Origin of the sequence: Paenilisteria portnoyi, assembly GCF_014322795.1 — a bacterium.
In the GTDB taxonomy this organism is placed as follows: Bacteria; Bacillota; Bacilli; order Lactobacillales; family Listeriaceae; genus Listeria_A; species Listeria_A portnoyi.
Window position 1 is genome coordinate 57,672 of record NZ_JAASTT010000011.1, and the last position, 51,800, is coordinate 109,471.

Consider the following 51,800-nt stretch of genomic DNA (forward strand, 5'->3'; position numbering starts at 1 on the left):
ACTCTAATCAAGAATGGGATAAAGGAGAATCAGACAATGGTGTCCTATCTATTAATGTTGGAATTTATGCCGTAATAAAAGTACTTGATGATATTATTGAACACCTTCGAACCCAGCAAAATGTGCAGCCTATCAACATTAAAAACGAAGATTTAATAGAAGCTGTGACATTTTATCTCAAACCTCTATGCGAATATTTTAATACCCTCTCAGATAAAGACAAAGTAGAGTTACGCACGTCATATGGTGGAAATGGTAGGACAAAATACTGGAGAAAACTACAACGCGTTATCGCCAGCCGTCACCCTGAATTTAACCCTAAAGGACTTGATGAATACTGGGAAGATAATCTTAAAAAATTCAACGTTGAATCAGAACAAATAATTACATCCTTAGAAAAAGTCATCAAAACAGACGTCTCAAAACTACTAGAAAAATCACATGGAAGTAATTGGTTTATACAAGTTGTTCCTAAAAAAGTGTATGATCTTGCAATCAAAAATGCTTCTGATAAAAATTACACTGAGAAAAGAACCGATATCCAAGCTACAGACTGCTTAACTTTAGGCAATTATCGTGATATTATGCTGTATAAAAGTAATTGGAGAGACACATTTGAAAAAAAATACACTAGACCAGAAGAGATAAAAATATCTGGTGGCAAAACTGCTAAAACAGAATGGCTACAAAAAGTTTTCACTATCCAAAAGAAAAACTTCGATGAGTACAGTGTAACAACTGAAGAGTACAAGTTTTTAGTTGCTTTACAGGGTTGGTTGCTACCAATTGAAGTCTCTGCATTCAATTAAATATATTACCTTCAGAGAAGCGTCGCGTAACTAGGACGCTTCTTTGTTCCACTTTGTAAACTCCCTCACAATAATGCTATAATAACCCCATCACAACCAAAAAAGGAGTTGACCACCCATCCATGTTTAACAAATACAAACCACTAAACCTCTATACCAATTTCGCCGAGGCTTCGGAACGTTTTCCGAGTCAGGCGATCTACTTCGACGAGCCGCTGACTGCTTTTCCCGAACTTCAATTGCAAACTACATACGCGGATTCAAAAAACGCACTCATCAAAAAGGCGACGCAACTGCAAAAAATCGGTGTCAAAAAGGGCGAGAAGGTCATTGTTTATAAATCAGCCAAATTCGACACGTACCTCTTAGCTGTTGCTGTCTCTTATCTCGGTGCGGTGCCAATCATGATTTCAGCGCATCTTCCTGCTGAAACGATGGACATTCTGGTCGCGCGGCTGGACGATCCTTGGATGATTTTCGATGGGGATACGGCGGCAAAAGCGCAAAGTCTGGAAAACCTGCCTGACTCGAAATTAATCGCGGTTGAGGAAATTCTCGCAACAACTTTTGGCAAGCTTTGTAAGCAGGATTTCCTGACGCCTGACACGATTTCCTACATGACGCATACTTCTGGTACGACGGGGGTTCCGAAGCTCATTGCGCACTCGGCGAACTCAATGGGATGGCGGACGAAATGGCAAAAGAATATTTTGAGCCTCATCCGCAAGCGTGGTTTGGTCGCTTTTCATATTTCGCCGGTGCATTCGCGGTTCAATATCGGGATTTCGTCGCTTATGGCGAAAGGATTTCCGCTACTTCCAATTGCGAATCCGAGTCGCGCCAACATTACTCGCGTTTTGACGGATTATGCGCCGATGGTTTTGGAAACGCATCCGAATCATTTTGTGCAGTGGGCGTCGCTTGCTCGGGAGGAGCCTGACGTTTTTCAGAGTGTGAAGTATTATCACTCCACGTTTGACGCGATTAACAAGGAGACGATGGCGACCTTTTTGCAGTGTTCAGGGTATCGCTTGCCGGTGTTTTTGCAGGTGTATGGGCAGAGTGAATGTGGCCCGATGATTATGCGTTTTCATACGAAGTCTACGCTTAAACGGACGAATGCGCGCGCGATGGGTGTTGGAATGCCTCGTTTGACGAAGGCGCGAATTGTGAATCAGGACGGGAAACCGGTTGCTGCTGGTGTGAGCGGCAATATCCAGATGTTCTCGAAAGGTCGGGCGCTGACGTACTACAAGGAGACGCCGCGCTTTGAGGAAAATGTTTATGGTGCTTGGTGGGACAGCGGTGATTACGGTGTCAAAAGTCGACTCGGAGGCCTTTCCTTGCTTGATCGCCAAGTCGATCTCGTTGATAAAATTGATAGTACGCTCGCGATTGAGGATGCGCTGCTTGATGAACTGACTTTTCTGGATGAAGTCGTGATTATTCGAGGGAAAAATGGTAGTCCGCAGCCGATTGTGGCGGTGAATGAGAGCGCGGAAATGAATTGGGATTTGTGGTGGAAAAAAGTATCTGACTTACCGCATCTCAACGAACCGATTCTCATGAAATATGATGAAATGCCACGGACCGCAACAATGAAAATTCAGCGTTTGGAATTGGAACGTTCCCTTCAAAATAACGAAAATTAGACGCAAAAAAGGATAACCACCGCCTCACTGGGATGGTTATCCTTTTTCACTATTCAGTTTTCCGTTTGTATATCTGCATCGAAGCAACCATCGCGACAATGAAAATCCCTCCACACCAAGCAATTGCCGTCCAAACTTCGCCGGTGTTTACGTTGCCCACGAGAAGTGATCGCACACTCTCAATAATCGGCGTCATTGGTTGATTTTCTGCAAATGCCCGAACGATTTTTGTCATCGAATCTGTCGGTGTGAACGCGGAGCTGACGAATAGTAGCAGTAGGATGAGGTAGCTGAACGAGCCTGAACCTTCTGCGCTTTTCGCGAGCAATCCGGATATCACCGCAATCCATGTCATTGCTAGCGTGAACAACAACAAGATCAAAATAACGACGAGCCACCCGACGAATCCTGCTTCCGGCCTGAATCCCAATAGGAATGCTACCAAGACAACGACCAGTGTCGAAATTAAATTGAAAACGACCGAAGTCACCACATGCCCTGTCAAAATGGACGATTTCGCGATTGGCATCGAGTGGAAACGGTCAATGATCCCCGTCGTCACATCATGATTTAGCCTTACTGCCGTGTACGTTGAACCCATCGCAATACATAAAAACATGATCCCTGGAACAACATAATTAATATAATTTTCCGAACCAGTATCAATCGAACCTCCAAAAACATAAACAAACATCAACATAATCATCAGTGGCATCGCAATGGTTGTGATAATCGTATCCGCACTTCGAAAGGCATGCTTCATGTTGCGTCCAACCATTACTTGCATATCATTCCAATTATTCCGCATCATGCTCACCCTTTCTATCGATAATTGTGAGGAATACGTCCTCCAGCGTCGGCGATTTTTGCGAGAATTCCAGTACCGCTATATTCGCCGCTTCCAGTTTCCCAAGAATCGCCATTAACTGCGCTGTACTGCCATCAATTGTCACCACTACCAACTGCTCTTCCGCATTCAAAACTGGCTCAAATTCTGCGAGCGCCGCGTTTGCCGCTGCAACCTCATGTTCCTCCGCAAATCGTAATTCCAAATGTCCGTTCGGCAACATCCGCTTCAACTCAGCGACCGTGCCACTCGCGACAATTTTACCATCATTCAAAATCGCAATCTGATTCGCCAACTGTTCCGCTTCTTCCAAATATTGCGTCGTCAAAAATACCGTCGTGCCGTTGCTTGCGAGCTCCCGAATAATTTTCCACATTGCCAAACGACTCTGCGGATCAAGACCTGTCGTAGGCTCATCCAAAAAGATAACTTTCGGATTCCCAACCAAGCTCATCGCGAGATCAAGTCTGCGTCTCATCCCACCAGAATACGTCGAAAGCGCCCGATCTGCCGCATCCGTCAAGCCAAAACGCGCCAGCAATTCATCCGCAATTCCCGCTGCATCTGGCAAATGCCGTAATTTCGCAATCAATCGCAAATTCTCGCGCCCAGTCAAAATTTCATCAACCGCTGCATTTTGTCCAGTTAAACTAATGGCCGCGCGCACCAAATTCCCCTGCTTCACAACGTCCGCATCACAAATCTGCGCATCGCCACCATCTGGCTTCAACAGCGTCGCTAGAATCCGAATTGTGGTTGTTTTTCCAGCACCATTTGATCCTAATAACGCGAAAACTGTGCCTTTTTCAACGGTGAAACTGATTTTTTTCAACACTTCTACATTTTTATAAGACTTCTCCAAATTATGGACTGAAATCGTATTTTGTACCATTTTACACGCTTCCTTTACATTAGAATTATACCGCTAAGATCCGCTTTCCGATTCGTTTTCAAGCTTTCATAAGACGCCATATCCATTACTGCCCCAGTGAAATCCGCCCGTTTCACATAGCTTCCCTTGAAAGAAACATTCTCAAAAGTCGCATCTCGGAAAGTCGCGCCAACAAGCCCAGTACTTCTGAAAATAGTACCTCTAAACGTTTCGCCATCAAAGTTCATTTTTGACAAATCCGAATAGCTGAAATCCGTTTGGTCAAATATCGCATTCGCAAAATTCGTCTTGCTTAAACCAGATTGTTTCAATTCAGCAAACGTCAAATCCGCACCTTCAAAAGATGTATGTGTAAGCTGAGAAGCATTAAATTTCGAGTTAGCCAAATTTGCATAGCTAAAATCTGCGCCTATTAGCAGGGCAACCGAAACGTTAACACCTTGCATGAAAGCACCTCTAAAGCTCGGCGTTCCTTCTCCTTTTTTGGCATACACGCCTTTTAAAGAACCGTTATGAAATTCCGCCTGTTCAAAAGAAGCGCCAGTTAGATTCACGTAATCCAGCCTTGCATCTATAAACACCCGATGATCGAAATTAACCCCGGATAAATTGGAATGCTTAAAATTCACGCCGCGAAATTCGCCCTCATCAAAGCGGCTGTGTCTCAAATCAGAATTACTGAAATTAAAGCCTTCTATCACTCTTCTTCTGATTGTTCCGTCATTATTCGCCGCACGCGCTTTCGCTTCTTCAATTTCCTGCCACGCTGGGTTATCTTCCAGTGACATTTTCCGTTTCACACCAATGCTTTCAATGACCTCAGAAATATCGCCTAGCGAATGAATCGTCAGCTCGTATGCTTCTTCGGTATCATATCCTTGCGCTTCTAACTCGCCGAATTTCTCTTGTAAATCATGTACCAACTCTTCTTTTAGCTCGCTGATTTCCGCCGTATCCTCGTATGCGCTGAATTGCCCATCAATGTACCCAACCAATTTCTCATTCATTTTCCTAACCTCTTTCCTCATAATAGTTGTTCGAGAATGCGTTTTGCTGATTCCCACTGCCGTTTATTTTCTGCGTATAGTTCCTCGCCTTTTTCGGTCAATGTATAATATTTTCGCCGTCCGCCCTTGGTAGCATCGTCGCCCCAGTAAGAAGCAATACACTCCTCTTTCTCCAAACGCTTCAAACTGGAATACATCGTGGCTTCTTTCAGTTCATATTCCCCGTCTGAATTCAAATGAATCAATTTCAAAATGTCATATCCATATTTATCGCCGCTCATCAGTAACTTCAAAATAATCGTATCCGTATGTCCTCTCAGTAAATCAGAGGAAAGTTTCTTATCAGCCATGTGATCGCCTCCATGAGTATAATATACACCATATTACTATGACAGTCAAGGTACTAGATTCGACAAGTTACTGTTACACATCAAAAAACGCATACCAATCAAGGTATACGCTCAAAAAACATTAAATTTCTTTCCACAAAGCCACCATCTCATAAGCAATATCTCGAAGTAAATACGTCGTCATGAACTGATCTTCGGCATGTATGAACAACATCGACATCGGGATTTTCTGACCTTCTGCTTCTTTTTGGATAAGGCTTACGTGATTTTTATGACCTTCGCTTAAATAATGATTCGCTTCATCAATTTTTCGGTATGCTTCTGTGAATTTTCGCTGTCTCGCGAGTTGTAAAGCCTCTGTAATCTTGCTTCGCGCACCGCCGACAGCCCCGATAATTTGAAAAGAAGCCAGCTCCATTCCTTCCATTTACCTCACCCCGTTTGTTATCTCGATCACTGTCTCAAGCGCCGTCACTGAACTTCCACCTACAAAAATTCGCACGTTACCTGTTTCTAATTCCCATCGATTTTGGTTCGACCAGATTTGTAGTTCGGCAAGCCCGATTTCGAGCGTCACTTCTACCGTTTCATTGGCTTCCATTTCGACTTTTTGGAATGCTTTTAGTTCTTTTTTGCGTCGCGTAATGCTCGCTTCTTGGTCGTGGATGTAGAGTTGCACGACTTCGGAACCTGCACGATTGGCGCGGTTTTGAATGGTTACTTTGAATTGGAACTTACCCCCCGCTTCTAACTCGGCAACGGACCTGCTTTGATGGATCGCGTTGATTTCTTGATACGCGAAGTCGCTGTAGCTCAAGCCATGCCCGAATGGATATAGCGCCGCGCCTCGTTCGTCGAAGTAATCTTCTTTGTATTCGCCCGCCTTTTGGTTGTAGTAAACCGGAAGTTGACCGGATGAGCGCGGAATGCTGACTGGCAGTTTTCCTGATGGATTCACGATGCCGAATAACGTTTCTGCGACCGCGATTCCGCCTTGTGCGCCAGGATACCAAGCCGTGAGCAGTGCATCAGCCTGTTCGCTTATCTCTGGAATCGCATTCGGACGCCCTTGCACGAGCACAACCACGACTGGCTTCCCTTGTTTTTTCAACGCCCGGAAAAGTTCCAACTGAACGACTGGCAGTGCTAAATCCGCCAAATCCACGTTCTCCCCAGCATCCATGTTCGGCCCCTTAGAACTCACCGCCCCATTATTCAAAAATTCCATATCAAAATTCCGCGCGCTCGAGCCGCCTAAAACAAGGATGACAGTATCGGCTGATTTCGCGAGTTCTGATGCGCGTTCGATGCCACCTGCTATTTTTTCACGGATATCGCAGCCTTTTTCATAGCTGATTCGCGTATTTTCAGGAGCGGTTTGCTTGATTCCTTGTAAAATAGTAACCCCATCCGCCAAATTTTGCGGGGCTGTGTAGTCGCCGAGTTGATTGTATAAAGTATCCGCATTTGGCCCAATAACCGCGATACGTTGCGTATTTTCAAGTGGTAGCACTTCACGGTGATTTTCCAGTAAACAGATCGATTCGCGTGCGGCTTTTAGATTCAAGGCACGCCATGATTCTGCGCGTTCTGGCACGTTTTCCGGCGCGTATGGATTTTCGAATAAGCCGAGTTGGAATTTCAATCGTAATATCCGACTCGTTGCGACATCCAATACTGCCTCATCCAGATCGCCTGCAACAACTGCTGACGCCAAATTCGGGAATACCTCATCCCATAAACTCAAGTCAACACCCGCCGCAAGCGCCATGGCTCCAGCTTTTCGCACGTCTGGATTCATTGTCAGCAAACGATCGAGTGCGCAGCCATCCGCCATCACAATGCCATCAAAGCCCAACTCTTCTCGCAAAATTCCTGTCAACAACGCTCCATTCGCATGGCACGGTATGCCGTCGATTTCATTGTACGCTGCCATCACGCCAAGCGCGCCCGCCTCAGCCGCAGCAACCATCGGGGGTAAGAAAATTTCGCGTAGTTCGCGCATTCCAATGGATACCGGACCTGAATTATGTCCACCAACTGGCTCACCTTGCGCGGCAAAATGCTTCAAAATCACCGCCACCCGGCCACTCGCTTGGAAACCCGTCGTGATTGCCTTCGTGAACTCTGCTGCTAAAAACGGATCTTCACTAAAACATTCCTCCGCGCGGCCCCATCTCGGATCGCGCAAAATATCAAGTGCAGAAGCCAAAGCAAGGTGTACTCCTTTATCGCTAATTTCCGCGGCAATTGCCTCCGCAATTTCCTGTTGCAACGCCGTGTTAAACGACGCACCGCGAGCCAAGTTCACCGGATACGACTCACTGTCCAGCGCCTGGTGCCCGTGCGGAACTTCCTCCGAAAACAGCATTGGAATACCGAGTCGTGAGTTTTCAATCACATATTTTTGCAGTAGATTCGCAACTCGTGCCGAATTCGCTCGACTAATCCCGTTCTCATGATTCATCCCTGACCAAGGATCGGCGCGGAAAAGTCCATACAGCGCGCCGATTCCTCCAAATTTTGCGACCTCATCTTTTAAAGTGTCCGTCACTTCGAATGCCTCACCATCTCGCTTAAAAGCTTGCCAGCCGTAGAGTCTCTGATTCAACTGTCCGCATTTCTCTTCCAACGTCATCTGCGCCAAAATATCGGCTACACGCTCATCGGTGTCTAGTTTGTGATCTAAATATCGCGACATCTTAATCCTCCTCCAACAGCGCTAAGCCTTGTGCCAGAACTTTTGCGCCATCCATCCGACCGTAATCCACAATGGCAATCACGCCGACTGGAATCGCCCCAGCGACAGCATCTTTCACTTTATCTTGCATATAGCTTACTTGTGGACCTAGCAAAATCGCCCCAGCTTGACGCCAATTTTTTTCAAAATCTATCTCGGAAATCGCCCAAATCTCAATCGCGATTTCCTGCTCATCCGCAATATTTTGCATTTTTCGAACGAGCACGCTTGTAGACATGCCAGCATTACACATCAACATTAGTTTTTTCATTTCAAACGCTCCTTAGGCTTTAATACGATCATTTACTTTCAAAAATGGCAAGTAGAGTAGCACACAAACGCCGACTAAGAAAATTTGGAAAACTGCGGCGCGCCAGTCCCCACCTGTCGCCAAAAATCCTGATGCCACAACCGGTGTCGTCCAAGGTACCAGCACGACTACTTCTGAAATCATGTTTATTTTCGTTGCGATGTAAGCGAGTAACAAACAAAGCGGTGTCGAAATAATGAACGGAATCATTAAACTCAAATTATACACAATCGGCAATCCAAAAACGACCGGTTCATTAATATTGAAAATTCCTGGTGCAGAAGAAAGCGCCGCGATTTCGCGATAATCTTTCCGTTTACTCCAAATAAAGATGGCGATCAATAGCGCTATCGTATTTCCACCGCCGCCCATAACTCCAAAAATATCACGGAAAGTTGTGTTAATAATGTGCGGAATCTCTGCATGATTCGCGTACGCCGTCATATTATCCTGCATGTTTGCTAGCAACACTGGGTCCATAATCGGCCCCAAAATCCCACTTCCTGCAATACCAATCGAATAAAGCATCTGCGAAATCGTCATTAGCGCTAGGAACCCTGGAACACTTGTCACCAAGAACGTCAATGGTTTTTGAATAATCGCGCCAATCAGTGCATAAATATTAAGCGTAAATAATTGCGTCAACAAGAACGATACGAAGGCAAACACAAGCACCGTCAACATTGTCGGAATCAACACATTAAACGATTTAATAACAGCAGGCGGTACACTTTCGCCCGAAATCTTGATTTTCAACTTCTCGCTCTTTGAAAAATAAATAAACAGTTCTGTCGACAAAAGTGCTGTCACGATTCCTACAAACATCCCAGCTGAGCCAGTAAGCGCAATCGGAATAACGCCAGCCACTTCTACAGCCTTTGTTGCCCCAACCGGAATCACATCATTGACAAGCGGTAAGAAAATAACAATCAATGCAATCGTTTGCAAAGCTGGTGCAAAGGGATTCTCAAATCTCCGGTTTTGCGCCAGAAAATAAGAAACCGATGCCCCAATCAGAATCGTAATTATCCCAAGCGTCCCATTCACAATACTATTCCCCAGCTCCTGCCAAGAAGTCAGCGTCTCCGAACTAATCACATTCGACATAAAGCCATCCGGTTTAATAATGACGTTATTAATCAACACCATAAAACCAGCGAGCATAATAAACGGTAAAATCGTGGCAAACGCGTCACGCATCGACTTCAAATGAATTTGATTTCCTAACTTTTGCGAAAGCCAGCCCAATTTTTCAACAAATTTTTTCATGTTGTTAAACCTCCTCTTAATTATAGCTTAAGTGTAGCGCTTTCTTTTATCGAAATAAAGCCAGTCTTTTTCCGCAAGAGTCGCCTCACAACGGAAATCCGCAAAATGGGGCTGGGACATAACCCGGATAAATCGGCGGCAAGCGTTCGCATTCAGAGAGTTTAGCGGACTTCCGGTTCTCACATACACCAGTATGCTCCGCTTCCGGCTTCCACCAAACTCTCTGAATACAAACGCTTTCGCTCGATTTGTGTAAAGCAAGATGTACGTCTTACCCCAAAAATGGGATTCATGATTCCTTGCTTATTTTTGTGTATCAGAAGGTTTTATCCTAGATTTTTTCAAAATATCCATAAATCCGTCAAAATCCCGAATTGCCTTCAATTGGCGCATCACTTTCGGATTTTCAACGATGTCACTAATTAACTCATACGTATCCGTAAGTTGCGATTGTTCTTTGTTTTTCACGGCCAGCATAAATACGACTTGCGCATAATCTTCCTCGTTCCACAACACCGAAGTCTCGCAAATGCAAACCGCAATCGCCGTCCGTGCTACATCAGCTTGAATCGGATGCGGCGTCGCTAAACCATTTCCCAAAAACGTCGGAACAACCAATTCCCGCTCAAAAATCGACGGCAAATAATCTTTCCCAACGTAGCCTTGTTCCTTCAAAAGCCTTGCTAACTCCCGCAAAACCTGCTCTTTATCCCAATTTTTTTCGGAGATTGTAAATAGCGCCTCGGAAAATACACTCTCCATCTGAAAGGGCGCACTATTTCCTAACATCGATTCAATCGCGCGCATATCCGATTTCGTTAGGAATGGCGAAACGTGCACAAACGGGTGGCGCTGATTCCGAAGTGGCACGGTTGCAATGACAAAATCGCACACAACAGACTCGTTCTCGTATTCATGAAACGAGTAAACGCCGATAATTTCCAATTCCTCAGAAAAAGCCTTTTTAACCTTCGACTGCAAAAGTTGTGAGGTGCCTAATCCCGATGCGCATACAATCAAAACCTGTTTTTTAGCGCCTTCTTGCACTTTATCCAACGCGTACAATAAATGAATAGCTAAGTAACCTGCTTCTGCCTCGTTCACCTTGGTTTCCAGCTCCTCTTCCAGAACATCCTTTGCTGTCAGTCCTAGCTCAAACGCTAATGGATGATTTTGTTTTAAGTTTGGCAAATAGGGATTTTGAATATTCATGTGGAATTTTATTCGGTTAATTGCTGGTTTTAGGTGCAATACGAGGTTGGAAATAAGCGATTGATCACCTAGTAATGTGTACCCGTAGCGCTTTTGGATACGCTCTAGCATTTTATTCACCAACAGGAATTCTCGGTAATCATCGTAATCGCTTGCCGTATGTTTTGCGCTAAGATGTAATAATAAATAAGAAAGCTCTGTCTCTGGAAACGCCACTTTTTCCTGCTGTTCAATCGCTTGAATCATCGCCTCCGCTGCCCGCAACTCTTGCATATTGAATTCAATGTTCAATAATTCTTCCGCCGCAACATAGCAGTCATCGCGAATCCGACAAATCGCAATCGCAATATGGATAATTAGGTTTTTCAAAGCAATATCGGTCATATGAATCGCGTATTTAGATACATTTTTCGTGACAATATGCTGGATTCCTTCTAAATTGACATCGTTAAAAAAGGATTTCTCAGCCTCACTAATCAGCAAACTACGCGATTCTGTCAGCAAATAGTGCGAAAAACAAAAACGAACATTGAGCTCCGTCCCAAGTATTTTAACCCCATATCCCGCTTTTTTGCCTAACTTCAACTCAAATTGGGCTAGTTTTTTCTTCACTTCCGGGACATTCGTATTAATTGTCGATTTGCTGACATAAAGCTCATCCGCAATGTCCTCTAGTTTGACATATTTATTTTTTAAAAGAAGGTAGCGAATGATGTAGTCTGCGCGATCCTCGGCAAGCATCGGTGTAATATGAAGATTCGATCGTTCGCTAGTATCTGTGAGTAGCAAATGGCGCAGTGTCGATTCATCCTCCACGATTAGCTTGTATCCCACACCACGAACCGCAATAATTTCGTTAGTTGAATCTGCTAAAACATCATGAAGCGCTTTAATGTCATTTCGAATCGTACGCGGATCAACGTGCAAATGCTCTCCAAGTTCCTTCCCACTGACAAAATCCATTTTTACGTATAGTAGTTGAAGTAAGTCCCGCCATCTCGGTACAGAAATCATCCAATCCACCTCCTTTTCTTCATTATTCGGTTACTTCCAGTCCGAAAAAGTAAGTGACATAATACCCCTCTTCGTATCCGTCGCCACTATACATTTCTTTCAGCATATACATATATTCCTCAGGTTTGAACGGAACATCATATTGCCAAGTTCCCCGATCTAATTCCTTTACATCGATTGGCAGAAAATTATCGCCAGATTTGGGAACCATTTCTATAGATGATGAGTAACCTGCTCCTGACTCGGATTACTGGGTCTCGGGTTTTAGATGGTTGCAATGGTTGGCCTCCTTTTGCCGTTTTTCTATGTATTGAAAGCGTTCTAATGCTCATTATACCACGACTCTTTATGTCCGTCTCTGCTAATTGTGCTTGGTCACTTGTATTTACTCATCCAGTATACACGTTGAAATATCGGCTTACGTACAGAATTTTTGTGTTAGTAGTTATACTAAATTTTCATTTCTCATCTGTCTCTCATCTTATTAAATCAGCTCTCTCATATTTCCCTGCTAAAATTAAGGTATATCAAATCTAAGGGAGCGATAATCATGAAAAGCATTCTTTCTATTGTAGAGGAAATTAGCCAAAATGAACCAGACGCAACTTGGATTAGCTATAAAACATTTACCAAGAATACTGTTATTAACAACAAAAATCTAATAAGCCATTTTGTCATTGTAGCGGATGGAATTATTCATTTGGAAATTACACGCGCACAAATACTCCAATTTTATAAAAATGGCGATATGATTTATCAATCACCGTATGATGTTAATGTGCAAGATCAAGTAAGCATTGTTTGTGATACGGATACTAAACTTATCTTCGTCGATCGCGAAATTTTTTCTGATTTTGCCGCAAATAAAATAGAATACATGGAAGTCCTTTTAAAATCTGTTCTCAAAAACACCTCGGATCTCTGCCTTGAATTGATGAAACACGATTTAACTGTAGAGCCTCGTATTACTTATACGCTTCAAAAATTCTGTGATCGGGTAGCGCCCACTTCACATGGTGAGTATCAAGAAATTCCCGACTTTCTAAATAAAAGCAAACTCGCTCACTACGGTAATTTCTCACGTAAAAGTTTATATGATAAATTAGATTCTTTAGAGGAACAAGATATTATTAAACAACACAATCAAAAACTCTATATTAAAACTTCCGCATCATGAAAAAAGACACCGCCCCACAAATTTCGTGGTTCGGTGTCTTTTTATTAGTCATATATTAAATGGTATTTCTCTTCCTCTTTGGTCCATTGATTCCAGTCTAGCAGTACCCAATGGCGGTTATCTAATATGAGGCCTTCTTTTTTTAGCGCCTTTTTCTGGTTTAATAAATACTCCCTCGTACAATTAATATAACTGGCTAACTCGGCCTGACTCCAGACATTTGGGATATAGCAGTCTCCGCCTTCTAAATTTCCTACTTCATTTCCTAACTTGGAGAGCGCATAAACTAGTCGCTCTTTTTTTGGTAGCATGAGCATCTCCATTCGTTGCACCATCATGTCTACTAGCTCTCTCTCAAACGCTCGATATCGGTATTCAATCCGTCTATTCGTTGTATGACTGTCTAATTTCAGTACTTTCACTGTGTTGCATGCTTGATATCGAAGCTTTTCAGGTAGTAAGTGATTATGCACTATCGCTCGTTCACTTTTTCTTAGAAAGCATAGTAATTGGTCTCCTATACAACAAGTAAGATGCCCCGACAAAACAATATATTCTCCATTTTCCTTTAATTCCTCGCCTTGTTGAAGCGTCATCGTAGCATCTATACTCCGCATTTTCTCACCTTCTTTTTTTATTCGAATGATTTAAACATCTATTTCGTGCTTGTTAAGGGCAGTGTTACTTCCTCTTTTTTAGAATTGTCACCATCTGTTTTCGTTACATCTTTTTGCGTGCTCATTGCCCATTTCAAAATGACTTGCTTGTACTGTGTCACTGATGTCAACGTTGGAATATGGAAAATTAGTAAAATATCTTTTTCACTATTTTTAGCTAATTTCTCCGTGATATTTTGGCTATCATTTTTAAAAATTGGATTAGTTTTGCCATCAACGACAAGTGCTGCTTGGTCAGAAAAAACGTACATATCTTGATCGGTTGTATTTTTGACGTGCATTTTCACACCGATAACGCCTTGATCCTTGGTTTTCATTTTCGTTTTGGAGGCGTTGGATAGTTGAACTACCGTCACGTGTTTAATGTTCGTTTCTAGCCCTTTCCACGTTTGCTTCCAACTTTGTTCGAAATATTGGCGTGTATCTTTTCTTGTTGTGACTGCTTTTGCTGTCGTTTTTTCTGGTGTTTTTGTTGGTGTTTTTACTTCTTGACCGCAGGCTGCTAATCCGAAACTTAGGACAAGAAAGGCGGTGCATAGTAGTAATATTTTTTTCATGTATGGTTTCCCCTTTCTACTTCATACCGATTGTTTTATATGTTGCTATATGAGCGTGCTTAGAGACCGATGTGAATTCATCGGCTTCCCACGGCACATCTTTATCGATATTTTGGATTAAATGATTCATCAAATTCGAATGGTTCTTGATAAGTGGACTATGCGGTTCAGGCGTCGGCAAAATCAACAAGTGGCTCTCCGCTTGAAAATCGTTTATTAATTTATTATGAAAAGTCGTCACTGGTCGGAATCCGTAATCACGTACCCCTGTGAAAAAGAAGAATCGCGCTTTTTTCTCTTGTTTCTTGAATGCTTTGAAAATCTCTTCTCCTTCAAAAATCGTCTTCACTTGCTTCTCAAACGCCGCATCCTGATTGAAAAATAAGCGCCGTCCGCTTTCACCAAAACCATCTGTTGAAATCCGTAAATCCGGTACCATCGTGTATACTTGTTCAACACTCGGACAATGTAGTGCCATCAGAATCGCTCCAACACCACCTTTTGAACTCCCCACAAGATACACATGCTTGTAGCCATGCTTTTCGATAAATTCGTTTAATTGCGCACTCAATTCCTCATATATAAAACGGCCATTGTCAAACAAGTACCAGCCGTACAATTTCGAATAATAGTCTTCCAAATACAGATAATCACGCGTCTCATTTCGCATGGATACTTTCATAAAATGATAATATGAATGGAGATTTTTCACGTTCTCATCTGGCATTTGCCCATTTACAATTCTTGTCGCGTAAGCCTCATTCGTTTTCGTAAATACACCTTGAAAAATAACAACTAGCGTATCGGATTGATTCTGAATATGTTTCCCATTAAATGCAACTGTCATCTGATTCTGTCCTTTCTAATCTCGCTTACCACAAGCCAAGTAATTTACTTGCGCTTAAACCAAAAGTAAGGAGTAACATGATAAAATATAGTACTGGAAAACTGTGTTTCTCAGTCTTCTGCTTTTTTAATACCGTCTTTTTTTGCTTTGAAATCATCTCTTTTTGATATTGTTCCTTTTCAGTTGGCGTTTTTTTCGCAAAATGGTGTATGAACTTACTGTATTCTAAGCAAATCTCATCACTCTCACCAAAAGCCTCTAAGTGTCCGTAATGCAACCAACCCACTTTATCGCAAATATCTTTAATCTGCTTCATAGAATGACTGACAAAAAAGATTGTTTTTCCGTCTGCTTTCATCCGTTCAATCTCGTCGACACATTTCTGATAAAACGTCGAATCCCCCACGGACAACGCTTCATCAATAATAAGTACATCTGGATCTGTTTGAATCGCAATCCCAAAACCTAACCTGGCGCGCATCCCACTCGAATATTGCTTTAACGGCTGATTGATAAAATCCCGTAGTTCGGTAAATTGAATAATGTTCTGAATCCGCCGCTCAATTTCTTTCGGCTTGAATCCCATCAACAACATTTTTAAACGGATGTTCTCGACACCTGTCAAATTTGGCTTCAACGCTGAACCTATCGCAAGTAACGAGACACTTCCCTTTTGTTCCAGAACCCCTGCTGTCGGCGCCAAATGCCCCGCGATAATATTGGCTAATGTTGATTTACCCGATCCGTTTAAGCCGATAAACCCGACACATTCGCCTTTTTTCACGTCAAACGAAATATTTTCTAATGCTTGAAATAATTTTTCCTCTTTCTTACGGAACGGGTTGCGCCAAATCGTATTCCACTTTTTCCGTTCGAGATAAAAAATCTTATCGATGCCTTCCAGTTTTAAAACGTTCTCCATACGCGTCTCGTCTCCTTACATGTATTCCACAAAATTCTGTTTATGCTTGTTCGTCATATAAATACCAACTACCAGAATCAAGAAGGTCACACTAAAAAAATAAATGCCCCACCAAAAATGATCCAAAATCCCGGCTCGACCAAGTAACGCATCCCGGAATCCTTCAATCACATATACAAATGGATTCAAATGCAAGATTTTCGTAAGTAGCGAATCTGGGTTCACCGAGACATCAATCACGACACCCGAAATGAAGAATAGTAACCGCATCGTCGAACTAATGATAAGTTGATAATCGCGGAAAAAGATGACAACCACCGCGTTTAGCGTCGAAATCGAAATGAGCAATAAAAGCATCGCTAGAAAATAATAAATCATCTGGAGCCAATATATATCTGGAAAATGTCCCGTCCCAATATAGAGACAAAAGAACAAACCAAACATCGAGAAAAAGCCGTTTAATCCCTTCACAATGGATATCGTAGGCAAAATCTCTACTGGGAATTTCGTTTTAGAAATCAAATTCAAGTTCGAGCTAATCGAATTGGCTCCTGCATTAATGCTCGCACTTATATAAAACCAAGGAATGACACCCATCAGCATCCAATACACATATGGGACATCCGAATTCACCATATTTTGTCCACCTAGACGCAATCCAAAAATCAAATAATAAATCACAATTTGAATCATTGGGCTCAAAAATTCCCAAAGCAAACCTAGAAAATGATTTTGATGGACTGCCTTCTTATCGAATCGCGCCACACGAAAAATTTTACTAGTGCTATATAATTGTACGCGACACCAGTTGATTAAAACGTTCAAACTTACACCTCATTTCTGGACTTTACCATTTCCCCCACTTTGTTTAGCAAGAAAGGCGTAAAATACAGACCTGTTTGATTGTGTTCCATGTAATCCGCTAAATCTAGCGTGTACGGAATTTTTTTCTGATCGAATTTCTTAAATAACGGAACCAAATGCTCCTTATAATGAAAATCCCCTTTTCCGACATGAAAATGTAATTCTGGAAAAGTCGTATTTAGCGCCACTTGATTCAAAATCAAACCGTTCCAAAACTTCATACCATAATCAGGGTCATCTCCAAGAAGTCGATCAAAGCGTTCTCGCATCGACGGTGAAGTAGCTCGGCGATCTAAATATTTCGCAATATAAATTTGTGGAGCACCGATAATCGCTTTTCCAAAATGGTACTTCACGCTGTAATAAAGCGCGGCAGCCCCACCTTTACTCGATCCCGTCGCGATAATATTTTCTGGAGGAATTCTCAGCTGATTTGCAATCGTCGTTATTAAACTCACGACACTGCGCTCGAAATCATGGGAACCGCCAAATCCAACGTAATAACAAAATTGCTCCTTATACGAATCTAAAATAAATAGCTTATGTGCATCGACTGGTTCCAGCGTCCGAATATGATTATAAACGGGCGCGCCACCTCTCATTTCGGTTGAATAAAGCCCTGAGAAGGATAGAATCAGATGGTTAGATTGCGATTTAGCAGGCTGGAATAAATATTTGACCGGCACATCACTATAGAATATTTTTTCATTTGGAAAAGTCACTTCAACTAACTTGTTCTGTTGACAATCTAAATGTAATTCCGTTGACATTTCGTTGAAAAACAACTGGCCATCTTTACGTATAAATAAACGAACTTGATACATACCACTATAAATCGGCTCAAATTGAATAGTACTATCTTCTGTTAACTCTTGGTACCAGTGCTTCTCAATGAATTGGCCGTCTTGGTGAATATAATAAGCAAACTCACAACTTTGCAAATCACCCTCTACAGAAAATGGAAGGTGTATTGTTTTATCTGAATATGACAAGTCTTTCATCGTGATTTTCATATATTTAATGCCTCATCTCTATTGTTCTTTTAATAAGCGAACACTCGGGTTAACCGTTACGACATGTTGCTCTATTCGCCGTTCGCTTTGATCAATTAAATCTTCCAAAACGCAAAATATGAATGGCGTATATTGATTCACTAAACGTGTGTGCCGCTCATCGCTTCGATTTAAAAATAATTCACTATCAATGCCTTTTTTCGATAAAAACTTGCGGTATTTCATTAACGCATCGAACTGAATATCCAGCGTGCCTGTATAAAAATATAATTTCTTCTTTGTATAATTGCGATATAACGCGTCTGAAAACAAAATCGTGTCCACTTGTTTCTCAAAACCTTTTTTAGTGCCAAAAAACAAGCTTTTCTCATCTGGACATAGTTTATTGATAAAACGCGCTACATAAATTTGCGGAATAAGGGAAAAAACGTCGGTAATGAGGGGATTCATCAAGCCGTAAATTAGCGCCCCAGTACCACCTTTACTTGAGCCAAACGCGATGACTCTTTTATATCCATGTTCTTGAATAAATGCTGTTAATTCTGCATTAAATTGTTCATAAATAAATTTGCCATTATCGATAAGATACCAGCCGTACACACTTGAAAAATGGTCCTTGACGAAAAAATAATCTGCGCTTGGAACACGTTGCGCGAATTTCATCCATGTGTACCGCTCGTGCATCTCGGCTACTTCCGGTTGCGTTATCTTGCCACTATAAATACCTGGTATTGCATCATTCAAAGGCTTCGCAGCATTTTGAAAAACTAAGACGAGCGTATCGCTTCCGTTCATTTGATGTCTTCCGTGCAACATGTTTCGTGCTCCTTTCAGTATTCTTTCACAACTGTTTTTTGGACCGCCTTGCTTGTTTGCGCCACGGTTTGTTTTGTTTTGACATTTTTCACAAAGGCTTTCACTTTATACGCACCTGGCTCGGTTACTTCCAAACGGTGCGTATCGAATTTCTTGTAAGCTGATTTAAAAATCGCCTCAGCTGTGCCTACTTTATATACATAAAAAGCGTATACTAAATCCTCTTGCGGACTCTCTAGCATTACTTTTGCCTCTAAAAAATCATCTGTGAAAAAAACTTCCACGTTTTGAATAACTGTTTGCGTCTCCATCTATTTCATCTACCTCGCTTCTCTAATACTTCCATAAACTAAACTCTCAATCTCCCGCACAATACGTTTTCGATCAAATTTATTCGTCGCAAAATTCTTCCGATCTAGTATCTCTTTTGCCGTGAAACCGTTCTGTTCTACTGAGTAAATAGCGTCGTCAAGCGAATCCACAATATACATTTCCGGATAGACGGTATCGGCACCCTTCCAGTCTCTAATAATTGGTACCGCGCCACTCGCCATCGCCTCAGAAACCGAGACGTGCGAACCTTCATAATCACTTGGCGAAAGCAAATAACCAATCGTGCTCATCCACTCATTCACATCATCACCGTGCGGCTCAAAAATAACGTTATCTTTCCAAGGAGCCTGCTCAATCCGTTCAAAAACGCCATCATAATACGTGCGCTCTTTCTCACGAGCCATCAACCATGAAACGTCTTTCGGATGCTTACTCTTAATCGACAATTGGTAGCGATGATCTCGCTGCCACAACTGTTCAAATAAATCCACAGCCAAATCCACCCGTTTACGCGCTGGCAAAATACCACAGATACCGAGTCGGAATTCCTTGCCTTCTTTTTTAGGGAGGTCAAACTTCTCTGCATCTAGTAAATTATCAATGTAGACCATTTTATGACGAGGAATTTTGAAAATCCGTTGAAATTCTTCCATCATGTAAGGCGTAATCACGATAATTTTGTTGATATTATCGATGTCCATCAGGCGTGGAAACTTCAAATCCTTCTCCTGGAAATGCATCCGAACGATGAGTTCTTGATGCGGCTGTTTATGTTTGGAATACCAAACAGCGTTGCCCAGACCCCATTCACAGAAAATAATATCGGCCCATTCAACGCAAGCCTTACTATGTTTCTCACTGTGTTTCTCGTGCGATTGCCAAACATCCGTCATCACTTCAAAATCTGGATGTTCTTCAAAATGTTTCATAATCATCGTCGCGAATTTCAAATCATGCCCTGCAAATACGATTCTTTTTTTGCGTTTTTCAAAAGACCAGATGAATTCTTTTAAGCGATTATACGCAGCTTGAAAAGTGAAATACTGACTCGCTTCAAACATCATCGTAGCAGCTTTCAAATACAATGTTTCGTCGTTCAAAACGGCCTCTGTTTTTTGAATAAAATCGGCTTCTGTGTCCACAAATAGCGGATAGTCAGCGCCTAGTAAATCGGCATGCATCTTCGTTTTTCTGACTAAAGCTGGTTTGCCGAGTCTGCCATATTCCAGCAACTTACTTGATAATTCGACACTGTCATCATTATCGAGTGAAGCGCTGCGCCAGCTAATCCCGACATCTGCTTCTTCAATCAACTCTTGGCATTTTTCACGTGAAACAGCTCCAACCCAATCGATTGACGCCTCTTCGTTAAACGCCTTTTTGATGCGAAGTTGCGTTTCTTTCTCACGCAAACGTTCCTGGAACTTGTCGCCCACGATCTGCGTATGAATCCGCGAATCCATGTCTGCTAATTTTTTAGTGGCAGAAATAATCTCTTCGGTATGCCAATCTTCATGGAATTTCCCGCTGTAAATCAGACGATGATGCTTATTCCTGAAAGTTGGAATGCTTTCCGATTCAGGCACCATCGGATACAGCAGGCGAATCTTTTTACCGTCCACCTTAATTAAGTCAATAAACGCTTGTTTTGTCTCTTTTGTCTGCAAGAAAAGATAGTCGAAATGATTGTACACCCGCGTTAAATCTTCTCTTTCTTCTCGCGTCGAACGTTCGTCATGCTTGAAATCAGTCAAATATGGCACCGTAATATGACGAAACTCTTCGTATTTCATGACTTCGCGAACTAAATCAAAGCCACGCACGATAACAAGATCATACGGCTTTTCTCGGTTCAACTTTGCCATGATTTCTACAGCTTCCTCTACTTTTAGGCGAGTTGGTTGTTGAAAAGGCATGGCTGGGAAAGCTTCGAACGGTTGGATTAAACGCAGATTCGGTTTGTTTTTCAGTGCATCTGTCAGTCGGTCATTCTGCTCTTTCGCCTTAAGCAGCAGGTCCACTTGAATATGAGGGTTTAAACTCAACACGGGAGCGATTGATGTAAGCCAAACCGCCGAGCCGTCCATAAAGTTTAAATCAATGTCTCCGTACAAAAGAATTCGTAGTTCACTCATTGCGTTATCTTCCTCCTAAATTTCAACGTGGACAAACGATGCATCATCCAACTGTTTTCCGTTTTCAATAAAATTATATTTATCCGCGCTGAACATTTTCGCGCCCTGTTTCATATGCGGTGATAAATCGATACCGTGCATAAAGTCGACTAGCAAACTCTTCACGTTTTTGCGGAAGGCATATCTCGTTCTCAGAATTGCTTGTGTCGATTTCAAATTCGTTACAAAACGGTACTCATCATCAGTATTGACGTCCTGACAAGTCTCGTCTTTGTTCGTGTAATAACTACTTTTCCCAATGAAATCGGCATCCGTATACACTGCCGCAATCATTAAATCTTGCAGGTAATGTCGCCCGTAAAAATGCTGCTGATTCCAAACTGTAATGAACTCCGAGTCAATAAATTCGCTGAGTTGCGTATAATTTCTCATGTAATCCAGTAAATAAATCGACACTGTTTCGTCCTGATATGTGTTCAGAATATGACTCATATCGTTAAAATCATCGATACTTTGAATCAATAGAATCAGTTTTTTCGAACGGTAGCTCTGTTTATAGAAGGCCTCAATTACTTGTTTGATTTCCTTCTCAGAACCGGCGCGACTAATCACCGTTACTTCTTTTTCCTCCACAGGCAACTTAATCCCCATATTGTGGAGCATGAAATGAAGGCGGTGTTTATACGTGTGCTTACCGTAAACTTCGCGAATTCCTTCGAGTGATTTTTTGCGGTAAAGATGATCGTCCTCCGAGATGTGTTTCATTTGTGCACGCAGATCCTCAGGTTTTTCGGCAATCATCACAAGGTTTCCAAAGATTTTATCGATACCCTCTGAATAGCTGCTCAAAATCGGTGTACCTGACGCCAAGCCTTCAAAAACGCGGCGTGAGAACATTGTTGGCGAATGGATAACGCTATTCACATTCAGCATGAAGCGATAACCTTTATACGCCTTGTCAATCTCGCTATAGGAGAGACTTCCCTTCACATTCTTCTCAAACTGCTTCGGAAAACGGAATTCCGGTTCTTCGCGTTCGTAGTTACGATCATAGATGGTCAAGCCAAATTCATCACTGATTTCAAGCATTTGATCCATCACCGCGCGCCGCTCTTCGTGGCGATTCGCATAATAGGAACCTGCAAAACAGACGCCATCTTCTCGTGGCTCTTCCAATTGAACCGGGTTATGGTGCTTCGGCTCCGCTGCGAATGGCAAAGCAAACACATTCTTATGTTTCGCGTGCTTCACATAGTCCGGAATTCGATTCGCATCCGTCGTATAAATATAATCAAAGCGTTTCGCCGAATCAATGAACTTATCAAAGTGAATTGGATCTTCCTTGTTCCAAAAGACGGTCGAGATGCTGCGCTCGTTACACCATTCCAGCAATTCAAATAACTCGTGTCGATCCTCGTTCGCATAACGCCCAACTTTATATTGCCAAGCGTCAAAATTACCATGCCACGCTGATTCTACAAACAAGAAATGCGGCGGATTATTTTCTAAAACGGTCTGCCAATTTTCCGGTGTAAACGTGATTAAATCGACTTCTTCTTGGTAACTAGTCATCGTGAATTCATCGAAAATACATGCGATCTTTAAATCCTCAATCTTCTTCAAACTTTGGAACGGATTATGCGTGATAACTTGCTGCTTCTGACTTTTCACAGGATTGAAAACACGATGAAAAGCCATTTTCTTCAGTCGAATCATGCCTTTTCCGGTAATTTTTAAGGCTAAACGGATATGTTTCGTTGTTTCTCCCAACACAATCTGCGTCTCCTTATTCACGTCCACCATTGTCGTTGTTGTCTTTTTCCGACCATCGAATTCAACAACTGCGATTCTGACTGACATTTTTTCTTCTAGCTCGGCTTCCACAAAAATCCCGATTCTTTCCTCAGCCAAAACGTTGATTTCATGGCGCGGATACCGTGTAAAAGCTACATTCTCTTCTCGAAAAGATGTGTAATTCGAACGCTGATCCGCATTTACGAAAACTAAATCACCATTCTCCGTCTGAGCTTGCAATCCTTCGTCTTTCACGCACCACCAATTAGCTGCCTCTTTTAATTGTTGCTCTGATAAAAATACTGGATGAAGTTCTGACATCAATTCATTTTGAAAGTTATTGATTGTATATTGTACTAGGTCTATTTGCTCGTTAATCTTAGTTTTTTTCTTAATTTCCAATATGCTCCAGTCCATTTCATCATTTTTGTATTCATTAATTGATTGTGCCGCGCTCTCAACTTGTTCAAGCGTTCGTTTACATCATCATGTTCTTTTCTTACTTTAAGTAATTCTTTCTTTAATTGGTTACTTTTCTTAGTCGTCTGTTCGTATTCCGTGACTAGTTCGGCCAATGCGCCTTTTTGGCTATCTAGGATATCGAAAGTTTTGACTTTGTATTGATTCAGTTCTTTTTGTGTTGTTTTTATTTGATTCATCAGGTCGGCTTCATTTCGGAGCTGATTCTTGATTTCTTCGTTTATCGCAAGAACTTCCTGACACTTATTTTTCCATTTCAGATGTTCTTTTTTTTCAGATTCAAGTGCTTTAGCTTGGACTTCATTCGCTTGTGCTAGCCTTTTTATCTCAACGCGTAACGAAATCTCGTGATGCACACTTTCTTCCAAATTCTCGTTCAATCGCTCATTTTCCTGTAACGCCGCATCTAATTTTTGCTTCATTTGTTCATTTTCTTCTGTAACCAGCTGAATTTGCTCTTTTGCCAGTTCGATTTGATATTTATTAGACGGTTTATTTTTCTGCTTTTTATCATATTTTTTTACTTGATTACCCTTCATTTTGGCTCTACACCTCTACTAGCTTTTGATAAATTTTCAAAAAGTTTACTTTCTCGTTGTTCCAGTTGTATCTTTCTCTTGCTATCAGCGCGTTTTGATGCATTTTTTCACGCATTTCTGGATCTGTAACTAGCTGATTAATTCCTTTGGCGATGGATGTAGGCTCGTCAGATTTCACAACAATACCGACCTTATTCTCCCGTACAACTTGTCTTATTTCCGGAAAATCGCAAGCAATCAAGGGAACTCCAGCCATTAAATATTCAAAAAGTTTGTTAGAAGCCGCGGAATAATGATTGAAACACGTATCGTTTAGTAATTGAAAACCAAGATAGGCATCTCGAGTATAGCGTGGCAATTCTTCAACAGGAACCTTCTCCAAAAACTTGACTTTATCATCTAAATTTCTGCGCTTCGTCTCTTCCACCAAGTATGGCTTCATTTTACCGTCACCGATGAAAACGACTGTTCCACGCTCGATAAAAGGCACAGCTTCGAGCAATTTATCCAACCCGCGATCCTTTTGTAAACCGCCTTGATAAAGCAAAATAGGCTCATTTTCAGCGAGTCCTAATTGACTATGCAAATCCACTGAGTTCTCAATATCAGCCTGGTAAAACGGGTAATTATAAATCACATCTGGCAAAAAATGATATACTTTTTCAATAAACTTGGCTCGTGTGTGATTTTCCTGAATGCTTCGATCGACAAAACGTAATAGAAAACTCTCGGCAAGCGGATATATGAATGAGTCATAGCCCGACCGACTTAAATTCACTTCATGCGAATCAAACAATACTTTTCTGCGTCTCAACCACTTTCCACAAATGACGGCTTGGAGTAACGTATTTAAATCATTAGCATGATATATATCCGTATTTTCTTTCCAACCCCAGTAAATCATTTTGAAAATCAAGGCAACTTTGCGGTATAAGAAACGAATTTTCGTTTTATAAAGCAGAGCATAGACACTTATAAAAGCAATCGCGAGAAGTGGGAGGTAGTAAATGAGGAGGAGTAAAGTAATAAAGAGGAGACTTTTTTGCCATGTTTTCGTGAGGATTGGCAACTGGGAACCTAAACGTTTTATTTTCAACTGATCGGAGTAGTTTTCGGTGAATGTTTTGTCTTTGCTAAGAGCAAGTAAAGTCGTGTCGTATCCAGCCTCTTCAAGCGCCGTGCATTCTCGCAAAACGCGTCCGTCATTCTCGAATTCATTCCATACAAACATCGTTACGCTACTATTCATCGCTATTTCGCAACTATCCTTTCTAATGGTTCTTTATTTTTCTCCCAATTAAAATGTTCCATTGCAAAATTCTTGCCACATCGCCCATGTTGCATTCGTATTTCAGGTGATTCAATCCATTCTTTAACTGTATTTTTAAGAATCTCAAAATCGCCGTCTTTCTCGATAACAACACCCGCACCTGCTTGTTCAATTATTTTCTTAGAATATCCTGATGTAACGCCAATAATCGGCAATGAGGCTCCCATATAGTCAATGACTTTTCCGGGAATTACGGTCTGGAATACTGGATGTTTATCCAATCCCATGTATGCAATGTCTGCCTTAAGTAAACGCTGAAAAACTTTTTCTCGTGGTTCTGGTGGCTTGATATCCACATTCGTCAGTTCTCGATCGATAATATCCTGCTGCATTTGTTTATAATGGATGCCGTAGCCAATGACTAAAAATCGGACATTGGACTGTTCTTTAAAACTGTGGGCCAACGAAAGAAAGAGCGTCAAATCTTGCGCCACACCTAAATTTCCTGCATAAATAATCGTAACTTGATTATCTACAACTTCTTGTTTTTCAACGATTAGCTCATTTTTTGTTAGCGAGTTCGGAATAAAACAAATCTCCTTCTCATCGCCAACAATACGGCGAATATAATCGATAAACCCTTCACTATTCACAAGAATTTTATCAGCGCGTCGGTAAATCAACCGTTCTAATGGATAAGCCAAATAACGAATACACCTCGGGAAAAAACCTTTGACAGCTTTTAGCGTTTCTGGCCACAAATCACGCACGTCAACAATGAGTCGAGATTTGAATTTCCGTTTAGCAATCAAGCCGATGATTGGGATGGATAAAGGCGGTGTCGTCACTAAGATGCTGTCATACTCGTTTTTATCCTCCCAAACCAGCCGAAGAAGTTTCCATAACACTTCTAAATATAATAAAAAACGGAAGAAAAGGATTTTTTCGAAACGTTTATTTTTCGTTGCAATTCGCTTTACTTCCGCGTTCTTTAATTCCTCTTGTTGAAATTCTGACTGATCGTAAATATCTTTTCGTGGATATTGCGGAGCCGTTGTCCAAATGGTTAAATCATAATTAGTACTCAAATTTTCGCTGACGCCTTTCATGCGATTCGCTGCGCTACCAATCTCTGGAGAAAAATTTTGAGTAATTATTAGTATCTTTTTTTTCATTGGTCGCATCCTTTGAGTCATTTTTTAAATGTGCACTAATTTCTGACCAACCTTTGAGATATTACCCAAATGATAGTAATTTTCAGCACCTTGATATTTTTCTGCAATATGTTTTGTGTCGATAATCATGGCATCATTCGTATTTTCAAAATCGCTAGGTTGTAGTGATTTAAATTCACTATGATCGGTTAAAATTAATACTAAATCAGCTTGATTCGTTGCCGTATTGAGGTCCGTTTCAACAAAATCCGCCTGAACGTGTGGGTCATATGCAACAACTTCATAGCGCGAATTGTTCTTCAACATTTCATAAATCTCCATTGCTGGACTTTCACGAATGTCATCGATGTCGCCTTTGTATGTTAGTCCCATCACAAGAATTTTCTTGTTCGCTTCGTATTCAAGCGCTTCTTCGGCTTTTTGAACGACGAATTCTGGCATGCTTGTGTTGATTTTCCGAGCTGTTTGGATTAGTGGTGAAACGGTTGGAGCTTCTGCTGCGATAAAATATGGATCAACCGCTAAACAGTGTCCACCAACGCCGGGACCTGGTAAATGTAAGTTCACACGCGGATGTTTATTAGCCATTTTGATAACATCTAGAGAATCAATGCTTAGCTCATCACAAATTTTGACTAGTTCATTGGCAAGTGCAATGTTGACGTCGCGATATGTGTTTTCCATTAGCTTGGACATTTCCGCTGCGGATGCGCTCGTTTCGATTAGTTCACCTTCAACGAATACACTGTAGATTTCTTTACCTTTTTGCGTACAAGCTGGTGTCATTCCGCCGATGATGCGGTTGTTATGAATGAGTTCGTGTAAGACTTGGCCTGGTAGTACGCGTTCTGGACAATGAACTAGGAAGATGTCCTCACCGATGTTAAATCCTTCTGCCTCGAGCATTGGCTGCACATGATCTTCCATCGAACGTGGAGCAATTGTCGACTCGACGATGATTGTATTACCTTTTTCGAGTACTGGTAGCACCATGTTTACTGCTGACTTCACGTAATCAAGGTTACATGATTTTAGCTCATCATCGTTGTTTGGTGTTGGAACGGAAATAATGAACACCTCAGATGGCGTCACTTCCATGCCAACTTCGAATTTTTTCGCTTGTAGTGCGTCGTTTAGCGCATCTTGCAAACCAGGTTCTTCAATATGAACGCGACCTTGGCTTAACTCTGCTACAACTCGCTTATTCACGTCTACTCCGTGCACCTCTTGATTGTGATTCGCAAACATTACAGCGGTTGGAAGACCTATATAACCTAAACCTAAAACAGTGATTTTCAAATTGGAACATCCTCTCTATTTCATACCATTTATTTTTTAATCGATATATGCCATTCTGCTAAACAAGTTTCTGACGGCTTGTATGCTAAATTGGCTTTTTTTATCTTGCTTGGGATTACAAAGGTAACATCGCCCATTATCGTTTCACCAGCTTTTACTGGTTGACCGAATGCATTAGAATCCGTGTCAATATCGTATACCTCTTTGTTTGCTGCCAAACAAAAATCAATCGATCCGATATCTTGCGTGTTACCTGCATTATTCTTGATTTCCATCGTAATGAGTACTTTCGTCTGATTATTATTCGTCGGAATCGTCTCAACGGTATCGATATTTAAAATAAAATTGTTAGCATCTTGCTTCTCGTACACATATGCTTTTGGTGCGAAACCTAATTTCATATCAGCACTTCCCTTCTATTATTCTTCGATGTCGATTTTCCACTCCGCTAGACTCTCTTTGGCTGGTTTATATTGTACAGTCCCTTTTTCAACAGAATCTGGTACTACAAAAGTAACATCACCATCGAGCGACGCGCCTGCTTTAATCGGTTGACCGAATGCAATGGAATCTGGATCAACAGTGTACGTTTTGTCTGCCGTCTTCAGAACAAAATCAATGGAACCGATATCTTGCGTCATTGGACTGTTATTTTTAATAGTCATCGTTACAATCACTTTATCTTTCGTTTTTTGTGTTTTGACAGTCTCTACTTTTTTGACATTCATAATTAGGTTGTTGGCGTCTTGTTTTTCGTAAGTAATTGGTGCATCTGCTTTTGCCGCTTTGCTACTGTCATCACTAGTGTTGGAGCATCCTACCAATAACGTTAGCGCGCTTGCTCCGATGATACATCCTGTTGCAACTTTTTTTAATACTTTATTCAAAATCTTGCACATCCTTCTTTATTATTATTTAGAATCTATGTTTGCCATAGAAACTGTGGGTTAATAAACATTTGATTGTCAATAAATTTCAAGCTATTATTTTGTTCTAGCTTTCGTATCTCCATGCTAAGCGTTTTACGTGATACTTGTGCATAGCTTGCGAGACCTTTTTTTGTCATAAAATCGGGAATACCGTACCAACCAGACTCTTTGTCAGACATCATTAAAATATCGTCATTGTATAGATTCTGTAAGGCATTTTTTACTTTTAACGATGTCTTTTTGTAAATTTTTGAAGATTCAGTATATATTTTAGATAAAACTCTTGCATGTGATACCAAAACCAGTTCCATATAGGAAGGCTTTTTCAGCGCATATCTTAAAAAAATATCTCTGTCAATCTCGATAATTTCCACTTCTGTGTCACTTATTAAGGTTATTTCTCTTGGTGTACCTTCAAACAAAGCATCTAAATCTAACAGGTAAAAGCCTTTTAAGTATGTTAGAATTCGTTGTTCACTTCCTGAGTCATTCTCTAAATGCAATATACCGCCTAACACAAGAATAATTTTTTCTTCCACAAAAGGGAAAATTGTATTAGCTGGAAATGTTTTTCTCGTTTCTCCATAATCATTTTCCAACCACTCTATTAACTCGCTCTCTATGAACGGTGCCACCAGTCTCATCTCCTTCATTTAGAATTATAGCATGGCATACACGAATGTCATCGTTACTTTTAAACACATTTCGTTTTAATTTGTGACTTCTTTTTGACAGCCTGTACATTACGCGAAAGGTCTTTATTAGCCTACTGCTTCTTCTAAATCTTTGAGCTTCGTATAAAAGGTAGAACGTGATACACCGCAATATGAAGCAAGTTTACGTTTTGTGAATAAATCAAACAGTGCCATATCAGAATCCTGACCTTCTTGCTCTAATATATCGTGAATGTAGTCCAGATTCATCATGATCGCATCTTGATCTTTCTGCTTGGTGCTCTCGTAAAGCACTTTTTGAAGATGCAGGTTCGTCTTCTCAAGCAACCACTTCATGTAAGGCGGCTTCATCGTCGCATAGTTTAAAAAGAACTCGTAATTCAAGATAATCAGCGTTGTATCGCAATCTACAACCACTTGTCGTTCTTCGATTTCATCTAGATGATTCGGATAAAAAACTTCGCCCGACTGGATAAAGTTAAAAATACAAAACTCATTGTCCACCTTCACTTCAGTATGCAAAACCCCGTGTTTAACAAAAATAATATTGTTGGTGAGTAGATGAGTGGGTAGTATTTCTTTCTCTAGATAGTCAATGATTCTAACCAATTTCGTCGTCGGTTCATTTCGATATAGTTCTTCTACCATTTTTTCTTCAAAATCATTCATCAGTTACCCCCGTCCTTTCTCTATTTCTTATTACACTACTAATACTACCAAACATCCTCGTACTCGATTGTGTAAAAAACACACTTTGCTTTCTAAAGTATTGCAATTTGGCGACGTTTTAGATGTTCCCCTGTTCTAATTTATTGTTCCAGCCTTATCGGAGCGTATGCTTCAAGTACGCAATAAATACATATTTTGATTAGAATACTGCAATCTCTTGGAAGAAAGTAGCTGAATTCACGGCTTTTTAACACCGTCAAATTATGAACTAATTTTCCATAGTATTATCAAAATAATGTTTTTACACGAAGATTCTGTTTGCGTAAGTTAGTATAAACTTTTAATAAAACGCTCTATTATCTTTGCAAGATGTTCTTGGCCTTGATCATTTAAATGGCTTCTATCAGATTTATACGCACTTCCTTCTGTTGAAGACAGGTTCAATGAAGCTATTTCATATAAATTTAAATGCTTGATACCATAGTGTTCACAAACTTCTAATCCGGCATTAACATATGCATAATCGGGAACTCCTAGACTATTCGTTGGTGGCGTGGCAGTTCGAGCATACATCGATATGAAGCCAATTTTTTTATCGGGATATTTTTCAACTAGTCCTTTTAGAAGAACATCTAGTGCACCGTAATAAGTATCATTTTCAGTATCGCCCAAATCTCCAAGTGGGTGATTCCTTCCATAGTCATTAAGTCCTCCGAAAACGGTAATCAAATCCGCATCATCTGCCATGGTTATATAGCGTTCACTCATTGGTTCAGAATTAGTTCCAATTGTAGAACCACTTATACCGTAATCATTGATTTTTTTGATGTGTAGATTTTCTTGGATGTAGTCATAATATTTTTTTTCTGAGTGTGGATTACTTGTATCTGTTAGGCTGTCTCCTAAAACGTTCCAGGTCACCGTTGTCCAATCTACCATCTCAGATTCATTTATTTTCATTGTATTTACTGATGTCATTTTTTCCATTTCGTTCCTCCTGCAATTTTTAATATCATTAGCAAAATAAGGTTTGCACATTTTGTCTCTAATCAATATAAGGGGGAAAGCGTATAGCTCTCCCCCTTATATAATTTATACATGTTATGTTTCTTAGTTTAATGTTACGGCTTGACGATCTAACTCTTGACCATTGTTAGAAAGACCAACGACTTCTAGTTTGTCGCTCGTAGATGTTACTTTGTTGTTCAAGTAGTATTGGAAAGTACCGTCAGCTTTAACAACTGCTAGAGAATCTAGTGTGCCATTGATGAATACTTGTACTTTTACTACGTCTCCTGTTGCTGTTCCGTGAAGGTATTTGTCTGCTCCACCTACTGTGAATGGAGATGTTGCTACTGTTCCTTTTGCTGCTGTTAATGCTACTTTCACGCGGCTTAGTTCTTTTCCTGTTGCGTCAAATCCAACCATGTATACATCGTCGTTCACGGATGTGATACTTGGACGTGCATAGTAATCGTATGAACCGTCGGCATTGACTGCGCGTTGGGAAATTGTTGTTCCGTTAACCATCATTTTCACTTTCACGACGTCACCTGTTGTTGTTCCGTGGATGTAAGAATCTGTGCCACCTACTTGGAAGGCATTCGCTGCGATTGTTCCTGATGTTACTGGTGCTGCTTTCTCTACTTTCACGTTTACGCGATCCATTTCGCGTCCTTTTGCGTCATAGATAACGGCTGTTACCGCATCGTTGGTAGATGCGATTTTGCTACCTACATAGTATTTGAATGGGCTAGAAGCGACATCAATACGTGATAGGGCAGTTCCATTGATGATAAGGCCTAGACGTGCTGCTTTACCAGTGAATGTTCCTGTCACATAACCATCTTTACCGATTGTGAAAGTGTTAGCTGTAATTGTTCCTACTTCTGGTGCATCATTTTTCGATACGGCTACGTTCACACGATTCAATTCTTTTCCTTGTGCATCATAAGCTACCATCGTTACATCGTCGTTTTCTGTTAGAATTTTACCACCAGCATAGTATTGGTACGCACCAGCTGCTTTGTCGATACGGCTGAATTCTTTACCGTTCACGATCATGCTGATTTTCGCTACGTCGCCAGTCAAGTTACCTTTGACATAACCATCTTTACCGATGACAAATGGGTTCGCTGTGATTGTTCCTTGTGTGTTGATTTCTTTTTTCACAGTAACGGTTGAACGGTCTAGTTCTTTACCTGTTGCATCGTAAACAACTACTTCTACGACATCGTTCACGCCTGTGATGTTTCTACCTGCATAGTATTTGAATGGAGAACCAGATGTGTTAATCGTTGTTAGTTTTTTACCATTTACGATAACGCTCATTTTGCTAACATCACCTGTGTATGTTCCTGTGATATAGCTATCTTTGTTGATAGTGAAATCGTTTGTTGTTACTGTGCCTTGTGTTGCGGCTGCTTTCACTGTGATTGTGATGGATTTTGTTGTTGTGTTGCCATCGCTATCTTTGACAGAGTAAGTCAATGGGTACGTGCCTGGTACGTTAGAATTAACGGAACCACTTACTGTGATCGCGCTTGTCAAGTTACCATCTTCTTTATCCGTTGCTGTTACGCCTGTTTTCGCGTTGAATGCTGTGCCTTGATCGATTGTTTTGTTTGCGGCACCGCTGATCACTGGTTTGTCATTGCTTGTTACTGTGATGGTGATGGATTTTGTTGTTGTATTGCCATCGCTATCTTTTACTGTGTAAGTGATTGGGTACGTGCCTGGTACGTTGCTGTTTACTGTGCCACTTACTGTGATTGCGCTTGTTAGGCTTCCATCTTCTTTATCGGTTGCTGTTACGCCTGCTTTTGCATCGAATGCTGTGCCAGCTTTGATCGATTTGTCCGCCGCACCACTGATGACTGGGTTAGTATCACTTACAACCGTTGTTTGTGCTGTCACATCTGGATAATCCACGAAACGGACACCCACTGGACGATTTTCTGGTTGTGCTCTTGACATTTTGAAGCTCCATTGACCATTAGCATCTACAATGGCTGGTGTTGCACCAAAGTCAGCTCCTGTATCTGCGCCAAATACCATTACTTTTTCGCCTGGAACCCCTGTTCCTGTTACAATAGTATCTTTTGTTGTGATTTTATTAATCGTAATATCTTTCGCAGATGGAGAAACTGTAACCGTGATTGTTTTCGTTGTTGTATTGCCACCGCTATCTTTAACCGAATACGTGATTGGGTATTTGCCTGGTACGTTGCTGTTCACGGTACCACTTACTGTAATCGCGCTTGTTAGGTTACCATCTTCTTTATCGGTTGCTGTTACGCCTGCTTTTACGTCAAACGCTGTGCCGGATGGAATCGTTTTGTTGGCCGCTCCGCTGATTACCGGAGCTGTATCCTCTGCATCTAAATCAATGATTTTAACATCAGAAATCACAGTAGTAGGGTCTGAATCCGTTGCAGGGTATCCTCGGAATTGCAATGTAGATTCATTGGATACAGCTGTAAAATTCCCCGTATAGCTTGCTTCCGAAGTATGGAGAGTTCCTACATTAAGTAGATCTCCAAACTTCATACGATTGGTATCGTCATTTTTTGGATTCAATATCCCACCATCAAATACATCCGTAGATAGAACAGCCGACTGAGACTGAGCTCCAGGTCTAGCGTAGGCAAAACTTAATTGATATTGGTGTCCTGGAATAGTCGTGATAGTTTGTTGGATAGTAGAACCTAACGTAAGAGACCCATCGCCATTAAAAGATATGTCTTCGTTAGATTTAACAAATATTTTGTCTTGCAAATGCCATCCAATCCAGCTTGTGGAATTGTTAAATTCTGGATTCTGGATAAGATTCTTAGATGAAATTCCTACTTGTGTTTGTGTTGCTTGTACATTTTCTGCCGCGAACACGTTGTATGGTACGGTCGCGATTAATTGGCTACTTACTACTGCTGTTGTCAGTAGCGCAACCCCTGTTTTTTTCAATACGTTTCTTTTTGTCATATTATTTTCTCCTCTTTTTTAGCAGTTCTATATATTAGAGGGCTCTATGGGAACCCTCTAATATACCCATACTGCTTTATCTAATTTTTAGTTTAATGTTACGGCTTGACGATCTAACTCTTGACCGTTGTTTGAAAGACCAACGACTTCTAGTTTGTCATTCGTAGATGTTACTTTGTTGTTCAAGTAGTATTGGAAAGTACCGTCAGCTTTAACAACTGCTAGAGAATCTAGTGTGCCATTGATGAATACTTGTACTTTTACTACGTCTCCTGTTGCTGTTCCGTGAAGGTATTTGTCTGCTCCACCTACTGTGAATGGAGATGTTGCTACTGTTCCTTTTGCTGCTGTTAATGCTACTTTCACGCGGCTTAGTTCTTTTCCTGTTGCGTCAAATCCAACCATGTATACATCGTCGTTCACGGATGTGATACTTGGACGTGCATAGTAATCGTATGAACCGTCGGCATTGACTGCGCGTTGGGAAATTGTTGTTCCGTTAACCATCATTTTCACTTTCACGACGTCACCTGTTGTTGTTCCGTGGATGTAAGAATCTGTGCCACCTACTTGGAAGGCATTCGCTGCGATTGTTCCTGATGTTACTGGTGCTGCTTTCTCTACTTTCACGTTTACGCGATCCATTTCGCGTCCTTTTGCGTCATAGATAACGGCTGTTACCGCATCGTTGGTAGATGCGATTTTGCTACCTACATAGTATTTGAATGGGCTAGAAGCGACATCAATACGTGATAGGGCAGTTCCATTGATGATAAGGCCTAGACGTGCTGCTTTACCAGTGAATGTTCCTGTCACATAACCATCTTTACCGATTGTGAAAGTGTTAGCTGTAATTGTTCCTACTTCTGGTGCATCATTTTTCGATACGGCTACGTTCACACGATTCAATTCTTTTCCTTGTGCATCATAAGCTACCATCGTTACATCGTCGTTTTCTGTTAGAATTTTACCACCAGCATAGTATTGGTACGCACCAGCTGCTTTGTCGATACGGCTGAATTCTTTACCGTTCACGATCATGCTGATTTTCGCTACGTCGCCAGTCAAGTTACCTTTGACATAACCATCTTTACCGATGACAAATGGGTTCGCTGTGATTGTTCCTTGTGTGTTGATTTCTTTTTTCACAGTAACGGTTGAACGGTCTAGTTCTTTACCTGTTGCATCGTAAACAACTACTTCTACGACATCGTTCACGCCTGTGATGTTTCTACCTGCATAGTATTTGAATGGAGAACCAGATGTGTTAATCGTTGTTAGTTTTTTACCATTTACGATAACGCTCATTTTGCTAACATCACCTGTGTATGTTCCTGTGATATAGCTATCTTTGTTGATAGTGAAATCGTTTGTTGTTACTGTGCCTTGTGTTGCGGCTGCTTTCACTGTGATTGTGATGGATTTTGTTGTTGTGTTGCCATCGCTATCTTTGACAGAGTAAGTCAATGGGTACGTGCCTGGTACGTTAGAATTAACGGAACCACTTACTGTGATCGCGCTTGTCAAGTTACCATCTTCTTTATCCGTTGCTGTTACGCCTGTTTTCGCGTTGAATGCTGTGCCTTGATCGATTGTTTTGTTTGCGGCACCGCTGATCACTGGTTTGTCATTGCTTGTTACTGTGATGGTGATGGATTTTGTTGTTGTATTGCCATCGCTATCTTTTACTGTGTAAGTGATTGGGTACGTGCCTGGTACGTTGCTGTTTACTGTGCCACTTACTGTGATTGCGCTTGTTAGGCTTCCATCTTCTTTATCGGTTGCTGTTACGCCTGCTTTTGCATCGAATGCTGTGCCAGCTTTGATCGATTTGTCCGCCGCACCACTGATGACTGGGTTAGTATCACTTACAACCGTTGTTTGTGCTGTCACATCTGGATAATCCACGAAACGGACACCCACTGGACGATTTTCTGGTTGTGCTCTTGACATTTTGAAGCTCCATTGACCATTAGCATCTACAATGGCTGGTGTTGCACCAAAGTCAGCTCCTGTATCTGCGCCAAATACCATTACTTTTTCGCCTGGAACCCCTGTTCCTGTTACAATAGTATCTTTTGTTGTGATTTTATTAATCGTAATATCTTTCGCAGATGGAGAAACTGTAACCGTGATTGTTTTCGTTGTTGTATTGCCACCGCTATCTTTAACCGAATACGTGATTGGGTATTTGCCTGGTACGTTGCTGTTCACGGTACCACTTACTGTAATCGCGCTTGTTAGGTTACCATCTTCTTTATCGGTTGCTGTTACGCCTGCTTTTACGTCAAACGCTGTGCCGGATGGAATCGTTTTGTTGGCCGCTCCGCTGATTACCGGAGCTGTATCCTCTGCATCTAAATCAATGATTTTAACATCAGAAATCACAGTAGTAGGGTCTGAATCCGTTGCAGGGTATCCTCGGAATTGCAATGTAGATTCATTGGATACAGCTGTAAAATTCCCCGTATAGCTTGCTTCCGAAGTATGGAGAGTTCCTACATTAAGTAGATCTCCAAACTTCATACGATTGGTATCGTCATTTTTTGGATTCAATATCCCACCATCAAATACATCCGTAGATAGAACAGCCGACTGAGACTGAGCTCCAGGTCTAGCGTAGGCAAAACTTAATTGATATTGGTGTCCTGGAATAGTCGTGATAGTTTGTTGGATAGTAGAACCTAACGTAAGAGACCCATCGCCATTAAAAGATATGTCTTCGTTAGATTTAACAAATATTTTGTCTTGCAAATGCCATCCAATCCAGCTTGTGGAATTGTTAAATTCTGGATTCTGGATAAGATTCTTAGATGAAATTCCTACTTGTGTTTGTGTTGCTTGTACATTTTCTGCCGCGAACACGTTGTATGGTACGGTCGCGATTAATTGGCTACTTACTACTGCTGTTGTTAGTAGCGCAACCCCTGTTTTCTTTAATACGTTTCTTTTTGTCATTTTTGAAACTCTCCTCTTAATTCTATTTTTTTGTGAACGTTTCTCTTCGCTATGGAATCGAAACCCCCTGTAACTTCTTTCGTTAGAGATAATCATCAAGTATGCTTTTATTCACATGAAGTATGTTCATACTTTTAAATAGCTTATCTCAAATGTTGTTCCTTGATTTGCAGTTTGTGTCTTTTCACATACACATACCACCTTTCAATAGAGTATTATTCTAAATTTTTAGTGTTTTAAAGGAGACAGGATAGCTCATATAGTTATGTTCGCGCACGTCGCTAGATTTTATCGGAATACAAAAAATATTCAGGATTTATTATCCATTATATCTTTCTTCTTAAATCTAGTGCTGATCATGTCCTAGTTAACGCAAATCGCTGTCTACTTCATACATATTAACATTTAAAAAATCTGGGATGCGTGTGTTTTACACAATTTCATTTACAAATTGTGAACATTTTATATAATTTGCTTATACTAGCTGTATTTAGAATAAGCACTGTAGCGCTGACTGGTCTTGCCTGTCTTTGACTACTCTATACATATTAGCATAGAAAAAATAATCGTCACGCGTGTTTTACACGGTTTGATATACTAATTGTGACTATTTTATATAAATTGTTTTACGGTGAACTTTTATTTTATCCGAGACTCACCATAATACTTGCAGAAAATATTTTCCCTTTTAATAGTAGGTTTATGGATTTACTTGGTTTTATTTTGCTTTATCACGGGACCATTCCTTATTGGCTGGATTTCATGGAAATATGCTTTTGAAATAATGAGTATTCACAAAATCGCCATATTATTCGGATAAAGTGATTAAATAACGCTCGACAATTATTAATTTATTAGTAAAATTATCTGGTAATTACACATAAAAATGGAGGCGGAATGAATGAAGCAAACTTGGAAGAAAACCGTATACTTTCTCATGGCTGTTCTAGTTGTATTGAGCCAGTCACTGATATTAACACCTAGCGCACAGGCAAAACAAGGGGATGATCCGGGGATAACCATAAGTGGTCCGGATACTATTAATTCACGACAACAAGTAGAACTAACCGTCACATTAGCATCCTCTGCTGGAAAACTAAATAAAGATGGCTACGTTACTGTATCTATTCCTAGCTCAGTCGTAGCAGACAAAAAAGATATTTTAGACAAGCTAGTAATTGGAAACCCTTTCCTGTTAGAAGATAACGCTCTAGAAACTGATGCTAACGGAGACTATTTATTAACGGTTCATTATGACCACACAAAAATTGATCAGCAGAGCGCAACAGGGCAAACATTTACAGTCAAATTTAAGGCACCGCGGTTTTATAGCGGGAATCCAGACACTCCTGATTCGGTAACATTTCACGACACGCTTTATAAAGGCAATCAAAAAGTGAGTTCTGATCAAGCTATTTCAGACATAGCAACAGATAATCCTGGCCTACCTTTACTAGAAAAAAGAAGCACGCAGTCGCACAAAGACATTAATGGAGAAAGTGTTTCGTTGATGAGCACGACCAATCCATCTTCTAATATTTTTGCGATTTTAGTTAACTATAGTAGAGCCAATGTGAAAAACGCGAAGTTAGTCGATACAACACCTAAAAATACTGAATTGGCCGATCCTGGAAAATACATTACCGCTTCTGGGGATGCAACGCCGCTTCAACATATACGAATCGCGAAGGTAACGGCATGGGGCGATGACGGCTTCCCGACGGCTTGGAACTATGTCACTGAGCAGTTTTCAGGGAAAATTGAAACCTCAGCGGACGGCTTTTCTATCGATTTAGGCGATTTAACGGAAGATGATAGTTATGTCGTGATGTACGCTGAGAAAGTGGATGATGATATTACCGCGGATACGTTTGGGGTTCGGTACAATACCGTGGACCTTACGAGTAATGATGCGGTTATCAAATCGGCCGATGCTGCGTTAACCATTGATACGTCTGATTACAACTACACAACATTGACAAAAGCGGTTGATAAATCGACAATCTCGACGGCTGATGGTGGCTTGACTTATTCATTGACTCTTGGAAATATGGATGGTACTGTGCCAGCTGGAACAAGAATTGTCGACCCGTTGCCAGACTATATTACGTTTAATAAAACAATAGAGTTTAATAATCACTTTATTTCAGATGCGACGTATGATGCCGACACAAATACGCTGGAATATACTTTGCTCAGAAATTTGAATGTGGGTCAAAAAACGACCGTGAAATTTTTAGCGAATTATTCGAATCCGGATGCGCGTGCTGGCGATGAGATTGTGAACAGATCGTACATTGACTATGCGGGTACGGATATTTATAGTAACAGTATCACGACGACAGTTGAAAATAGTGCTTATTTGGTAAAAAAAGATGCGACAACTGGTAATCCTTTAGCAGGAGCGGTTTTCAAAATTGTCGATGCGCAAGGGATGACTGTTCGCTCTGATTTAACGTCTAATGATGACGGCATGGTGCGTACTGGAATTTTGAGACCTGGCGAATACTCTTTTGTAGAAACAAAAGCGCCAGACCTCTATTTGTTAGATACGACGCCTGTTCCATTTACTGTGACATATGGCGATACAACAACGGTTACACTGAACAAAACGAATGAACTAGCGACATCGGTTGCTGGGCAGAAAACGTGGGATGATAATGGGGATAAAGACGGAAAACGCCCTGCTAGCATCACGATTGACCTTTATCAAAATGGAAAAATGATTCAGTCGAAAGTAGTGACGGCGGATGATGATTGGGCTTATAGCTTCGATCAGTTGCCTAAGTTGGATGCGAATGGAAAAGATTATGATTATACGTTGCAAGAGGAAACTGTAGAGAACTACATGACAATCCAAGATGGCTATAATTTCACGAATGTGTATGTGCCAGATTTGCCTGTTCCGCCGACACCACCTACACCGCCATTGCCAACACCACCAGTACCGGTAACACCGACGACACCAGTTATACCTACTACACCCGTGACACCACCGGCAAATACAATCATCGTGACACCAACGAGCAACACAACACCGACGACACCAACAAAACGTATCAGCAAAGAAACTCGTTTGCCTAGTACTGGGGATGCGATTAATCAAACGCTCATCTGGACTGGCGGTATCCTATTGCTCGCATTAGGTGCTCTAGTTTCTAGACGCAAAAAAGCCTGATAACATAAACTGCTATCAAGCCTACCTTCCTTGTTATGATTTTTAGTGTGATGCTGAAAATCATAACAAGGTTTTTTATTGCATTATATTATTCCGTATCTTCGTAAATGCCTTCTGTCGCAGATAATTGGAAAGGCTCGTCACTCCACGTAATCACGATTTCTTTTGTCAGTTTTACCTCTATTTTTTCGACCAAATGTGGTGTCGACACGATACTTACTGATTGCTCGCTCAAATCGATGAGCAGTGGCGCTGGATCACCGAATTCTCTGAGGTCCAGAAAAATAGCGAGATTCCCGTCCTCCTCTTGATAAATGCGCACCCGATGATCAGAATGCACCTGCCAGCCATGACTCACCATTATTATTACCATCTTAAATCTCCTTCCTCTCTTAGAAAAAACGTTCCAACAACTTCATTTGACTTTCCTGTTCATCCAATAAATAAAAACCGTCCGGCGCAATATCATCCTCAAAAACCTCTATCAACTTATTCGCCTAATTTCTCAAAAACCTGATTCAGCAATGCAACAGGAATTTCCGCCACCGCGTCTCCAACTGATAGCTCAAATCCACATGCACCACCCGGTTTTTCTTGTAAATACCCCGAGCATCCAACACCCGTTTCCGCATGAATTTTTGCCAAAATCGGTTCAATGGCTTCGGCTGACTTCTCAAAATACACATGAAACATATTGGAAACAGGCACTTCCGGCACCGTACGCACACCATCGCACGCATTAAATCGACGCGCCAAATCCTTCGCCGCCTCATAATACTCTCCCATTTTGTCAATTCGTTTGTCAAAATAATAATCCGCCGACACAATATACGGATACAGACTAATCAAATCCCCACCATAACGCCGTTTCCAAATCTTCGCCTCAGCCGTGAAATCCTCGCCCCCAGCCAAAATAGCCCCCGCGATACCGCCAAGCCCTTTATAAAAAGAAACATAAACGCTATCAAAAAGCGCGCAAATCTCCTTTTCCGACTTCTGATAATACGGCGTAACTTCCCACAACCGCGCGCCATCCAGGTGAAGCCTAATCCCATTGTTGCGACAATACGCCGAAATCTCCTCCAATTCAGCAAACGACGGCAACTGCCCACCAATTTCACGTTGCGGCAACTCAATTAAAATACAAGAAACCGGCTCGCTAAGATTGCGAATATCGTCCATCGTCAACAACCGTTCCGCCGTTCCCAGCAATAATGGCTCCATCGATTGCAACTCTCTCAAGGCATCCTGCTCATGAATTTCGAGATGAGAAAGCGGATGATACGCGATTTTTTTGTTCCCCTTCTCGTCCGCCCAAATACGCAACGCTGCCTGCTGCGCCATCGTCCCACTTGGGAAAAACACAGCCGTTTCCTTCCCTAAAAACGCCGCGATTTTGTCCTGAAAATTCTCAATAACCGCGCCATCTCCGTAAATATCACTTTCCAAATCACCATCCACCGCTTCAAAAGCCTCTTTCAAAACACTAGCATTGCGCGGCCCATGTTGCAAAAGTTTATACGTCGTTTTTTTGAATGAATCCTTCAATTTATTGCTGTTTGCCATCTTTATCTCCCCTTATTTCCAAGTTTTATTTGATCTATAGCAAAAATCACTATCGGTAAGTAATTGAAAAAGAAACTAATCCGCTGGCAAAAACCAATTTGATCTAAAATCGGCAAATCATTAACCGCCGGAATCCGCGCTAATCCGTACACACCCGCAGATATAAGGCTGACGATGAAAAGCACCAAGTATGTCTTCCTATGCGTTTTTCGACCTTGTTTTTGGTAAAGCAGAATCAAGAATAACGGGAACAGTAAAAAGCCCGTATACCCCAGTCCAGAGCCAATATTATGTACCCAAGTAGAAAACGTCCAAGTCGCCTGCTCCGTATCAATACTGAACAACCCCGTGAAAATACAATCCCCGACTCCGTATAAACCAATCGCCGAAGCCAGCAAAATCGCCAACGTACGCGAAGTCTTAGCAAACGTTCCGTATATCGCTGGTAACGCTAGAACAAAGAATACCCCAGACACCACCGACCACACTAAAAACGCCCCGCGAACAGGACTTTCCACGTCACCAAACACACTCATCACCATCGTCATTTGGTTCAAGCCCGGATAGAAAATACCCAAAACATAAGGCGTCAAAAAATCACTTAATACGCCCAACAATAGAAAATAGAAGCCATATCTTTTTAAAAAGTTCATTTTCGATCCTCCTGTGATAAAATTTCGAACTTTCGCTTAGTTTACCATATATCGTTTGACGGTAGTATTATTTAGGAACGCCAACTAGCTAATAACCTCTTTATTATACAACAAAAGTGACTTAAGCATATAACATTGCATAGCAAGCAAAAAAGGCAACGCGGGTGGCTACCTTTTTCATACCAGATGATACTTTCTCCTATTTCTTCAATTCCTCTATAGTCTGCTTCTTCGATAATCCAGATGGTGCGATGCATTGGTTTGGTCGTCGTCAAAGTGACATGAACGGTTTTCTTATGCTTTGGCACCTCTTGGCGATGATGAATCGTTTGCCTTTGCGTTTCCGGCTCGATGCTTAGTTCAAATACGTGGAGATAGTCGATTGGTTTTTGACTTTGTTTCAGAATCGTAAAAAGTTGCCAGAGAACGTCTTGAATTTCAAATGGTATTTCTGCATCCACAGCTCTGGTTCTATATTTAGGCTGCATCTGCTTATTCTCCCTTCGTTGTCCATCGCAAAACAGCTTTGACCTTGCCGTTCACTTGCCAAATCACGAGATCATGCGCATTCGTTTCTGGATGTTGACTGATGCTTGCGGTGTATTCCATGTCATCTTGTAGGTATTGCATGGTTAGAAAACGGATTTCGTGTGCGGTCATTTGTAATGCTTGGAAACTTTTCGCTATCTCAGGTATCGTTTCTTCCAGAGCTAACGTGACTGCTTCATAACCAATCTCTTCTATAGAAAGAGAAAGCTGATAGCGTTATTTCATTTGTTGTTGAAACCAACATAGATTTTCTTGCATGTTTTCACCTCTTTTTTTATGTTCCTTTTGGATTTAGTGATGCATTCAGTTCTCCTCTAAATTTGTGAAGCGATGTAATTTCTGGTGTTGAAATAGCAAGGAATAGAGCGGACTATCGGTGTCTCCATCTGAAATGACAACCATTCTCCACGCTTCATACTGGCACGTTCGGACAAAGAGCAGGTCTGGTAGCTTTTTCTTAGGCAGATGTTGGCTGTAGTTTTTGTCCAATGCTTGACGATGTAGCAACTGCATCCGTTCTTGTATCGCTTCTTCTGGAACAGTCCCCACGCCTTCCAACCACAATGTTTCTTGGAAGCGTTCTTTAGTGAAAATATACATGTCTTGTCTCCTTTCTGCATAAAAATAGAGCCAATGCCTGTGTGAGACATTGACTCTTGAATATAATATTTATTTATATTTAGTTTTATTTCGATTCAGGGCTAACATGTATATTAGGGCTATTTACTGCTAATAATTATCAACTCATCTGCTTTACTATTGATATGATGTCAATAGTAATCTTCATGGACAACTTGAATACTTAATCCCTCCATGAACCGTTTATAAAACGATGTCTTGATAATCCACTTCTTCTACTTTTTCATCTTCAATTCGAACACCCACACCATTATCTATATCCCAAGTACAATCAAAAACTAAGCCTATTCTTCTCACGCCGTTCTTTCTAACACGCCTAACAATTAATTGTGTGGGAATTACTAGATTGCCTAATTCCTCAACTGTATTAATCACAGGGGCAATTCTGTCCGCCTCAGCTTCATCAGCCATATCTCTATATTCCTCAAAATTCTCTTCATAGTATTCTAGAATGTCTAGTTCTACAGCATTCATAATTTCACCCATGTTTGTCATGAAATTTGTATATGCTTCGCGTTGAATTGGTGAGAAATTGGCATCTTCTTCCCCATCAATACTCAAAATGATTTCATGTTTTTTTCCAAACATTACAATTGAAGTTTTTCCACTCCAGTACAGATCGAATTCTATTTCACCAAATAAATCATCATTTATTTTTTTGATTAAATCTACCCCTTTAGAAAATCATAGTGATTCATTTCATATAATACAGGTCGTCTTCCATTATTTTTTCCAAAAACTCTTTAAGAGAATTGGCTATCAATGTATCAAACAAATAAATCGGACTTGATTCTCCTTCTCCTAGACCTATTAGAATTGTTGTACTCTCATCACCTTCAAAAAAGACTAATTTATCTTCTTCTATCTCATCAAAAATTTCTATGTCTGGATAGAACTCATAATCATCTGCTCTCAACCTAAAATCTCTCACTGACTCTGGGTCCATTAATCTATTTATTTGATACTCTGAACCTTTAAAGAAACCATAGCCTATTTCTAAATAGAACTGTCTTAATTCATTTGGGAAAGTTAGTCCTAATTCCTTTTCTACTTGTTCAATATCTTTTAGATTCAATGGATAAAAACTGTTTTCAGGATTATTGGTCACAAATTTAAATTGCATTATTTTTTCACTCCTTGCTATTGATTCGAAATGGCTCAAATTCTGTAGCTGATTTTAAGTCGAATACCATCACTTTTTATTACTACTCACAAACACTGTTTAGAGCTGATTCTAACAGTTCACCCAACGATGAGAATTTATTAATGACATCTCCACTGGGCTTATCTAGCTCCATAAAAGCATTTTTCATTCTACTATAGCAATACCAAGAAATATTAGAGTCTCCAAAAAACACATAATCATCTTCCCATTCATTTTCATTCCATATTTCAAGGAATGCTACATATTCAGCGAACCAGGCGTCTCTAGAATAGTCATGAGCAATTAACTTTTTCAATTCCAAAATTTCAGTCTCAGTTGCAGGTAGCTTGGGTTCTTCATCTAAAGGTTTTTGTTCCTCTGCAATTGGTTCTAATATCTCCAAAAGCATCTAAAATCTCCTCCATACGCATTAACCATAACACTTATTAGTTAATTAATACTCCAGTCTTACTTCGTCAATGCCAAATAATAATTATCATCTTTAGACATTAATTGGAGAAATTCATATAGTGAATCAGCAATTTTTGTTTCATTATAAAATATAGGGCTAGTATCTTCACCAGTCACTTTTATAGACATTAAAACTGTTTCATCTACCTCAAAAAATATGAGTTCGTCCTCTAAATCATCATATAAGTCAATGTCAGGATAAAATTCATAATCATATTCTTTCATACGAAAATCTCTTACGGAAATTGGGTCCATTAATCGATTTATATTTCCTTTAGAACCTTTAATAAACCCACATCCTACTTCATTATAAAATTCAAGTAGTTCTTTGGGAAAATCAAACGTTAAGTCAGCCTGAGCTTCTTCAATCATTCCATCTCTTAATAGATAAAAATTATTTTCTTCTTCGTTTAGTAAAAATGAATATTTCATTACAGTTTCTCCTCAAAAAGACATGCTGATTATAAAAAAACATCAATCTACCAAGTCCATATAATACATATCGTCAACAACTATTTTTTGAAGAAATTCAGCTAAAGAATCCGCAATTTTAAACTCATCATAATAAATTTCACTTGGTTCACTATCCACTAACTTAATGGATATCATAGCTGTTTCATTTGCCTCGAAGAAAATCAATTCATCCTCTAAATCATCGTACAGTTCTATATCTGGAAAGAATTCAAAATCATTTTGTTTTAATCTGAAATCTCTCACAGATAGCGGGTCCATTAATCGGTTAATATTTTGCCTAGATCCTTTGATAAAACCATATCCTAAATTTGTGTAGCAATCGATAAGTTCTTGCGGAAATTTGAACCCAAGATCTGCTTGTGCTTGTTCAATTGATTCGATAGTCACTGGATAAAATTTATTTTTTTTATTTATTTTCAAAAATTTATATTCCATCGTTATTTATCTCCTTTAAAGAGCGAATTCCCTGGGGAGCCTGCTCCATGTATTCCTGCTTGATGTTCATTTGGGAATTTAGCTGGATGAATATTCCACCATTCATGATTACCACCAAAATTATTTTCTATGATGTGATGAGCATCGTAAAGTTCTCCTTTATTTCGAATAGCTGCCCCCGTTTTCGTAGAAATAACATCTTCTGAATACGTTGGCCAAACCTGCTTTGTTTTGAGCTCCCATTCAGTGATTAAAGAATTTTTCACTTTATTAAATGATCTTCTGTGAGCTTTAGTTTCTGCTGGGGACATCTTAGTATATTCATTATTTCTTAGAGCATCCTTCAACGCATCAATTTGCACCTTAGCAATTTTTCTACTAGTTTGTTGCTCTACATCTCTAACGTAACTTCTCACTAATCCACTGTTAATTGATTTCTTAATAACAATTCGCTCGCCATATTCTTTAATTTTAAGCTCGGATTCTACCTTATTAATATTGCTTTTCTTATAGATCATGCCACGACTTTTCATCGTAACCATACCAGTCATGACTCCTGCAATGATGGAGAAACTTTGCATCTTGGTTAATGGTTGGTCTGGATTCAGCATATTAATACCTTTAACCGCATTAAGCATATAATCGGTCATAAAATCGCCTGATTCTTCATCTGCTAGTTTGATTGTACCATCTTTTATGGCATCGTTGTAGGCAATGCTTGCTTTGGCGCTTTCTTGGTCGGTGATGCCATTTTTACTCAGCACCCAATAACTGCCCTCCAACGTTTTTGTGTAGTCGTCAAAGTTATATTGCTTCGGTTTTTTCTCGGTTACCATGCCATCTAGCCAGCCCATATGTAGCGCTTTTGTGTTGAAAGTATGACTGACGGTATTGAATGCTTTACTGCTTCGAATCTCTGCTAAGCCTTGCTTCACTTGATACAGCTTGCTCAACACGTCTTGCATCACATTTTGGTGGCTCATGTCAAAATCCAAATAGCGTTCAATGATTTGCATTTCGTGTTGTAATTGTCCCATCGCCGTTTGCATCCCCAATTGCATACCAATTTGCTGTCCTAGTGAGGAACCGCCAGCCATCGATTTCATTTTTACTAATAAGTCTTCATATCGATTTTGGCATTTTCGAACTTCGGCTTGGAGTTCTTGTAGTTCATCGGAATCAATTCGTGCATTCATCGATGGGTCAACCTGATTATGAAAATCGGTGGGATATTTCTTTAAAATTTCTTCGGCATCCGTCATACATGCCTTGGTCGTATCAATAATCGGATAGTGCACCGTTTGGTAGTAGTTCTTCGCGCTGTCTGCAATTTCCCCTTTGATGTCACCATCCGCTATGATTTTCGCGACTGCTTTTCGGTAATTCGTTAGTACGTCCTTTAATTTCTGGGACTCTCTTAAAAACTGCTCGACAAAATAACGTACTTCGCCTATATCAATGCGTGGCATCCACTTTCGCCTCTTTCGCTCGTTCGACGTCGGCTTTTGCTTGTTTGTGTTCTGCTTGTAGTTGATCATCTAAGTTGTAAAGTTTCTTTTGCGTCATACGTTGCTCCTGCGCTAAATCTAATGCAATGGCGCCCAATCTATTCTCCGAGTGGTTTCCCCGCCATGCATTGCCAATTCGTGAAAGCAAATCATCTTGTTGGCGTTTTAACTGTCTGAATTCACGCTCCACATCTTCTAATTCCCGTTGCTTCTCGATACTCCTTCGTACTGCTTCCTCCTGTTGTTTCATCCCTACGTTTCACTCCTCATGTCTGCTTTATTTGTCTAAATGAAGCGCTTTACTCCACATATCCGCCATGACTTTCTCGGAAGCAACAAATGCCTGCTCGACATTTTTCAGATTCTGCACATCCTTGTTGAACGCTTCTGGCATAGCTTGAATCATGTGTGCGGCGTCCATACTACTTTGTACCAATTGGCGTGCGGAACTCGTCGAATAAGACATTGTTGGTTGCAGATTGAACGATATGTCATTCGCGCTACTGCCGATTTCTTTGGCATGTTCTGCTAAACGCCCGCTTGGTAACTGGATTTCCTTTGACATTACTTCCCTTCCTTTCTAGTTGGATTTTCTGTGTAATAATTGGATCATACTCTCATACATATCCTTAATTATACCATTGATTTTATTAGAAAGAAAAGAAGCAACTACAGTGCAAGAAACCAAAAATAAGGTGTACCAGTCACTTTCGATGTAGCCTCACTTAACCTGAAAATACAAAAACAAAATCTACCAAAGCGATCGCATAATTACTATATCAAGACATCGACACTATTTATTATTCCTGGCTTAAAGCGTTAAGATATTTATCCATATACACATCCTTGTGCTTTGCGTTGTATTGTGTAATAAATCGCGGATGCTCTAACGGTATAATCGTATCAAAAAAATGATGTTCTTTATTTATTCTGGATAAAAAATCATAATTCTCCCCGCTTCCAATGCAATAGCACATCGACGTATCTATTCCAAAACCTATCTGACTACGTATTGCACTAATAATAAAAGGAGCCAGGATTTCTTGTAACTTTTTGCTTTCGTAGTAATTACAATTAACTTCATTACCCTTTGAATTGATCCTGACGAGCCCTAGAGGACAAACAAAATTCATGTAAAAATCAGTATAAAACTTCTCACAACCTCCGTATTCTCTAATAACATCATATAAAAAGCCAGATGAAGATTGATTTATATAGAACTTGTCAATAAAAATTCCCGTTTCGCTTTGGAGGTGCTTGGCATCTTCAAAAGGAACTCCTGTTACAGCTGAACCTCGGCGTGCAGGAGAACTTCCCAATATCATACGGCGAGGTTTAGTATCGTTATAGTACTTTTGATAAAATGAAGTCGTTATGTTTCTGACTATCTCTTTTTGATCCCCTCCATATGGATTAATAACGCGAAATCCATCCGGTAAAGCAAGCGATTTAAGAGAAAGCTTTTTATTAAATTGTAATATATGGTCAGCAAAAGTCATTTGTTCAATCATCTGGCACAATCCTTCCCGTTTTATTTCGTATTCCATAAATTATTTTATTAAACCATGCATGGTATACCTAGAAATCAAGCCTATTCGTAGCTGTATAGCCTCTCTTAATACGAAATTAAAAATGAGGCGTACCACCACTTCCCGATACAGCCTCACTTAACCCCGAAAAAATGAATCTAAATCCCTACTTCCACAAACCGCTCTACAAAGCCATTCCCATCAAAAAAAATAGCATCATTTGTGATACGGTTCCCCGCGATTAATCCGAAATGCCCGGTAAACCTGCTCCACCAAAACCAATCGCATTAACTGGTGCGGCAAAGTCAGCTTTCCGAACGACAATTCCTCATCACTTCTCTTCAAAACTCCATCGCTCAACCCCAGCGAACCACCAATCACAAACGCTACCTTGCTCTTTCCATATGTAGCCAATCGATCCAAGCCCTCTGCAAATTCCTCACTACTCTTCTGCTTTCCGTCAATCGCTAGCGCAATCACATGAACGTCATCCGCAATCTTCGCTAAAATCCGTTCCCCTTCTTTATCCTTTACTTGTACCATTTCGGCATCGCTCAACACTTCAGGTGCTTTCTCATCTGGCACTTCTATAATTGTCACCTTCGCATACGGACCCAAACGTTTAGTATACTCCGCAATACCCTGAATCAAATATTTCTCTTTCAACTTGCCTACCGTCAAAATTTGGATATTCATAGTTTACACCTCTCAATTTCCTATACTTGACTACATTATCGCACATTGCTTATATACCAACAATCATAAAACTTTAACATTTTTTACTATTGACTAAGTTTGACTACATTCGAAAACTATTAGGGGCGGACTAGGGGCAAAAGATGGATTATATAAATAGAACACCGATCGTTTGCTGATCGGTGTTTTTACTTCAAGGGGGGTGTAATGTAAATAATAAATCTAGATTCACCACCTGTATATTATTAGTTCTATTTTATCCCATTATAGACTCTTTCTAGCATAGTTTGTGTAGCTTCAACGCTTTTTTCGAGATAGCGATTAGCTTCTGTCTTAGAAATTGGAATATCTATATTTCTTTTACCTGTTTCGTGAGCAGAATACACATCTAACTCCATTTCTTTATTGCAACGTATTGAAATTACTTTTTCCTTTCCACCTTCATTAGACACTATCCTATAATCTATTCCTTCGTCATGAGGTGCCGAAACCATTATTTCTGGTTGCTTATCTATGATTAAGTTGATAACTCGCTTATTCATATCTAGATAATAAGAATCCACTTTATAACCGACTCCTTCAATGTCGTCAGCATACTTCTTTGTATTCATTAATGCATCCAATTGCTCAAAAGCCCCTTTGTTTTCGTATGCATATTCAAATGAGCTCACCTTAAAAACAGACCATACTGCAATGAAAATGATAAGCACTAATATAAACCCCAAGCCTATCCATAATTTTTTTTTAGTAAACATTCATGTTTTCTCCTCGCTCTAAATAATCATAAAAATAATCTACGTGCTTCTGCTTTTCCTTATCAGAATATGCCCCATCTATATGCCTACTACCAAAAGTAGAGGCCTCCATAATACGCTTAACTTGTTGTTTACCTGCAGATTCATTTCCACTGCCATAAGTTTGATAAAATTCTTCTACACGATTAGTGGTATTCTTTTGAATCCCATCATTATATTGAGTCTGTACTTTAAAGATATCTTGTTGATTAGAATTTTTCATACTCTCATACGTATTAATTGCATCTAAATCTGAATTGAAATCAACATCACTATATCGCCCAGAGTCTACATCGCCTTTAAAAGAAATTTCTTCATGCTCATATCCTTCATTAGCAACATGACTAGTGTTGTGCACTCCATTAGATATAGACGGGTACCAAGTCCAACTTTTTTCCGTAAAAGCTGCCATTTGAACTGCTTCATGCGCTAAATCTTTTCGAGCATCAGAATCTAGATGTTGTTCATTTATCTGTTGTACTAAGATTTTTGCATTTTTACTGGATAAACCGTATTGTTTACATAGATCTACTAAATCATCATATCCCACTGTGCCGCAAATGGCATTCCATCTCCTAGCATTATAATTATCCTGAGCGCACGATGCAACAAGTCGATTGAATTCATAAATTACATCTTCATTATCCCAGTTTTCCTCTTCAGCTCGTTCTAAAATTCCTGATTGCAATTGATAAATCAATCCAGCAGTTTTCTTACTCACATTGTAAGAATTCATATAATCTTTAATAATTTCTTCTTTTCCAATATCAGATAGAGCTAACTCCTTCTTATCCTGTGTAGCATAAGCTGTCCACTTACCACGAATTGCATCTATCCAGTTCATATTTAAAGTTGATACATTAAAAACTCCGGTAACTGCATTAAATCCTTTCCCACTACCAACCTCTCTCAACCCAGTCTCCACAGAAGTCATCAAACTTTCTACTTCCGTG

The 51,800-nt window shown here is 40.4% G+C and carries 52 protein-coding genes and 1 pseudogene (1 of these 53 only partly in view); 4 read left to right on the forward strand and 49 right to left on the reverse strand.

What is annotated here, in order from left to right; translation table 11 throughout:
- Positions 1 to 809, forward strand: partial view of a DGQHR domain-containing protein gene (locus HCJ66_RS09000; protein WP_222717459.1) — the 3' end only. 1,483 nt of this gene lie to the left of the window's left edge; only the last 809 of its 2,292 coding nucleotides appear in the window; its start codon lies beyond the left edge, outside the window; it ends in the stop codon at positions 807 to 809.
- A 122-nt stretch (positions 810 to 931) separates the two neighbouring features.
- Positions 932 to 2,461 (forward strand): AMP-binding protein, encoded by a 1,530-nt coding sequence (locus tag HCJ66_RS09005; RefSeq protein ID WP_187132834.1) that lies wholly within the window; start codon positions 932 to 934, stop codon positions 2,459 to 2,461.
- A gap of 49 nt (positions 2,462 to 2,510) precedes the next feature.
- On the opposite strand, the gene HCJ66_RS09010 is transcribed toward HCJ66_RS09005, so the two are convergent.
- The 10 genes from HCJ66_RS09010 to HCJ66_RS09055 all read right to left on the reverse strand — a co-directional run bounded on the left by HCJ66_RS09010 (position 2,511) and on the right by HCJ66_RS09055 (position 12,313).
- Positions 2,511 to 3,272 carry an ABC transporter permease gene (locus tag HCJ66_RS09010; RefSeq protein ID WP_187132835.1) on the reverse strand — a complete coding sequence of 254 codons (762 nt, stop codon included), beginning with the start codon at positions 3,270 to 3,272 and terminating at the stop codon, positions 2,511 to 2,513.
- Positions 3,259 to 4,200, reverse strand: coding sequence for an ABC transporter ATP-binding protein (locus tag HCJ66_RS09015; RefSeq protein ID WP_185423786.1), 942 nt, complete (start codon positions 4,198 to 4,200; stop codon positions 3,259 to 3,261). The genes HCJ66_RS09010 and HCJ66_RS09015 overlap by 14 nt, the downstream gene beginning before the upstream one ends.
- A gap of 14 nt (positions 4,201 to 4,214) precedes the next feature.
- Positions 4,215 to 5,207, reverse strand: coding sequence for a pentapeptide repeat-containing protein (locus HCJ66_RS09020; protein WP_187132836.1), 993 nt, complete (start codon positions 5,205 to 5,207; stop codon positions 4,215 to 4,217).
- Positions 5,208 to 5,224: 17 nt separating this feature from the next.
- A complete protein-coding gene (locus tag HCJ66_RS09025; protein WP_036059077.1) occupies positions 5,225 to 5,557 on the reverse strand; it encodes a PadR family transcriptional regulator in 333 nt (110 codons plus the stop codon).
- A gap of 121 nt (positions 5,558 to 5,678) precedes the next feature.
- On the reverse strand, positions 5,679 to 5,984 hold the full coding sequence (locus HCJ66_RS09030; RefSeq protein ID WP_036059074.1) for a PTS sugar transporter subunit IIA: 306 nt from the start codon (positions 5,982 to 5,984) through the stop codon (positions 5,679 to 5,681).
- Positions 5,985 to 8,258: a glycoside hydrolase family 3 N-terminal domain-containing protein gene (locus HCJ66_RS09035; RefSeq protein ID WP_187132837.1), complete on the reverse strand. Its 2,274-nt coding sequence runs from the start codon at positions 8,256 to 8,258 to the stop codon at positions 5,985 to 5,987.
- Between the two features lies 1 nt (position 8,259).
- A complete protein-coding gene (locus tag HCJ66_RS09040; RefSeq protein WP_187132838.1) occupies positions 8,260 to 8,568 on the reverse strand; it encodes a PTS sugar transporter subunit IIB in 309 nt (102 codons plus the stop codon).
- Between the two features lie 12 nt (positions 8,569 to 8,580).
- Positions 8,581 to 9,876 (reverse strand): PTS sugar transporter subunit IIC, encoded by a 1,296-nt coding sequence (locus tag HCJ66_RS09045; protein ID WP_187132839.1) that lies wholly within the window; start codon positions 9,874 to 9,876, stop codon positions 8,581 to 8,583.
- A 303-nt stretch (positions 9,877 to 10,179) separates the two neighbouring features.
- Positions 10,180 to 12,102, reverse strand: a complete 1,923-nt coding sequence (locus HCJ66_RS09050) for a BglG family transcription antiterminator (RefSeq protein WP_187132840.1) — start codon at positions 12,100 to 12,102, stop codon at positions 10,180 to 10,182.
- A 22-nt stretch (positions 12,103 to 12,124) separates the two neighbouring features.
- Positions 12,125 to 12,313: a hypothetical protein gene (locus HCJ66_RS09055; RefSeq protein WP_187132841.1), complete on the reverse strand. Its 189-nt coding sequence runs from the start codon at positions 12,311 to 12,313 to the stop codon at positions 12,125 to 12,127.
- A 339-nt stretch (positions 12,314 to 12,652) separates the two neighbouring features.
- Here HCJ66_RS09055 and HCJ66_RS09060 point away from each other — a divergent pair, with 339 nt between their 5' ends.
- Complete coding sequence (locus tag HCJ66_RS09060; protein ID WP_187132842.1) at positions 12,653 to 13,279, forward strand: Crp/Fnr family transcriptional regulator; 627 nt, start codon at positions 12,653 to 12,655, stop codon at positions 13,277 to 13,279.
- Between the two features lie 44 nt (positions 13,280 to 13,323).
- Here HCJ66_RS09060 and HCJ66_RS09065 read toward each other — a convergent pair whose 3' ends face one another.
- The 21 genes from HCJ66_RS09065 to HCJ66_RS09165 form a co-directional block, all read right to left on the reverse strand.
- Positions 13,324 to 13,896, reverse strand: a complete 573-nt coding sequence (locus HCJ66_RS09065) for a helix-turn-helix domain-containing protein (protein ID WP_187132843.1) — start codon at positions 13,894 to 13,896, stop codon at positions 13,324 to 13,326.
- Positions 13,897 to 13,934: 38 nt separating this feature from the next.
- On the reverse strand, positions 13,935 to 14,513 hold the full coding sequence (locus HCJ66_RS09070; RefSeq protein WP_187132844.1) for a hypothetical protein: 579 nt from the start codon (positions 14,511 to 14,513) through the stop codon (positions 13,935 to 13,937).
- A 16-nt stretch (positions 14,514 to 14,529) separates the two neighbouring features.
- Positions 14,530 to 15,360, reverse strand: a complete 831-nt coding sequence (locus tag HCJ66_RS09075; RefSeq protein WP_187132845.1) for a hypothetical protein — start codon at positions 15,358 to 15,360, stop codon at positions 14,530 to 14,532.
- Between the two features lie 25 nt (positions 15,361 to 15,385).
- Positions 15,386 to 16,282 carry an ABC transporter ATP-binding protein gene (locus HCJ66_RS09080; RefSeq protein WP_187132846.1) on the reverse strand — a complete coding sequence of 299 codons (897 nt, stop codon included), beginning with the start codon at positions 16,280 to 16,282 and terminating at the stop codon, positions 15,386 to 15,388.
- 15 nt (positions 16,283 to 16,297) lie between these two features.
- Complete coding sequence (locus HCJ66_RS09085) at positions 16,298 to 17,107, reverse strand: ABC transporter permease (protein ID WP_187132847.1); 810 nt, start codon at positions 17,105 to 17,107, stop codon at positions 16,298 to 16,300.
- 2 nt (positions 17,108 to 17,109) lie between these two features.
- Positions 17,110 to 18,159: an accessory Sec system protein Asp2 gene (locus tag HCJ66_RS09090; RefSeq protein WP_187132848.1), complete on the reverse strand. Its 1,050-nt coding sequence runs from the start codon at positions 18,157 to 18,159 to the stop codon at positions 17,110 to 17,112.
- An 18-nt stretch (positions 18,160 to 18,177) separates the two neighbouring features.
- The gene (locus HCJ66_RS09095; RefSeq protein ID WP_187132849.1) at positions 18,178 to 18,975 is read right to left on the reverse strand and encodes an alpha/beta hydrolase; all 798 of its coding nucleotides are present in this window, start codon (positions 18,973 to 18,975) and stop codon (positions 18,178 to 18,180) included.
- Between the two features lie 14 nt (positions 18,976 to 18,989).
- Complete coding sequence (locus HCJ66_RS09100; RefSeq protein WP_181676909.1) at positions 18,990 to 19,286, reverse strand: hypothetical protein; 297 nt, start codon at positions 19,284 to 19,286, stop codon at positions 18,990 to 18,992.
- Between the two features lie 9 nt (positions 19,287 to 19,295).
- On the reverse strand, positions 19,296 to 21,443 hold the full coding sequence (locus tag HCJ66_RS09105) for a glycosyltransferase (protein ID WP_187132850.1): 2,148 nt from the start codon (positions 21,441 to 21,443) through the stop codon (positions 19,296 to 19,298).
- A gap of 15 nt (positions 21,444 to 21,458) precedes the next feature.
- Positions 21,459 to 23,639, reverse strand: a complete 2,181-nt coding sequence (locus HCJ66_RS09110; protein ID WP_187132851.1) for a CgeB family protein — start codon at positions 23,637 to 23,639, stop codon at positions 21,459 to 21,461.
- Positions 23,600 to 24,256, reverse strand: a complete 657-nt coding sequence (locus HCJ66_RS09115) for a hypothetical protein (RefSeq protein ID WP_187132852.1) — start codon at positions 24,254 to 24,256, stop codon at positions 23,600 to 23,602. The genes HCJ66_RS09110 and HCJ66_RS09115 overlap by 40 nt, the downstream gene beginning before the upstream one ends.
- 7 nt (positions 24,257 to 24,263) lie before the next feature.
- Entirely contained in the window at positions 24,264 to 25,505 is a 1,242-nt protein-coding gene (locus tag HCJ66_RS09120; RefSeq protein WP_246438621.1) for a glycosyltransferase family 4 protein, read from the reverse strand.
- A 2-nt stretch (positions 25,506 to 25,507) separates the two neighbouring features.
- Positions 25,508 to 26,701 carry a glycosyltransferase family 4 protein gene (locus HCJ66_RS09125; protein WP_187132853.1) on the reverse strand — a complete coding sequence of 398 codons (1,194 nt, stop codon included), beginning with the start codon at positions 26,699 to 26,701 and terminating at the stop codon, positions 25,508 to 25,510.
- A gap of 24 nt (positions 26,702 to 26,725) precedes the next feature.
- Entirely contained in the window at positions 26,726 to 28,000 is a 1,275-nt protein-coding gene (locus HCJ66_RS09130) for a nucleotide sugar dehydrogenase (protein ID WP_187132854.1), read from the reverse strand.
- Positions 28,001 to 28,029: 29 nt separating this feature from the next.
- Entirely contained in the window at positions 28,030 to 28,401 is a 372-nt protein-coding gene (locus HCJ66_RS09135; protein ID WP_181676903.1) for a DUF4352 domain-containing protein, read from the reverse strand.
- An 18-nt stretch (positions 28,402 to 28,419) separates the two neighbouring features.
- On the reverse strand, positions 28,420 to 28,887 hold the full coding sequence (locus HCJ66_RS09140; RefSeq protein WP_187132855.1) for a DUF4352 domain-containing protein: 468 nt from the start codon (positions 28,885 to 28,887) through the stop codon (positions 28,420 to 28,422).
- A 35-nt stretch (positions 28,888 to 28,922) separates the two neighbouring features.
- Positions 28,923 to 29,564 carry a Crp/Fnr family transcriptional regulator gene (locus HCJ66_RS09145; protein ID WP_187132856.1) on the reverse strand — a complete coding sequence of 214 codons (642 nt, stop codon included), beginning with the start codon at positions 29,562 to 29,564 and terminating at the stop codon, positions 28,923 to 28,925.
- 126 nt (positions 29,565 to 29,690) lie between these two features.
- Positions 29,691 to 30,272 (reverse strand): Crp/Fnr family transcriptional regulator, encoded by a 582-nt coding sequence (locus tag HCJ66_RS09150; RefSeq protein WP_187132857.1) that lies wholly within the window; start codon positions 30,270 to 30,272, stop codon positions 29,691 to 29,693.
- A 327-nt stretch (positions 30,273 to 30,599) separates the two neighbouring features.
- Positions 30,600 to 31,259: an SGNH/GDSL hydrolase family protein gene (locus HCJ66_RS09155; protein ID WP_187132858.1), complete on the reverse strand. Its 660-nt coding sequence runs from the start codon at positions 31,257 to 31,259 to the stop codon at positions 30,600 to 30,602.
- Positions 31,260 to 31,382: 123 nt separating this feature from the next.
- Complete coding sequence (locus HCJ66_RS09160; RefSeq protein ID WP_187132859.1) at positions 31,383 to 34,253, reverse strand: immunoglobulin-like domain-containing protein; 2,871 nt, start codon at positions 34,251 to 34,253, stop codon at positions 31,383 to 31,385.
- An 87-nt stretch (positions 34,254 to 34,340) separates the two neighbouring features.
- On the reverse strand, positions 34,341 to 37,211 hold the full coding sequence (locus HCJ66_RS09165; protein ID WP_187132860.1) for an immunoglobulin-like domain-containing protein: 2,871 nt from the start codon (positions 37,209 to 37,211) through the stop codon (positions 34,341 to 34,343).
- A 901-nt stretch (positions 37,212 to 38,112) separates the two neighbouring features.
- On the opposite strand from HCJ66_RS09165, the gene HCJ66_RS09170 reads away from it, so the two are divergent.
- Positions 38,113 to 40,389: a Cna B-type domain-containing protein gene (locus HCJ66_RS09170; protein ID WP_187132861.1), complete on the forward strand. Its 2,277-nt coding sequence runs from the start codon at positions 38,113 to 38,115 to the stop codon at positions 40,387 to 40,389.
- Positions 40,390 to 40,477: 88 nt separating this feature from the next.
- Here HCJ66_RS09170 and HCJ66_RS09175 read toward each other — a convergent pair whose 3' ends face one another.
- The 18 genes and pseudogenes from HCJ66_RS09175 to HCJ66_RS09260 form a co-directional block, all read right to left on the reverse strand.
- Entirely contained in the window at positions 40,478 to 40,762 is a 285-nt protein-coding gene (locus tag HCJ66_RS09175) for a hypothetical protein (protein ID WP_187132862.1), read from the reverse strand.
- 116 nt (positions 40,763 to 40,878) lie between these two features.
- A complete protein-coding gene (locus HCJ66_RS09180) occupies positions 40,879 to 41,955 on the reverse strand; it encodes a threonine aldolase family protein (protein WP_187132863.1) in 1,077 nt (358 codons plus the stop codon).
- Positions 41,956 to 41,957: 2 nt separating this feature from the next.
- A complete protein-coding gene (locus tag HCJ66_RS09185; RefSeq protein WP_187132864.1) occupies positions 41,958 to 42,608 on the reverse strand; it encodes a DUF998 domain-containing protein in 651 nt (216 codons plus the stop codon).
- A gap of 71 nt (positions 42,609 to 42,679) precedes the next feature.
- Complete coding sequence (locus HCJ66_RS09190; RefSeq protein ID WP_187132865.1) at positions 42,680 to 43,096, reverse strand: DUF960 family protein; 417 nt, start codon at positions 43,094 to 43,096, stop codon at positions 42,680 to 42,682.
- A gap of 4 nt (positions 43,097 to 43,100) precedes the next feature.
- A complete protein-coding gene (locus HCJ66_RS09195) occupies positions 43,101 to 43,268 on the reverse strand; it encodes a hypothetical protein (RefSeq protein WP_187132866.1) in 168 nt (55 codons plus the stop codon).
- A 192-nt stretch (positions 43,269 to 43,460) separates the two neighbouring features.
- Complete coding sequence (locus tag HCJ66_RS09200; protein WP_187132867.1) at positions 43,461 to 43,757, reverse strand: hypothetical protein; 297 nt, start codon at positions 43,755 to 43,757, stop codon at positions 43,461 to 43,463.
- Positions 43,758 to 43,979: 222 nt separating this feature from the next.
- On the reverse strand, positions 43,980 to 44,459 hold the full coding sequence (locus tag HCJ66_RS09205) for a DUF6985 domain-containing protein (RefSeq protein ID WP_187132884.1): 480 nt from the start codon (positions 44,457 to 44,459) through the stop codon (positions 43,980 to 43,982).
- 31 nt (positions 44,460 to 44,490) lie between these two features.
- On the reverse strand, positions 44,491 to 44,919 hold the full coding sequence (locus HCJ66_RS09210; RefSeq protein WP_187132868.1) for an SMI1/KNR4 family protein: 429 nt from the start codon (positions 44,917 to 44,919) through the stop codon (positions 44,491 to 44,493).
- Between the two features lie 82 nt (positions 44,920 to 45,001).
- Positions 45,002 to 45,349 carry a YrhA family protein gene (locus HCJ66_RS09215; RefSeq protein WP_187132869.1) on the reverse strand — a complete coding sequence of 116 codons (348 nt, stop codon included), beginning with the start codon at positions 45,347 to 45,349 and terminating at the stop codon, positions 45,002 to 45,004.
- Between the two features lie 59 nt (positions 45,350 to 45,408).
- On the reverse strand, positions 45,409 to 45,843 hold the full coding sequence (locus HCJ66_RS09220; RefSeq protein WP_187132870.1) for an SMI1/KNR4 family protein: 435 nt from the start codon (positions 45,841 to 45,843) through the stop codon (positions 45,409 to 45,411).
- Positions 45,844 to 45,885: 42 nt separating this feature from the next.
- Entirely contained in the window at positions 45,886 to 46,320 is a 435-nt protein-coding gene (locus HCJ66_RS09225) for an SMI1/KNR4 family protein (RefSeq protein WP_187132871.1), read from the reverse strand.
- A gap of 2 nt (positions 46,321 to 46,322) precedes the next feature.
- Positions 46,323 to 47,789, reverse strand: coding sequence for a T7SS effector LXG polymorphic toxin (locus HCJ66_RS16345; RefSeq protein ID WP_187132872.1), 1,467 nt, complete (start codon positions 47,787 to 47,789; stop codon positions 46,323 to 46,325).
- Complete coding sequence (locus HCJ66_RS09235) at positions 47,776 to 48,078, reverse strand: hypothetical protein (protein WP_187132873.1); 303 nt, start codon at positions 48,076 to 48,078, stop codon at positions 47,776 to 47,778. Before HCJ66_RS09235 ends, HCJ66_RS16345 begins: the two co-directional genes overlap by 14 nt.
- Before the next feature lie 27 nt (positions 48,079 to 48,105).
- Complete coding sequence (locus HCJ66_RS09240; protein ID WP_187132874.1) at positions 48,106 to 48,393, reverse strand: TIGR04197 family type VII secretion effector; 288 nt, start codon at positions 48,391 to 48,393, stop codon at positions 48,106 to 48,108.
- A 235-nt stretch (positions 48,394 to 48,628) separates the two neighbouring features.
- On the reverse strand, positions 48,629 to 49,339 hold the full coding sequence (locus tag HCJ66_RS09245) for an SMUG2 DNA glycosylase family protein (protein ID WP_187132875.1): 711 nt from the start codon (positions 49,337 to 49,339) through the stop codon (positions 48,629 to 48,631).
- 234 nt (positions 49,340 to 49,573) lie between these two features.
- Positions 49,574 to 50,053 (reverse strand): 23S rRNA (pseudouridine(1915)-N(3))-methyltransferase RlmH, encoded by a 480-nt coding sequence (gene rlmH, locus HCJ66_RS09250; protein WP_187132876.1) that lies wholly within the window; start codon positions 50,051 to 50,053, stop codon positions 49,574 to 49,576.
- 251 nt (positions 50,054 to 50,304) lie between these two features.
- Positions 50,305 to 50,808, reverse strand: coding sequence for a hypothetical protein (locus HCJ66_RS09255; protein ID WP_187132877.1), 504 nt, complete (start codon positions 50,806 to 50,808; stop codon positions 50,305 to 50,307).
- Positions 50,798 to 51,800, reverse strand: a pseudogene (locus HCJ66_RS09260) (hypothetical protein); the annotation flags it as partial. The gene HCJ66_RS09255 and the pseudogene HCJ66_RS09260, both read right to left, overlap by 11 nt.

Bases quoted from the DNA above. Each gene is read 5' to 3' on its own strand.
- HCJ66_RS09050 (WP_187132840.1), bottom strand. From the start codon at position 12,102: ATGATTTCTGTACCGAGATGGCGGGACTTACTTCAACTACTATACGTA.
- HCJ66_RS09015 (WP_185423786.1), bottom strand. From the start codon at position 4,200: ATGGTACAAAATACGATTTCAGTCCATAATTTGGAGAAGTCTTATAAA.
- HCJ66_RS09125 (WP_187132853.1), bottom strand. From the start codon at position 26,701: ATGAAAAAAAAGATACTAATAATTACTCAAAATTTTTCTCCAGAGATT.
- HCJ66_RS09120 (WP_246438621.1), bottom strand. From the start codon at position 25,505: ATGAATAGTAGCGTAACGATGTTTGTATGGAATGAATTCGAGAATGAC.
- HCJ66_RS09100 (WP_181676909.1), bottom strand. From the start codon at position 19,286: ATGGAGACGCAAACAGTTATTCAAAACGTGGAAGTTTTTTTCACAGAT.
- HCJ66_RS09180 (WP_187132863.1), bottom strand. From the start codon at position 41,955: ATGGCAAACAGCAATAAATTGAAGGATTCATTCAAAAAAACGACGTAT.
- HCJ66_RS09210 (WP_187132868.1), bottom strand. From the start codon at position 44,919: ATGCAATTTAAATTTGTGACCAATAATCCTGAAAACAGTTTTTATCCA.
- HCJ66_RS09255 (WP_187132877.1), bottom strand. From the start codon at position 50,808: ATGTTTACTAAAAAAAAATTATGGATAGGCTTGGGGTTTATATTAGTG.
- HCJ66_RS09060 (WP_187132842.1), top strand. From the start codon at position 12,653: ATGAAAAGCATTCTTTCTATTGTAGAGGAAATTAGCCAAAATGAACCA.
- HCJ66_RS09195 (WP_187132866.1), bottom strand. From the start codon at position 43,268: ATGACCGCACACGAAATCCGTTTTCTAACCATGCAATACCTACAAGAT.
- HCJ66_RS09020 (WP_187132836.1), bottom strand. From the start codon at position 5,207: ATGAATGAGAAATTGGTTGGGTACATTGATGGGCAATTCAGCGCATAC.
- HCJ66_RS09170 (WP_187132861.1), top strand. From the start codon at position 38,113: ATGAAGCAAACTTGGAAGAAAACCGTATACTTTCTCATGGCTGTTCTA.
- HCJ66_RS09185 (WP_187132864.1), bottom strand. From the start codon at position 42,608: ATGAACTTTTTAAAAAGATATGGCTTCTATTTTCTATTGTTGGGCGTA.
- HCJ66_RS09005 (WP_187132834.1), top strand. From the start codon at position 932: ATGTTTAACAAATACAAACCACTAAACCTCTATACCAATTTCGCCGAG.
- HCJ66_RS09200 (WP_187132867.1), bottom strand. From the start codon at position 43,757: ATGTATATTTTCACTAAAGAACGCTTCCAAGAAACATTGTGGTTGGAA.
- HCJ66_RS09165 (WP_187132860.1), bottom strand. From the start codon at position 37,211: ATGACAAAAAGAAACGTATTAAAGAAAACAGGGGTTGCGCTACTAACA.
- HCJ66_RS09095 (WP_187132849.1), bottom strand. From the start codon at position 18,975: ATGTTGCACGGAAGACATCAAATGAACGGAAGCGATACGCTCGTCTTA.
- HCJ66_RS09150 (WP_187132857.1), bottom strand. From the start codon at position 30,272: ATGAATGATTTTGAAGAAAAAATGGTAGAAGAACTATATCGAAATGAA.
- HCJ66_RS09045 (WP_187132839.1), bottom strand. From the start codon at position 9,876: ATGAAAAAATTTGTTGAAAAATTGGGCTGGCTTTCGCAAAAGTTAGGA.
- rlmH (WP_187132876.1), bottom strand. From the start codon at position 50,053: ATGAATATCCAAATTTTGACGGTAGGCAAGTTGAAAGAGAAATATTTG.
- HCJ66_RS09135 (WP_181676903.1), bottom strand. From the start codon at position 28,401: ATGAAATTAGGTTTCGCACCAAAAGCATATGTGTACGAGAAGCAAGAT.
- HCJ66_RS09010 (WP_187132835.1), bottom strand. From the start codon at position 3,272: ATGATGCGGAATAATTGGAATGATATGCAAGTAATGGTTGGACGCAAC.
- HCJ66_RS09070 (WP_187132844.1), bottom strand. From the start codon at position 14,513: ATGAAAAAAATATTACTACTATGCACCGCCTTTCTTGTCCTAAGTTTC.
- HCJ66_RS09190 (WP_187132865.1), bottom strand. From the start codon at position 43,096: ATGCAGCCTAAATATAGAACCAGAGCTGTGGATGCAGAAATACCATTT.
- HCJ66_RS09030 (WP_036059074.1), bottom strand. From the start codon at position 5,984: ATGGAAGGAATGGAGCTGGCTTCTTTTCAAATTATCGGGGCTGTCGGC.
- HCJ66_RS09065 (WP_187132843.1), bottom strand. From the start codon at position 13,896: ATGCGGAGTATAGATGCTACGATGACGCTTCAACAAGGCGAGGAATTA.
- HCJ66_RS09155 (WP_187132858.1), bottom strand. From the start codon at position 31,259: ATGGAAAAAATGACATCAGTAAATACAATGAAAATAAATGAATCTGAG.
- HCJ66_RS09040 (WP_187132838.1), bottom strand. From the start codon at position 8,568: ATGAAAAAACTAATGTTGATGTGTAATGCTGGCATGTCTACAAGCGTG.
- HCJ66_RS09175 (WP_187132862.1), bottom strand. From the start codon at position 40,762: ATGGTAATAATAATGGTGAGTCATGGCTGGCAGGTGCATTCTGATCAT.
- HCJ66_RS09160 (WP_187132859.1), bottom strand. From the start codon at position 34,253: ATGACAAAAAGAAACGTATTGAAAAAAACAGGGGTTGCGCTACTGACA.
- HCJ66_RS09075 (WP_187132845.1), bottom strand. From the start codon at position 15,360: ATGACAGTTGCATTTAATGGGAAACATATTCAGAATCAATCCGATACG.
- HCJ66_RS09090 (WP_187132848.1), bottom strand. From the start codon at position 18,159: ATGAAAATCACGATGAAAGACTTGTCATATTCAGATAAAACAATACAC.
- HCJ66_RS09245 (WP_187132875.1), bottom strand. From the start codon at position 49,339: ATGATTGAACAAATGACTTTTGCTGACCATATATTACAATTTAATAAA.
- HCJ66_RS09220 (WP_187132870.1), bottom strand. From the start codon at position 45,843: ATGAAATATTCATTTTTACTAAACGAAGAAGAAAATAATTTTTATCTA.
- HCJ66_RS09035 (WP_187132837.1), bottom strand. From the start codon at position 8,258: ATGTCGCGATATTTAGATCACAAACTAGACACCGATGAGCGTGTAGCC.
- HCJ66_RS09215 (WP_187132869.1), bottom strand. From the start codon at position 45,349: ATGCTTTTGGAGATATTAGAACCAATTGCAGAGGAACAAAAACCTTTA.
- HCJ66_RS09025 (WP_036059077.1), bottom strand. From the start codon at position 5,557: ATGGCTGATAAGAAACTTTCCTCTGATTTACTGAGAGGACATACGGAT.
- HCJ66_RS09115 (WP_187132852.1), bottom strand. From the start codon at position 24,256: ATGAAGGGTAATCAAGTAAAAAAATATGATAAAAAGCAGAAAAATAAA.
- HCJ66_RS09225 (WP_187132871.1), bottom strand. From the start codon at position 46,320: ATGGAATATAAATTTTTGAAAATAAATAAAAAAAATAAATTTTATCCA.
- HCJ66_RS09055 (WP_187132841.1), bottom strand. From the start codon at position 12,313: ATGGTTCCCAAATCTGGCGATAATTTTCTGCCAATCGATGTAAAGGAA.
- HCJ66_RS09080 (WP_187132846.1), bottom strand. From the start codon at position 16,282: ATGGAGAACGTTTTAAAACTGGAAGGCATCGATAAGATTTTTTATCTC.
- HCJ66_RS09240 (WP_187132874.1), bottom strand. From the start codon at position 48,393: ATGTCAAAGGAAATCCAGTTACCAAGCGGGCGTTTAGCAGAACATGCC.
- HCJ66_RS09105 (WP_187132850.1), bottom strand. From the start codon at position 21,443: ATGAGTGAACTACGAATTCTTTTGTACGGAGACATTGATTTAAACTTT.
- HCJ66_RS09235 (WP_187132873.1), bottom strand. From the start codon at position 48,078: ATGAAACAACAGGAGGAAGCAGTACGAAGGAGTATCGAGAAGCAACGG.
- HCJ66_RS16345 (WP_187132872.1), bottom strand. From the start codon at position 47,789: ATGCCACGCATTGATATAGGCGAAGTACGTTATTTTGTCGAGCAGTTT.